The following is a 57671-nucleotide window of genomic DNA, read 5'->3' as shown; positions in this document are numbered from 1 at the left end:
ACGGCCGCGCAGTCCCGCGACATGGGGATGGAGCCAGGCACCATGGGTCTGGCGCTCCCGATCTTCCTGCTCCTGTGGGTGGTCATGATGACGGCGATGATGCTGCCTTCGCTGGCACCCGTGGCTCTCACCTGGGTACAGGCGATCAACCGCAGCACCGTGGGCGGCGTCCGTGCGCTGCGCCTCACCGAATTCGTCGGCGGCTACCTGCTGGCCTGGGCCGGCTTCGGACTGCTGGTGTACGGAGCCCTGGCGGCCACGGGGCACCTGGTCGACGCTCACCCCGAGGCAGGGCGCTGGATCGGCGCGGTCGCCTTCCTGCTCGCGGGAGTCCAGCAGTTCGGGCCGCTGAAGCGGGTCTGTCTGCGGCACTGCCGCAGCCCGATGTTCCAGCTGCTGCGATACGCGCGGTTCCGGCCGTGGGCGAAGGATCTGCGGGTGGGCGCGCACCACGGGCTCTACTGCGTCGGCTGCTGCTGGGGGCTGATGATCGTCCTGATCCCGCTCGGCGTGATGAACGTGGCGGCGATGGCGGGACTGGCGGCGGTGATCTTCCTGGAGAAGCTGTGGCGGGGCGGTCCCTGGCTCAGCTGGGCGGTCGGTGTCGCCCTCTTCGTGCTGGCCGTGCTCGCCCCGTTCCAGGACTGGCTGCTGCCGGGCCTGCAGATGTCGGATCCGTCGATGGACCAGATGGCGGCCCTGGCGCTCTGACCGGCTGCCGATCATCTCACCAGGTGGCTCTTCGGCCCCGCCACGCGCACGGCCCCGCCACGCGCACGGCCGTGGCCGCGCCGACGTCTCCGGACGCGATGACGGAACCCTGGTTGTCCAGGGACAACACCGTGCCGACGAGAAGTGCGATCGGGGTGCATCATCTCAGGGACGCGTGGGAGGCCACCGTGGCCAGCAGTCGCGGCGGCGCCGGCACGGCCGAAGACATTCCCCGCCTCCTCCCGTGCCTCCCTTGCCAGGTACGACGAGACGGCGGCCCGCACCTCTACCCGCGCCCGGTGGGCGCACCCTCGGGCTGAACGCTGGCAAACGTGTACCCGGACACTTCGCCGTACGCGGCGGCCGTAGATCCAACCGAGGGGGAGCTCGAGGCCGGCCAGCACGAGCAGGGCAAGGCACGGGTAGCTGAGCAGCAGGCGACGAGGCATCCGCCGGCCCCTGGTGGCGAGTCGCCGGTTCCGGGCGGCTCGGTCAGGCGGAAGCCGACGCCACGTGTGGTGGTGATCCAGCCCGCGTCGCCGAGTTTGCGGCGCAGGCAGGCGACGTGGGCGTCCAAAGTCCTGGTGGGGCGCCAAGAAGTGCGGGTCCCACACCGTGTCCATGTTCATCCAGAACTTCGGGGAACGAGATCCGGGGCGCGTTCGTCGCCGGTCTCCGGGGACGCCAACGACCCTAGGAATCCGCCTTGTAGAGCAAGGCCAGAGCATCGGCATCGGCATCGGCATCGGCAGACCAGCAAGCGACCAATCTTTCGCCATCCCATGAGCCGGCTGTGCCCCGTACACGAAGTGGCAGGTTCTGGTCAAAGGATGTCCAAGTGCGGGATGCCTCTTCTTCCACCCGTGATCGGGTCCCTGCGACGGCTGTATCAACGCCTGTTCTGGGAGGACCTGATGTCAGCACCCACCCGTAGAAGACGATGGCTCACGATCTGTTCCCTCACCGCCTCCGCCGCTCTCGTCGCAGTACCCGCAGGCGCCGCGCCCAGCGGGAACAGCACCCCCTTCGGGACCCGCGCCCTCGCCCAACTCGCCGCAGGACGCGAGCAGTCGGTCGGCATGCTCACCCCCAACCTGAAGGGCGAGGACGGCGACGACGGCAACGAGGCCGACGAGATCGCCGAGGGTGCGGACCAGTACGCCGAGGCCCGCACCTCACCCGGCGTCGTCGCACCGGGCGCTTACGGCGCCGCCTGGCAGAACCTGAGCAAGCTGCCCAGCACCGGCGGCAGTTGGCGCAACGTCACCGACCTGCCGTACAACTCCGACGACCCGCGCTACCGCGACATCGACTCCAACTCCAGCGGCGGCTCGGGCAACGTCACCGGCCGGATGGCGGCGATCGCCGCCGATGACGACGGGTACGTGTACGCGGGCAGCGCGGGCGGCGGCGTGTGGCGCTCCCGCACCGGCGGCGGGCACTGGCAGCCCATCAGCGACCGGCTGCCCGCGCAGTCCACCGGCGCGCTCGCCCTCGACGGGACCGGGCGGCTGTGGCTGGGCACCGGCGAGGCGACGACCAACGCCGACGCCTACCTCGGCAGCGGCGTCTACGTCCTGACCGACCCGCACCACGGCACCTTCGCCTCCCGCAGCAGGGTCGGCGGCGACGAGCTCGAGAGCACCACCGTCCACCAGCTGCGTTTCGGCGGCGGCAAGGTGTGGGCGGCGACCAGCAAGGGCGTCTGGAGCCACTCGACGAAGACGCTGAAGGGCGCCTGGAAACTGGAGTTCGCCCCCAACCCCGCCTTCCTGCCGGGCGGTTCGGAGGCCGACGACCCCGACGCCCCGTACAAGAACATCGCCAACGACATCGCGATCGACCCGAAGAACCCGAACAAGGTGGTCCTCGCGGTCGGCTGGCGCAGCGGGGACGACTACAACGGCTTCTACACCAGGGGCGCAGGCGGCACCTGGACCCGGATCACCAGCAGCCTGGGCGACCTGCCGACCGACCCGGACGACGTCGGCAACGTCACCTTCGCCCGCTCCGCCGACGGATCCCGCTACTACGCCATCGACCAGTCGCCGGAGCAGCTGAACACCAACCCGGACAGCGGACTTCAGGGCTTCTACGTCTCCAAGTCCGGCTCCCCCACCGGGCCCTGGACGAAAATCGCCGACTACCAGGGCCTGGCCGCCTCCGGTTCGGCGCTGACGTCCAGCGGCTACATGCCCGGCGTTCAGGCTTGGTACAACCAGTTCCTGACCGTCGACCCGAGCGACCCGCAGCATGTGTACGCGGGACTCGAAGAGGTCTACGAGTCCAAGGACGGCGGCGGCACCTGGTCGACCGTCGGCCCGTACTGGAACTTCGGCTTCTCCTGCTGGAGCATCGATCCGGCCAAGCAGACCGGTGACTGCAACCAGACCACCCACTCCGACCAGCACGGCGTCGCGATCGGCCGCTACCACGGCAAGAGCTTCGTGTACGCCGGCAACGACGGCGGCGTCTACAAGCGCCCGGTGACCGGCTCCCAGGACTCCTCCGGACACGCCACCGACTGGACCTCGCTGAACGACGGCACGATCGACACCCTGCAGTACTACTCGGTCGGCGTCGGCAAGGACCTGACGTACGGCGGCGTGTCCGTCACCGGCGGGCTGCAGGACAACGGCCAGTCCGTCCTGCGCAGCAACGACAAGGTGATGGGCTCCAACTTCGGCGGGGACGGCGGCGACACGCTCACCGACCCGGCCAACGGATGCAACATCGCCGAGGAGTACGTCTACCTCTCCATCCAGGTGACCCAGAACTGTGCCGTGAACGACGGCAGTTGGGTCAATGACTCCAGCAAGGCCACGTCGTTCAACGTCGCCCCGGCCGACAACGCGACGAGCGAGGCCCGCTTCATCGCGCCGCTCGCGGCCGACGCGAAGACCCCCTCGACCTGGATCGCGGGTGGCCGCCACGTCTGGGTGCAGACCAAGGGTTACGCCATCCGTAGCGGCGACGAGTGGACGAGCGTGTACGACCTCGGCTCCGGCCGCACCGCGACCGCCGTCGCGGCATCCGGCGGCAAGGTCTACGCGGCTTGGTGCGGTCCCTGCAACAACCAGGGCTTCGCCCGCGGCATCTCCGTCGGCAACGCGGACGGCACCGGCTGGCACGACATCACCCTGCCCGTGGACGGAACCGTACCCAACCGCTACCTCAGCGGCTTCGCCGTCGACCCGAAGAACGCCGAGCACGTCTACCTCACGGTCAACGGCTTCTCCCGGCAGTGGACCGAGGGGCCGGGTGCGGGCGTCGGTCACGTCTTCGAGTCCAAGGACGGCGGCACCACCTGGAAGGACATCTCGAAGAACCTCCCCGACGTGCCGACCGACTCCGCGGTCGTCACGCCGAGCGGCGGCCTCGCCGTGGGCACCGACCTCGGCGTCGTCTACCGGGCGCCGGGCCGGACGACCTGGCAGCGCGTCGGCAGCCTCCCGGCGGTCGCCGTGCTCCAGCTGAAGCTGAGCCCCGACGGCAGCACGCTGTACGCGGCCACCCACGGCCGTGGCATCTACACGATCAAGGTGCGCGACTGCGACTGACGTAGCGATGTGGAGGGGGTGATCCCTGGTTTCCGGGATCACCCCTGTGTCGTGTACGGCACCACGTCCACCTGCAGCGTGAAGGCGACCCGCGCCGTGCCCGCCACGTCCGGCGCCTTCGCCTTCGCGGTGACCTCGGCCGTACCGCCCCGGGTGCCCGCGCACCGCAGCGAGGCGCGGGCCGTACCGTCCGCGTCCACCTTCCAACCGGACACCAGGACGAAGACCGGTGCGGAACTCTGCACGGCCGTCCACCGCTTGTCGTCCACCCGGGGCTCCAGGGCGAGGGAGACCACGGCGCCGGGCCGCACGCACAGCCGCTGGACGACCGCGTCACCGGGGCTGACCGAGACCTCCGCGTGCCCGGAAGCACAGCTCGCCGCCGAAGGGGCCGGCGCGGTGGCCGATTCGGACGGGTTTCCCGACGGGCTTCGTCCAGTCGGGCTCACGGACGAGGGAGAGGACGGAACCGCGGACGTGCGCGTCGGCGCACCGCTCGACGGCCCTGCCGGAGTGCTACTTCTCCCCGACGTACCGCACGTCACCAAGGCGGCCACCCCGGCGACCGCCCACACCCCGGCCCACCACCGCATTCCGGTACCTCCCTGCCCACGTGTACGGACACGAGCATGCCAGCACGGGGAAGGCGCAGTAGACGATTCCCCAGCTGGTGATCTGGGTGGCGCACATGGCAGGCAGGGCGGCGGCGGGGCCGCGACCGGTCTCCCGTCCCGGTCGCTTTCTCGCTGGTGGGAGGTTGGTCATCGGCCGATCAGCAGCAGCTGCCGGCAACGGCCGGTTCCTTCGAGCCGGTGTCGGCTTCGGCGGGGCCGGTGCAGCAGGTGCTGCCCTGCTGCTTGGCCAGGGAGTCGGCGTCGGCCTTGACGACGTAGACCTCCCAGGGTTCCCGGCCGGGGCCGTGGACCCAGACCTTGTCCTGGAGGGCGTAGCAACAGGTGGTGTCGTTCTCCACGTCGGTGGTCAGGCCGGCCTCGGCCAGGCGGGTGGTGGCGGCGTGGACCGCCTCGGTCGTCTCGACCTCCACACCGAGGTGGTCCATGCGGGTCGCCTCACCTGCGGCGCCTTCGATGAGGACGAGCTTGAGCGGGGGTTCGGCGATGGCGAAGTTGGCGTAGCCGTCGCGGAGTTTGGCGGGCTGGGTGCCTAAGAGCCTCGTGTAGAAGGCGACGGACTCGGCGAGGTCTGGGACGCGGAGGGCGAGCTGTAGGCGGGGCGTCATGGCGAACTTCCTTGGTTGGGTGGGGTGTTCAGCAGCCGCCGGAGGCGGAGACCGGGGCGCCGATGCCGATCTGAAGGGTGGTGGGGGCGGCGCAGCAGCCGCCACCGGACTGCTCGGTGCTCTCCGCCTCGTCGAAGAGGCCCGCGCCGCCGCACACCCCCGTCTCCGGGAGGGTGAGTTCGACGCGCTCGGCGGCCTCCTGATCTCCGGCGATCGCGGCCGTGATGGAGCGGACCTGCTCGTAGCCGGTCATCGCGAGGAAGGTCGGGGCGCGGCCGTAGGACTTCATGCCGACCAGGTAGACGCCCTGTTCGGGGTGGGAGAGCTCGTTGACGCCATGCGGGTAGACGGTGCCGCAGGAGTGGACGTTGGGGTCGATGAGCGGGGCCAGGGCGGTCGGGGCCTGGAGGCGCTCGTCGAGGCCGAGGCGGAGTTCGGAGAGGAAGGTCAGGTCGGGGCGGAAGCCGGTCAGGACGATGACCTCGTCGACCGGTTCGAGGCGGCGGCCGTCCTCCGCGACGAGGACGAGCCGGTCGCCGTCGCGTTCCACAGCCTGTGCACGGAATCCGGTGACCGCGCTGGCGTGGCCGGCCTCGACGGCGGCCTTGGCGCGCAGGCCCAGCGCGCCTCGGGCGGGGAGCTGGTCGGCCTCGCCGCCGCCGTAGGTGTTCGAGCCGATGCCTCGGCGCAGGATCCACACCGCGTGGGTCCCGTCCTCCTCCTTCGCGAGGTCGGTGAGGAGGGCGAGGGCGGTGAAGGCGGAGGCGCCGGAACCGACGACGGCGGTGCGTCGGCCCGCGTAACGGGCGAGTATGGCTGGGTCGTTGAGGTCGGGGACGCGGTAGGTGATGCGGTCGGCAGTGATCTTCTCGCCGAGGGCGGGCAGGCCGTCCGCACCGGCGGGGCTGGGGGTGGACCAGGTACCGGAGGCGTCGATGACGGCGCGGGCGGTGATTCGCTCCTCGCGTCCGTCGACGGACTGGACGTGCACGGTGAACGGCTGTTCGCCGCGACCCGAGTCGACGATCCGGTCCCGGCCGGCGCGGGCGACTCCGGTCACCGTGGTGCCGTAGCGGACCTTGTCGCCGAGGGCGTCGGCGAGGGGCTGGAGGTAGCGCTCGGCCCAGTCACCGCCGGTCGGGTAGGTGGAGGCGTCGGGCCGGACCCAGCCGGTCGGGGCGAGGAGCTTCTCGGCGGCCGGATCGATGACTTCGCCCCAGGTCGAGAACAGACGGACGTGGGACCACTCGCGTACAGCGCTGCCCGCGACCGGCCCGGCCTCCAGGACCAGGGGTTCGATGCCGTGCTCGACGAGGTGGGCGGCGGCGGCCAGGCCGATGGGGCCGGTGCCGATGACCACGACGGGCGGCTGGTCGGTGGTGAGCACGCTATTGATGGACGCAGCCACTGGGTTCCCCTTGTTTCGATATCCGTCAATCTCTCGCGCTGCCAGCATGGCACCTATATCGATAAGCGTCAACATAGACATTCATCGAATTTGGGAGCGGGCATGGAACAGGTGGACGTAGCGCGGCGATCGGGGGCGTCCAGTCCAGGCTGGACGCAGCGCATGCCCTGCGGCGACAGGAGCCGGAGCCGGTGGCCCTGGAGGCGTCGGACCGGCCCGCCAGATCACGGTCGGGATCCGGACCGCTATCCGAGGTCGTCGCCTACCCACTGCGCTACGCCCACTGCCTGGACGCCGAGATCCGTACACTCGCGACCTCCGGGACCTTCGGTCGCCCCCACCGTCCGGCGCTACCGGGGCTGGAGGGCTTCGCCGGCACGGTGCTGCACGCGGCCGAGTAACGCGCGCCGGAGCCGTTTGCGGAGCAGCGCGTCGCGGTCGCCGGCGCTGGGAATACGGCCGTACAGACCGCCGCCGAACCGGCCGCGCACGCCCAGGTCACCCTCGCCACGCGACATCCGGTGCGCTTCGCGGCGCAGCGCACGCCGGGCCGGGATCTGCACTGACGAACCGGGGTCGACACCCTGCCTCTCGGCCGGTTTCTACGCACACCCCCGACTCAGCCGGTCATCGACGACGCCAAGGCCACCTGCGCCGACGGCAGTGGCCAGGAGGTCTCGCCGTCACTCCCGAGGCTGACCTACGTCGGCCTGGAATGGCGGCGCAGCCTGTCGTCGAACTCCCTGCGCGGAGCAGGCCGGGATGCGGAACGGATCGCGCGGCACCTCGCCGCCCGCCTGGCGGCCTGAGGTCGTCCGACCCTCACATCACTGCTTCGACATGTGTCAACATAGATGCATGTCGAACACGAAGGCACTGCCGCTGCTGGAACCCGCCCAAGGCGAGGCTGCGGCGCCGTGCTGCCCACCGCTGACCGAGCGCCCGTTCACCGCGGAGGAGGCCGAGACGGCCGCGCGGATGTTCAAGGCGCTCGGCGACCCGGTGCGACTGCGACTGTTCTCGGCAGTGGCCTCCCACGAGGGCGGCGAGGCGTGCGTGTGCGACATCTCCGACGTCGGGGTCTCCCAGCCGACCGTCTCCCACCACCTGAAGAAGCTCAAAGAGGCCGGGCTGCTCACCTCCGAGCGGCGGGGCACGTGGGTGTACTACCGGGTCGAGCCGTCGGTGCTGGCCGCGATGGGCAAGCTGCTGACGACCACCTCGGCCGTAGCCTGAGCGCGACTGGGCCCTCGCCCGGGAACTGTCGGCGCCAAGGCTCACCGGACCCTGAAAGCGGTGGTGGGCCGACGGAGTGGTTGCCTTCGTGAGCGGGGGGACGAAGCTTCGCAGTGAACAACGCCGTCATCGCGTTTCTCGCCGTCCCCTTCGTCCTTGCCGGGGCCGGCATCGGCGCTGTGGTCCTGACCGTGCTCGCCGCCGGAACCTGGTGACTCGGCCAGCACCGTCGCTCCTGCCTCCTGCACACCGAAAGCTGCAGGCGGCAACGGGTGCGGCTGCAAGGCATCCGGCGACCCGGTTCAGATCACCACCACGGGCCGCCATTAGCCTCACCGGCCATGACCGTTGCTCGTTCCGTTGCCCTGTTCGTCGTTGCCGCCCTGTTCGAGATCGGCGGTGCCTGGCTGGTGTGGCAGGGCATCCGCGAACACAAGGGGTGGATCTGGATCGGCGCCGGCGTGATCACCCTCGGTCTCTACGGGCTGGACGGCGGGGCTGTTCTGCTCAAGGCGGGCGCGGAGGGTGCCGGCGAAGTCCGCGGCGCGTGCCGGCCGGACGCGGAGCTTGGCGACCTGCTCGCTCGCCTCCTGCTCATAGGTCCGTACACACTCCAGCAGGGCTTCGCGTTCCGGTCTCGCCGCTCTGCGGCAGCCGGCCAGGCAGCGAGGAGTACGCGGCCGGGCAGAACAGGCGCAGCGAGTCCCAGGGGTGCTGCCCGGCGCCGCCCGGTGTGGTCCGGGCGTCGAGGATGACGAAGTCGAGGCCGACGCGGCGTAGGTAATATCCGGCGGCGCCCGGACCGGCCGCCGCCGATCACCACCATCCGCGTTCTGTGGCTCACTCGGCCGATCGTCCGGGCATGAAGATGATGGCCACCAGGGCCAGTCCGACTACGCCGCCGATGAGCTGCATGCCGATGAACCCTGCGAGCGAGCCGGGGGCGATGCCCGCGAAGGTGTCGGTGAAGGCACGGCCGATTGTCACCGCCGGGTTGGCGAAGGATGTGGAAGACGTGAACCAGTAGGCGGCGCCGATGTAGGAGGCGACGGCCACGGGTGCGAACTGCAGACGGTCGGCGCGGGCCAGGCCGAAGATCAGCAGGATCAGGCCGGCCGTCGCGACGACCTCGCCCAGGAGCAGGTGTCCGGCGGAGCGGTCGTGGGTGGACCACTTCACCAGCGGCTCGCCGAACATCGCATCCGCCAGGATCGCACCCGCGATCGCTCCCACAATCTGCGCGGGCAGGTAGACGGCGACCTCGCGCAGGGTGACCCCGGCGCCGCCGCGTCGGGCGGTCCACCACTCGGCCAGGGTGACGACGGGGTTGAAGTGGGCGCCGGAGACCGGGCCGAGCAGGAGGATCAGAATGCCGAGGCCGAAGACTGTGGCTGTGGAGTTGGCCAGCAGTTGCAGGCCGACGTCCTTGGTCAGTTCGGTGGCCTGGATGCCGGAGCCGACCACGACCGCCACCAGCAGCGCCGTGCCTATGAGTTCGGCGGCGGCCCGGGCGACCAGCGGGTTACGCGGCGGAGTGGCACCCGGCGCCGGCCGCACGGACGTGGGTTCGGCAGAGGGTGTCGCGGACTCCGCGGTCGAGGCCGCTTCGGCGGGGGTCATGGGCAGGCCCTCTTGTTCCCTGCGGCCGCGCGAGCGGACTCGGCCAGCTCGGCGAACTGACCGGCGAGCTGGGCGATGACGTCCGGGCGCAGCTTGTAGTACGTGTACCGGCCGCACGGCTCCGTCTCGACGACCCCGGCCTCTCGCAGCACCTTCAGGTGGTTGGAGAGGTTGGTCTGGCGGGCACCGGTCTCCTCCACCAAGTGAGTGGTACACAGCGTTTCTTTGGCGAGCAAGGTCACTATCCGGAGCCTGAGCGGGTCGGCCAGAACCCGGATCAGATCAGTGTCGACTGACATCATCATGGGCTGATACTGTCACATCAGTGGTGGCTGACACCACCGGGTGCTGATGTCATTCGCACCTGATGTCGCAGTGAGACAAGAGAGACCTCTGATGTCCACCAAGCCCTCCGTGCTGTTCGTCTGTGTCCACAACGCCGGCCGTTCCCAGATGGCCGCCGCGTGGCTGACCCACCTGGCCGGGGACCGTGTCGAGGTCCGCTCTGCCGGCTCCAACCCGGGCGCCGGCGTCAACCCGGCCGCCGTCGAGGCCATGGCCGAGGTCGGCATCGACATCTCCGCCGAGGTTCCGAAGATCCTCACCGTGGACGCGGTGAAGGAGTCGGACGTCTGCATCACCATGGGCTGCGGCGACACCTGCCCCGTCTTCCCCGGCAAGCGGTACCTGGACTGGCAGCTGGAGGACCCGGCGGGCCAAGGCATCGAGGCCGTCCGCCCGATCCGGGACGAGATCAAGGTACTGGTCGAGGGCCTGATCAAGGAGATCGCGCGACAGCCCCAGAGGTGAGCACGACGGACAGCCGCACTTCATCGCCATCGGCTCCGGCGCCGGATACACCGCCACCCTCCAGCTGGGGTGCGCGGGGTTCGGGATGCTCGTGCTGGTCGTGGGTGGATGACTTCGGTGAAGATCGTCGATCACCGGGACACTTCGCGGTTCGTGAGGACGAGCAGGGCCCTGACCAGGGCGGTCGCCCAGGTCGGGTCGGTGCGGACTTTGCCGAGCACGCGCCAGTTTTTGAGGTGGGCGAAGCCGTGCTCCACCGGTGCCCGGACCGCTGCCAGTGCGGTGTTCGACAGCTTCTGTCCTCGTGTCAGGGGCCGGTTCCGGGCGGCCTTGTAACCGGTGATCACTGCGGGGCCGGTGTCGGGGCCGCTGTCGTCGAGCCCGACGAAGCCCAGGTCGGCGATCGCCCCGAGACCGGCCGCCAGCAGCTTGGCGGTGAGCTGGTCGTGTCGACAGGCGGTGATCTCCGAGGTCCGTCCGGGCCGGGCCGCCGAGACCCGGAGCAGCCGGCCGCGATCGTCGGTGAGCGCGATCACGAGCAGGCCATGGCTTTTGCTCTTGCCGGAGTAGTTCTTCCGGTTCTCTTTGCCGGAGCGCCGGCGGGTGCGGATCAGCGTGCCGTCCAGCAGCACCGTCCCGCCACCCTTGCGGGCGATCTTTTTGAGGGCGCGGTCCAGGCGCGGGCGGCCAGCAGGCCGACGACTTCCCTGACCCACCGGGTCACAGTGGTGCGGTGTATCCCGTTGCCACCGGCCAGATCACCCGGCCGCTGGTCACAGCGCAGTACGGCCAGCACGAGGGCGGCGATCCGTCCCGGAGGCAGGGCCCGCCACCGTGACCTGATCTTCTTCAGGTGGCCGCGGATCAGGCCGGCGAGCCAGTTCAGGGTGGCACTCGACAGCGGCAGGCGGGCAGTGTAGACAAGGCCGTCAGGGCCCTCGACGGGATGGTTGTTTTTCTTCACACCAAACTCAACTGCCGCCGGGGGCCAGCCAGTTACGCCACGTCGGCGCCCGCCTCCCTACGCCTGGGAGCGTGCGGCGAATCTGCCCTCAGGACGCTTGTGCAGCCAGCCGCGGTCGGCGAGCTTGGTCATCTTCGCCCGCAACGGTTCCAGCTTCCCGCGCACCGTCACCTCAAGGCCCAGCTCCTCGCCGACGGCCCTGACCTGCACCGGGCCGTCGGCAGCCCGCACGATCGCCAGGATCTTGCGGTAGTCAGCGGGCAGCGCGGCCTCATCGCCCGTCCCGCCGCGGTGCGGGATCAGCAAAACCGCCCGTCCCGCCACCCGGGCCGCCGTCGGGGCGACGGCCGTGGCGGCCTCCGTCACAGCCTGGTCCTGTTCGGCCAGCCGGTGCAGGACCCGCTCGGCGATCACCAACTCCTCCCGCTCGGCCTGGACCTCCGCCAGCTGCTTGGCCAACTCCTCGGCGAGCGTGTCCAGTTCATTCCGGCGAGCCGTGATCCGCTCCAGCTCCAGCATCCCCACGCCCTCCCCGCGCTCTCCCGGCACCGGCCCGGTCAGGGATCGTAGGAGGGGCACGGCGGTCGGCGCAGCAGAACCCGACAACGGCCCTGGCGACAGGTCAGACGATCTTCACCATGGACACCCGCCGACGACCAGCGCGAGTACCCCGCACACCAGACCCGTGACCTGCGTACTTCATGTTGCACAGTCTCATTGGGAATGCGGCACTCTTCGCCCGGATGCCGACCCGCGGCGTGCGTGGTGGTACGTCTTCGATCAGCGGTCGATGGCGGCCATGTTGTCCGCGTCGTAGCGCTCACCGGAGGCCGGGGGCAGGTCGTTCAGGCGGGCGACGTGGCTGGCGGTGAGCTCGATGTGGTCGGCGGCGGCGTTCTCCTCCAGCCGGGCGATTCGCTTGGTGCCGGGGATGGGCGCGATGTCGTCACCCTGGGCGAGCAGCCAGGCCAAGGCGGCCTGCGCGGGCGTGGTGTCGATCTCGGCGGCTACGGCCCGGACCTCGTCGACGATTCGCAGGTTGCGTTCCAGGTTGCCGTCGGCAAAGCGGTGGTTGGTGCGGCGCCAGTCGTCGGTGTCAAGATCGTTCAGGGAGCGGATGTTGCCGGTCAGGAAGCCGCGGCCAAGCGGGGAGTACGGCACGAAGCCGATACCCAGTTCGCGCAGGACGGGCAGGATCCCGGCCTCCGGGTCGCGGGTCCACAGCGAGTATTCGGACTGGACCGCGGCGACCGGATGCACGGCGTGAGCGCGGCGGATCGTGGCGGGGCCGGCCTCCGACAGGCCGATGTGGCGGATCTTGCCTTCGGTCACCAGTTCGGCCAGCGCGCCAACGGTCTCTTCGATGGGCGTGCCGGGGTCCACCCGGTGCTGGTAGTAGAGGTCGATGTAGTCGGTACCCAGGCGCTTCAGTGATCCCTCCACGGCCAGGCGGATGTTGGCCGGGGTGCTGTCCGGAGCCGAGCCACCGGTGTGGGAGATCAGTCCGAACTTGGTCGCCAGCACGACCTCGTCCCGGTGCCCCTGCACGGCCCGGCCGACCAGCTCCTCGTTGATGAAGGGGCCGTACCCCTCAGCGGTGTCCATATGGGTGACCCCGAGGTCCAGAGCGCGGTGGATCGTGCGGATCGACTCGTCGTCGAACTGGCCGGCGCCGGTGTAGAACGCCGACATTCCCATGGCTCCGAGACCGATGCGCGAGACCTTGAGGCTGCCGAGCGAAATGGTTTTCATGGCGCGGACTTCCCTTCCCAATAGTTCAGTACCGGTCGGTGCAGAACAGTAGCATATCAAGACCGACCGGTACTGAATTGCGTTCGCCACCTTGCGGGGATGAAACTGCTGGTCAGCGGGGATCTGTACCGAGTGGTACGCTTGTGGCATGGGTGACTCCCGTAGGGCCGTTATGGGTCGGCCTCGAGGGTTCGACATCGACCAGGCGCTGGAGCGGGCGATGCGGGTGTTTTGGGCGCGAGGTTACGAAGGTGCAAGCCTCGCTGAACTGACCGGCGCCATGGGGATCACCAAGACGAGCATGTATGCGGCCTTCGGCAACAAGGAGCAGTTGTTCCGCAAGGCCCTCCAGCGCTACGGCGCGGGGCCGGCCGCCTACGCCACGCGCGCCCTGGAGGAGCCCACCGCACGGGCTGTGGCCTTGGCGTTCCTCCGCGGAGCGGTCTGCACCACGACCCCTCCCGGCGGCCCCTCCGGGTGCCTGACCGTGCAGGGTGCGCTGGCGTCGAGCGACGAGAGCCGGGCCGTCCACGACCTGCTTGTCGACTGGCGCAACGACGCGGGGGTCCGCCTTGAGGAGCGCTTCCGGCGCGCCGTCAACGAAGGTGATCTTCCGGGCAACGCCGACCCTCGGCGTCTTGCCCGGTTCATCATGACGATGGGTTTCGGCATCGCAGTGCAGGCCGCCAACGGCCTCGGTCCTGCTGAGCTCGATGAGATCGTCGACACGGCGTTGCTCGGCTGGCCTGCGTAGCGGCTGCACCCCTTCGCTCGCCCCGGTGAGACATTCTCCTCGCATGAGGGCCGTGACGGTGCGGCAAAACTTCGGTACCGTCCGGGACAGAAGTTTCGAGCAGAGCATGACCTCCGCTCCGGCGGCCGAAGAAGGGGATCATGTCCGACACCGACCTGCGCGAGTTCTACCTGCGCTACATCGGGGCGCTCAACGCCCACGAGATCCACCGCATGGACGAGTTCATCAACGACGAGACCACCCTGAACGGCGAGCCGGGCACTCGGGACCAGGTCATCGCTGTGCTGAACGGCGACATCGACGCGGTCCCGGACTTCCACTGGGAGCCCCGGGAGATCGCGGTCGATGGTGATCGCCTGGCCGCCCGTCTGACCAACACGGGCACGCCCGCCAAGGAGTGGCTCGGCGTGGCTCCCACCGGCGCCTCGTTCGAGATCGTCGAGTACGCCATCTACCAGGTTCGTGACGGGCGGTTCGTGCACATGACAGCCCTGCACGACGCCGAGACCCTGAGGCGGCAGCTCGGTGCCTGACCCCCGTAAGCCGATCGGCGTCGGCATCGTCGGCCTGAGCGCCACGGGAGGCTGGGCGGCCGGGGCTCACCTGCCCGCGCTGAGCGCCGTCGACGGGATCGAGCTTCGCGCGCTGGCGGCGAGCTCCGAAGCCTCGGCCCAGGCCGCGGGAGCGGCGTATGGCGTACCCGCGTACACGTCGGTCGAGCAGCTCGCCGGCGACGAGAACGTCGACCTCGTTGTTGTCGCCGTCAAAGTGCCTCAGCATCGCGAACTCGTGTTGCCCGTGCTGAAGGCGGGAGTGCCGGTGCTCTCCGAGTGGCCGCTCGCCGTCGACCTGCGCGAGGCCGAGCAGATGGAGCGTGCCGCCGGGACGACGCGCACCTTCGTCGGTCTTCAGGGACGCTCCTCGCCTACCTTCCGCTGGCTGGCCGACCTCGTGTCCGAAGGATTCGTGGGGGAAGTGCTCTCCGCCACCGTCGTGGCGTCTTCGACCGAATGGGGCACTCCGGTGTCTCAGAACATGGTCTACACGCTCGACCGCAAGCTCGGGGCCACGATGCTGACCATCGCGTTCGGACACGCGATCGACCTGGTGTCGATGGTCGTCGGCGAGCTTCAGGAAGTGGTTGCTACGACCGCGACCCGGCGCCGCCACGTTCCCCTCGGGCGCACCGGGCAGGTCGTTCCGATGACCGCCGAGGACCAGATCGCGATCTCGGGCACCGTGGCGGGCGGGGCGATCCTGTCCGTCCACCACCGTGGAGGCGCGGCATCGGGTGCAGGGTTCTCTCTGATCATCGACGGCACGGAGGGGAGACTCGAGATTACCGCCGCCGAGTTCCCGCACATCGGTCCGGTCACGGTGTGTGGCACACGCAGCGGCGGTCGGCCTACGAAGGTCACGCTGCCCAGCGGCTACGACGACTATCCCGGCCTGGCCGGAACAGTGATCCACACGCTGGTGCACGCCTACGCCGCGATTCGGGACGACCTCATCCACGGAACGGCTGTCGCCCCGGACTTCACCCACGCCGTCAAGCGCCACCGACTCCTTGACGCGATCGTACGTTCCGCCGCCACAGGCCAACGAAAAGCCCTCCATCCTTAGGCGCGCAGCCAGTCGATTTCGACACTGTCCGACATCACTTCGCCACATCGGCCCCTGCCATGTGTGCCGGCATACTCGGCCGCACGCTGACCGATCGAGAGCGGACACGAGCGAGCGTGGCGTTCGGCGCAGCAGAACCCGACAACGGCCCTGGCGACAGGTCAGACGATCTTCACCATGGACACCCGCCGACGACCAGCGCGAGTACCCCGCCCGCCCTGCACACCAGACCCGTGACCTGCGTACTTCATGTTGCACAGGTCTCAATGAGCTGGATTGACGAATAGGGGAACGTCGTAATGCGGCTCTCGATGATTGCGATGGGTGGACGCGCATCTGGTGATCGGCACCCCCACTCCGCAGCGGCTCTACCGCATCGTGCAGATGAGCTCGATCTGGCGCTCCGTCGCGGATCCGACGGTCGGCCGGGAGACCGAGAGGACCTTGGCTTCGGTCCGGCCCTCGTGACTGGCTCCCTGAATTCTCCGCCGTCATGTCCGCCGACGCGCCCGAGAGTTCACGGAGACGGGCGACGACGAACTGGATCCGACGAACGGCTCACGGGCGTGAGTCTCCGAGCTGCGAGACCTGCGCTCCATGGCACAGAAGCGGCAGTCGATCTTCCGTTTGACATCCAGTGCAGCCGGTTCACATTCCGCTCGCGGCGCGCCAACTTGACCTCAGCTTCGGCCAGTTCACGGGCCCGGGAGGGAATCGTCCTCTCCGGACGCAGGCTGCCAGATCTGCTCGCCGCCGCGGACACCGATGACGACGCATTCGACGAACTGGTGTCCTATCGGGCGGCGCACTGGCTGGCCTCCTAGGGGCTTGCAAGCGCTGTACCACCAGCAGACGAAGAACATTCTCTGTTCCTACAGCCCGAAGAAACTCGGGTTCTTCCAGAGAAACGAAGTCCGTTGTCTGGAGTGGACGTTGCCCTCTCCAGACAACACCCCCCCAGGCACACCGGGTAGCCGTTCGGTAACCATTTGCTACGGTTTTCGACCGCGTGATCGCCGGTCTGTCCGCTCCTCCTCCCCTTCGTCGCGGGGCATCAGGGCGCCGTCCAGCCAGGCTGTCGTCAGTTCGACGCGGGAGCGGCGGCCGGTGCGCTGGAAGAGCCGGGTGAGGCGTAGTTCCACGGTCTTCTCGCTGCATGCCAGGCGGGCGGCGATCTGACGGTTGGTCGCGCCTTCACCGACCATCGTGATCAGTTGTACGTCCTGCTCGCTCAGGCCCGGCCCGGCCGGGCGGCGGGGCCCTGGCATGCCGCTGCGGTGAGCCGTACCGGACAGCGGGGTGCGGGCAGGGCCCGTTATGCCCAGCCGGGCCGTCGCCCGTGCGATGTCGGCCAGCCAGGGCTTGGGGTCGGTGTCGAGGTCCGCCAGGACGCGGGAGCACTCCAGGGCCAGCGGGAAGTCACCGCGCCCGCTCGCGGACGTGTGGGCCGCTCGCGCGCTCTCCGTGTCCCGGTGCACCACGCCTCGCGCCAGAAGGAGTGCCTCGTACGCCAGGGGGGAGCCCGTCTCGTCGTGCAGAGCCGTCAGTTCCCGTACGACGCGTCGGGTCTCCGGCCGGTCGACGTCGAGACCGCCGCCGGGACCGCCGTTCGGACCGTTGTGCGGACGGCCGTTCGGACCGTTGTGCGGTCCGTTGTCCAGGGTGAAGCGCAGGATGCGCAGCAGAAGCCGTTCCGTGCCTGCTGCCAGGCCGGCCTCGTCCCGCGCCCGTGCCACATCCCGCCAGGCGCCTTCCAGGGCCTCGTCCGGGCGTCCCGACCAGGAGCGGACCGTCAGGCGGACCCGGGCGGCCAAGGGGTGGGCGATCGTGTCGGGGATCAGTTCCAGCCAGCTGCGGGCCCGTGCCAGGTCGCCCCGGAAGCAGTGGATTTCGGCTGCCAGGGCGCGCACGGCCGGGTGACCGGCAGTGGAGACGGGGTGCGTGGCGCGCGTTCGGGCCTCGATGCGTCGGGCTGTGGACAGGGCGGCGTCCCAGTCGCCCGTGTGATAGGCGAGGACCATGGCGTGGTGGCGGGCGGCGGCGCTGTTCCCCGTGGCGCGGTAGCGGTCGCCGAGCACCGCTCGGAGGCCGCCTGCCAGGTCGCCGTACGATGCGGCTGCCCGCAGCCGGAGTTCGGCCGCCCCGTCCAGCGCCTCCGGGGGCAGGGCACGGCGGGCGCGGTTCCACGGGGTGCGGTTGCCTGTGGCTGCGGACAGCAGGCGCAGTTCGGCCGGGGTGGGCAGCGGCGCTTCGGAGGTTCGGGCCGGTGTCGCGGTCGGACAGGGGGCGGGTGGAGCCTCCGGGCCGATTCCGTACCGGCTTGCCGCCGCGAGCAGTTCGGCGGTCAGCGCGCGGTGGCCGGGGGGATCGGCCGGGAGGGTGTGCTCGTGCAGGGCGGACAGGGTCCAGGCCTGCGCGGTGAAGTGCAGAGATGCGGTGGCCTCGGCGCTGTGCCGGTCGTGCCGGGCGGTGTCCGGAGCGGTTTCCAGGGCCGCGCGCAGGGGTTGCTCCAGTTCCATGACCTCGGCGTGGGCCGCGCGGGCCAGACCCAGTGCGGCGGCCCGGCGCAGTACGTCGGGGGTGCGGGGGTCGTCCGGAGGCAGGCGGCGGAGCGCCGATGTGTAGGCGCGCAAGGCGCGGGGCTGGTCCGCGCGGGTGTCCTTGCGGGCGGCGGCGAGGAGCAGCGGGATGGCTGTGGCGTCCTCCAGGGCCTGGCCCGCGGCTGTCACATGGTCGGCGAGCCGGGGGTGGCCGGTTCCTGCGGCAGCCGGGCCCAGGCGGTCGGCCAGTGGCCGTACCACGGCCGCGTGGAGTGCGGGGACCGTGCGCGAGGGGTGGCCGGGGTGGGGCAGGGTCAGCAGTGCGGTGGCCAGCGCGGGCACCGCGAAGGCGATACGTTCGCCCCGGTCGCGGTCCAGGGTGAGTACGCCGCTTCGGAACAGGGTGTCCATGGCCTGGGCCGACGTCCCGGTGTGCGAGGTGCCGGTGTCCGTGCCGGTGGCTGTCAGGCGGTGCAGGTCGGGCAGGGACAGTTCGGCGCGGTGGGTGAGGTGGGCCAGAGTGGCTGCCGCTTCCGTCGCCGTGCGGCCGGGGTGAGGGTGTCCCTGCCGGGTGAGACGGATCAGGCCGAGACGGGTCAGGCTGAGACGGATCAGGGCGTCGGCATGTGTGGTGACCGGCAGGGGGAGGGTGACGGCGCCACGGGCCTGCGGGGGACCCAGTCGGCCGTCCACCTCCGGCAGTGCGGCGCTGTCCGCCAGGTCGGCGAGGAGGGCCAGGAGGGCTTGGGGGTTGCCCGCCAGGGTGCCGAGGTCATGGGTCACCGCCTCGACCAGTTCCCGTTCCACAGGCCGGCCCAGGCGACGCTCGACGAGTTCGGCCACGGCTCGGGGATGCAGGGGCGGCAGGTCGAGGACCTGGTCGACCGCGGCAAGCAGGGGCGAGCCGCTGTCCTCGCGGTGAGTCGGCGGGTGACCCGGTGCGTGCGGTGGCCCGGCGGCCAGTACCACCGGCAGGCCCGCCGGGCGGAACACCCGCAGCAGCAGTGCGAGGGCGGCGACCGTCGCGGGCGGCAGCCGTTCCATGCCGTCGCCGATCAGAGCGAGCGGGGATCTCTGGGCGGCGGTCGTCAGTGCTTCGCCCAGCGCGGCCAGGACGGCGAGCGCTGCGGGTGAGGCCTGGGGATCCGCGTGGGGCGCGGGGCGGTCTTCGGCCAGTCGGGACCGGGCGCGGCGTACGGCGTTCACCCGGGCCGTGAGGCGGGTGTCACGGATCTTGGCGAGGAGCCCGCACACCGCGTCGGCGAGCGGTCCGGCGGCGACCGCCGCCCCTTCCTCGTCCCGGTCACCGGGGTTCGGCGGTCCGTCGGTGCTCCGGCCCTCGAAGGCGGCCGGTACGGGCAGTCGCAGCACGCGCACACCGTCACCCACCGCCGCCGACCGGGCCGCCTCCAGCACCGTGGTCCTCCCGGAACCGGGTCCGCCGGTGACGAGCAGCGTGCTGGGTTCGGTGGTGGCGCGCAGGACACGGGCGATCGCGGCGATCTCGGTGTCCCGGCCGATCGGACCGGAGTGCGCCACGGGTAAGGGGTTCGGCGGCACGGCGACTCCTCGCTTCGTTCGTCGCTTCCTTCGCCCGGACAGCCGGGCCCCGCCGTTCGGTCTCCGACGACGTCCCACGTCCAGAGGGGATCGCGTGGCGGTCCCAGCCGTTTACGCACCGGGCGCAGCAATAATTGCAGTCGCCCTTACGGTCCGGTCGACCGGGTTTGCCCCGGCACGGGGAATCGGCCTGCCCAGGCAACGCACGCGGCACTAGGAGCACGGACTGTGGCAGGTCGGAGAAACACCGAGCTGGTCCCGGGCGGCACTGCCGCCCGGCTGGACCATTCGTACGAGCAAGTGGTCGGCCGGGACGAGGAATTGGGGGATGTCCATACGCGACTGAGGGATCCTGACGGGCCGCGTCTGGTCGTCGTCCGGGGTGAACGGGGCGTGGGACGGAGCGCGTTCGTGCGGACGCTCGGGGAGCGGCTCCGGACGGAGGGGGTCGCGGTGCTGCCGCTGGCCTGTGCGGTCGGGGACACGGAACACCCTCTGTTGCTGGCGTTGCGTCTGGTCCGGGCGCTGCCCATGGCACGGTCGGCCGGGCCCGGGGCCGGGCGTGGCCGAGGCAGGGTGCGGTCCGACACGGATGCGCTGGCCGCTGTCGAGGCGGGGGATCCGGTGGCGATGCGCCTGGTGCTCGGTGCGGCGGTCGCATCGGGGCAGGCAAGGGGTGCGAGGCCGACGGTCGTGGTGATCGAGGACGCCGAACATGCCGACGCCGACTCCCTCGGCCTGCTGGGCGGAAACGGCGGCGACGGTCTCTTTCCGCCGGACGTCCGACTGTTGGTCACCGTCGTCGAGCGTGGAACGGCGTGCGAGGGCGGGACAGGCGTCGGGGGCGACGGCGAGGTCGAGGCCGAGGGCGGGGTCGAGGGCGGGGCCGAATCCGAGGGCGGGGTCGGCAACGCGTCGGCCGGGTCGGGCAGTCGGCGGCCCGTGGACCGGCTGGCGGGCGAGTTGTCCTCGTACTCCCTCGTGCTCCGGCGGCTCGGTGAGCCGGAGGTCGCCGCCATGGTGGCCGGGCGGTTGCAGGCGACTCCGCAGCCGGATCTGGTGCGGCGGGTGCACCAGTTCGGCCGTGGTGTGCCGGCGGCGGTCGACGCCCTGCTGACCGGGTGGGTACGGGAGGGCGCGATCCGGGTGGCCGACGGCCACGCCTTCCTGAGCGTCCGCGTTCCGGTGCCGCTGCTGCCGTACGACCACCCGCTCGTCGCGGAACTGCGGGCGCTCGGTGAGCCGTACGGGACGGTGGCCGGGGCGCTGAGCATCCTGTGGCCGCTGGGCCGGGCGGCGCCGACCCGCACGGCGGCGGTGACCGGGCTGTCCGCCGAGGAGACGTGGGCCGCGCTGCGTGCACTCTGCTGCGCGGGGATCGTGGCGGAACTGACGGAACCGGCGCAGCCGGAGGAGGGCGCGGACGGCTCGGAGGGGCCGTGCGACGGTGGTCGGCGCGTCCGGGGCTGGATGTTCCGCCTGCCTCTGGTGGAACACACCGTCCGGGAAGGGCTCGGGCCGCTGGAACGGGCGCGGCTGTCGGCTGCGGCGGTGTCCGAGCTGTGGGGTGAAGGGACCGGGGGCGAGCACCTGCCCGCGGAGGCGGGCGGCGGCGGCCTGCTGGCCGAGGCCGATGCCGTGACCTATCCGGCCGACCGGATCGCGGACGCGGGTGTGCTGGTCGACCGGGAGCGGGCCGTCGCAGAGCTGGTACGGACCGCGGATCGGCTGCTTCCCGATGTCCAGGGGCCGGGCCTGCTGCGGTACCTGCGGGCGGCCCTCGACCTGATCGAGGATCCCGGTGCGCGCGAACACATGCTGCTGCGGTACGCGAAGGCCGCCTACGTGGTCGGCGACTACTCGCGCGCGCGGGCCACGGGTGAGGAGATCCTGCGCGACCCCGCCGACAGCCTCACCGATGACCTGCTCCAGGACGTCGCCCTGCTGCTGGTCGCCGCGACGGCCGCCTCGGAGGACTGGGCGCAGGTGTCCCGGATGGCTTCCGCGCACTGGTGGCGGGACCTGCCGCTGCCCCCGATAGCGGCCCTGACGGGCCAGGCGCTGGCGCTCGGCAACACGGAGCGGTGGCACGAGGCGCGTGATGTGCTGCTGCGGACCGAGCCGGTGTGGCGGACCGGCACCCGTGAGCAGTGGAACCCCGAGTGGTTCCGGGTCTGTGCCGAGTGGGTGCTCGGCCGGCCGGAGCGGTTCTGGCAGCTGCTGAGCGCTCCGTACGGGCCTGACATGACGCCCGACTCCAAGCACGCTCTCAGCATGGCCGCGGCCGATCAGCTCCTCGGCGCCCGGGATCTGCACGGTACGACGCGACTGCTGGCCTTCCGCGGTCTGTCGCCGGAGTGGATGCCGCCGTACACCCGCTTCCTGTGGCTGCACCTTCAAGGGCGTTGGGACGAGGCGCTGGCGGTCGCGCGCTGGATGCTGGCGAACCGGCAGGCGTTCAACCCGGCGCCGAGCCACCATCTGCTCCCCGCCCGGACGGCCGCCATGCTCCTGGCCAAGGGGCGCGCCACCAGTGCGCGACGGCTGCTGGACAGTGCGCGCAACCACCGCGAAGGGCCGCTGGAACTCTTCCTGGACCAGGCCGAGGCCGAGGTGCTGCATGCCCTCGGCGAGGCGGGCGAGGCCGAGCGGATCCTGCGCCGCGCACTGGCGGTGGCGGGCGAGCGCGGACATGCCTACGGCACCGACGAGTTGTGGGCCCTCCTGGCCGAACTCCTCGCGGAGGCCGGGCGGGTCCCCGAGGCGGCCGACGCGCTGGCGAACCTGGAGACGCTCACGGAGCGCACCGGGGGCGAACGGACCCGGTTGTTGTGGTTGTTGACGTCGGCGCGGGTCGCGGCTGCGGGCGGCCCCGGTGGTCCTGACTGTGGACGGGAGCGGTTGCCGGCCGCCGTGGAGCTGGCCCGCGCGCGTGAGCAGCCGTTCGAGACGGCGGTCGTCCTGGTGTCCGCCGCCCGTTCGGGGGCCGGCCACGAGGAACTGCTGTACGAGGCGTACGACCTGTTCGGCGAGGTCGGTGCCGCGCTGTGGCGATTCCATGCCCGTACGGCGATGCGTGAGGCCGGGCTGGCCGTGCCGGATCGTCGGCAGGTGACCGTCGAGAACGAGCAGTTGCTCGCCACCCTGATCACGGAGGGCCTCAGCAACCGCCGGATCGCCTCGGTGCTGCGCGTGAGCGAGGACGCGGTGGCCAACCGGCTGACGCGGCTGCTGAGCCGTACCGGACTGCGGTCCCGTACGGAGGTGGCCACGGCGGTACTGACCAGCAGTGCGCCGGCCTGGCCGGTGCGGTGAGCCTGTCGGGGTGGCAGAACTCGTGCCAGGTTTCCCTATTCCTTGGTGCACGGGTGGTATTTGCCTGCCGGATGTGGGGCGGGATCATGACAGCATCGGCCTCCCGTTGCTCTGATTCCCCAACCGTGACATCTGTGACATCGACGATATCCGTGCCCTTCACAACGCCTGATGTCGTTCCGTCACCCTGGTACCCAGTGGAGGGCGAATGCCCCGGTCGGCGTCCACGCTCACCGTTCGGGTGGCGATCCACGCCCCCGATGCCGTCATACGTGTCGGACTGGCCAACCACCTCCAGTTCGACCGGCGGATCACCGAGGTTCCGCCCAGCAGCACCGGCGAGGCCGATGTGACGGTGGTGGCGGTGGACTCCGCCGACGCCGGCACCCTGGACGTGCTCGCCGCGCTGTCCGACCGCGGTGATTCACGCTTCGTGCTCGTCGTCGGCCGGCAGTGGCAGACCAACATCTTCACCGCCGTGGACCGGGGGGTACGTGCCGTGCTGTGGCGGGACTCCTTCACCCCCGCCGCGTTCGTGCGGGCGCTGATCACCGTCGCGGAGGGCGGGGGCAGCTTTCCGCCGGCCCTACAGGGCGTGCTCATGGAGCAGGTCCAGTGGACCCACCGCAAAGTCCTCACCCCGCACGGCCTGACGGCTTCGGGTGTCACACCACGTGAGGCGGATGTGCTGCGGCTGATCGCGGACGGCAAGGAGCTGTCGGAGATCGCGGAACTGCTCTCGTACTCCGAGCGCACCATCAAGTACATCCTGTCCGGTCTGATGAAGCGTCTGGAACTGCGCAACCGCGCGCACGCCGTGGCCCACGCCATACGCTCCGGCCTGATCTGACCCGGCACACCGGCATGTCCTGCCCGGTGTGCCGACTCGGATCGGTTGGCCTCAGGTGAGGTCACGCCAGGTCAGTTGACGATCCACTCGTGGTCGTCGGTGGGGCTGCACGGGTAGACGCCCAGCCGGGCGTCGGGGCCGCCGGAGCCGTCCTCGCCCCACACCTCCAGGCACATGCCGTTGCTGGCCTTGTTGTGGATCCAGTACTGGCCGTTGCCCCGGCTCTCCAGCCACCACAGCTGGTTGTCGGCCTTGGTTCCGGTGCAGGTGCCCTCCCTGACGTGGGTACGCATGGCGACCGCGCCGGTTCCCGGGAGGTCCATGCACAGGCCGTCCTTGACGTTGCGGATCTGGAAGACGTCCGCCCCGTCCGCGCCAAGTCCCTCGTAGCGCTTCTCGAAGTCCCACATCTGGTTGTCGACGGTGCCCCGGTAGCAGTACTCCTGGAAGACCCCGGCGCCGAGCTTCCCCTTGGCCGAGCCGCCCAGGTCGGCGCACATGCCCGTGACCGCGCTCTTCAGCATGACGTTCTTGCGATTGGCGATATCGACGGTGGGCTGCGCCACCACCTTGGGGGTCAACGCCGCCTTCGGGGTCTGTGACGCCGTGGTCTTCGAGCCGGAGGTGGAGGTGGAGGCGGACTTCTCCGTCCGGGCGGCGGCGGGGCTCCCGCTCTGGATTCCCGGCTTGTTCCGGTCCGTGTCCGTGGAGCCCGTACCGGCGGCGCTCGTGGTCGGAGTGGGGCTCGCGGTAGGTGACGCGGTGCCGTAGGCGGGTGTGGGCGCACCCGGTCGGAGCTGCTTCGGCAGCACCACACCGGAGGCCCGTTCGGTCTGCTCGGTGGACCGGTCGTCGTCGTCCTCGCCGATGAAGAGCAGCGGTACGGCGAGCAGCAGCGCGCCCACGATGCCCGCGCCCGCCAACAGGGCCTTGGCCGGGCGGCCGGAGGGCGGCTCACCGTCGTCGCCGTCGGCCTCGACGGTCGCGGTGACCTGCGTGTCGTCGTCCGAGGCCGATGCCGCGGCTGCGGTCGCAGCGGTCGCTGCGGTGGGGGCAACTGATCCGACTGGGCCGGCCGACGCGGCTGCCGCCACCCCGGACGTCTCGGACGACTCCCCCGCCGGGCCGCCGGACCGGGCCCCCAACGCAGCCGGAACAGTGCCGGACGTCCCTTCCGGAACGGACACCCGGGACGCCTCCCCCGAGGAGGCGGAAGGGGAACCGGAGGCCACCGGCGGCATGAGGGACTCATCCGGCTCCCCCGGTGCGGCGGGCACCGCGATGGCACGGCGTACCGCGGGGACACCGGGTCCCGTGCGCTCCTGACGAGGCATGTCGTCTCCGTTCTCGGATCTTCAGTCGGCGTGCGGCGCCGTATGCGGCGCCTGCGGGGTGGTGTGCGCCGGGCCGATCGGCCCATGGCACAGGCCCGGCCACGCATAGGCACCGGGCGCGGGGGACCGGCCGCGCAGCGTGTCGTCCAGGTGGACGAGCACGGCGCGGTCGGCGTCGTCGAGTTCGCGATGCTGTGGGAGGGGACCGCCCGAGGCGCCCGGGGCACCGGCCGGCAACTCGCGGAGCATGATCATCGGGGCCGGTCCGGACCGCCGTACGTCGAGCACGCGCAGCCGGGTGCCCGGCGCGAACAGCACCTGTTCGCCGCCCGCTCCGTCGCTCGGGCGGTCAGTCAGCTGGCGGACCCGCCGCCCGGTCGCGGACCAGATGACGTACTGCGGCCCACCGGGAAGCTGTCCAGCGGCCCCGACGGGCACGGCGCCCAACGGGGCCGGGTCGCGCAGGAGAGTGCAGGCGGCCAGGTCGTCGAGGGGCACGTCTCCGGCACCGCGCACGGCGACACCCCGGTAGGAGGGCATGCGGCGGAGGGCCGAGGCGAGGCAGGCGACGTAGGGCAGAAGGCGTTCGTCACCGCATCGCAGCCCCCGGACGACCGCTTCGGGGGCGAGCGGGCCGTCCGGGGAGTTCAGGTAGATGTGCAGTGCGATCACATCGGCGCGGGCGGCCTCCTGCTCCTGGGCGCGCAGAGCGGGCATCCGGATGAGGGCACGGGCCACGGCAGCCCCGTGCCGCTCCCACACGCCCTCGGCCAGCTCCCGGAACGCCCGCCGCTCGTCCTCGGTGCTGATGTGCCCGGGGTGGAACGGGACGGGAAGCCCTTCGGGCGCGGGCAGCCGGGATCGTTCCGGCAACTCATCGGCTGTGGGCTGGCGTTGGTGCTCGGGCAGCTCGGTGGGCGGCGATGTGTGCGGCCCACGGGAGGGGGCCGGGTGAGCCTCCCCGGCCTCTGCCGAGGGCGGCGGCGTGGTCGCGGTGCTCGGGGCGGGCGTGCGCCGGGCCTCCGCCGGGTCGCTCCCCTCCGGCCGCACCGGGGACGGTTCCGGTACGACCGGCGGCGCAGGAGCCTCGGCGCGCTCCGGTGCCGACGCGGCGGCGCGGTTGCGGGTGTCCGTCGCCGTCACGGGGGTGGCAGCAGGTTGAGCCGCCGGATCGATACCGGCCAACGGCCCGTCGGCTGCGATTGGTTCGACGGCTTCGGCGGGCTGCGGCGTGGTTGTAGGGACCCGGACGGGCGGGAGTTGAGGTGCCACCGCCTCCGGGTGCTCCCGAGCGCCCGGCGCCGGTACGGCGGCGCGGTTGAGGACGTCCGTTGCCGCTGCGGGGGCGGCGGGTCGTGCCGACCGGTCGACGCCGGCCAACAGCCCGTCAGGTGCGGTGGGTTCGGCGGGCGGGAGCTGAGAATCCGGTGGCTTCGGCGCCTCGGTGCGTTCCGCGCGTTCCGGCGTCGGGCGGGAGGGGTTTCGCTCCGGGCGGAGCGGCCCTTCGGGTGCTGGGTTCTCCGGCTGCGGGGTGCGTGTCCGCGGCACGGGGGCAGTTGGCCGCATGAGAGGTTCGGGCTCGGCCAACGGCCCGTCCGCCGAGCTGAGTTCGGCAAGGACCTGGCGCGCGGCGCTGGCAAGCGGCGGTCGGGCGGGGGTAGGTGCGGCGGGTACGGTCGCCCTTGGAGCGGCCGGAACCATGCCGGATCCCATGCCCTCGGCCGGTGCGGCAGCCCGTACCGCCTGCGGGGCCGGATTCCCCCCGGCCTGGGGCAGCCGGGCCGGCTCCTCGGTCGGTGCCGCCGTCTGGGCAGGCGAGCCTCCGGCCGGTGCCGTTGTCCGGCCGTGCGGATCCCCGGCCGGTGTCTGTGTGCCGCGCTGGGCACCCTCCGGTGCCGGTGTGCCGTGCGGATCCCCCGCCGGTACCGGTGCAGCGGGCTGGGCACCCGCCGATGTCGGGGTGGCGGACTGGGCACCCGCCGGTGCTGCCGCCCGGGCAGACGAGCCCCCCGCCTGTGCCGTTGCTCGGGCGGGCGGAACTCCGGTCGGTGTCACTGCCCCCTGCGGCTCCCCCGGTGGTGCGGCCTGGCCGCCCTGCCCGGCCCCCGCCATCCGGCCCTGCTGGGCGCCTGTCGGTGCCGTCAGGCCGCCCCGCTGAGTCGCCCCCGCCACCCCCGCCACCCCCGCCGCCCGACGCGGGGCCGGGAGAGGCGGGGCGGTGAAGCGGACGGCGCGGATGCCGTGTTCGGCCGCCGTACGGCGGAGTTCGGCGCCCCCGTCGAGGCAGGTGCCCCGCATGTACAGCCGTACCCGGCGGCGGACGTCGGGCCACAGCGAGGCCAGCAACTGGGACAGCACGGGCCAGAGCGAGGCGTCGAGTTCCTCCCCGGGGCGGCCGATCTCGATGGTCGGACTCTCGGCGTCCACCGGCTGGTGCACCGGCGAGGGTTCCCCCTCCGTCCCGGAGATGTACAGCCCCGCCCGGGTCACCGTCGCCTGCCAGTGCTCCGACAGCCGCACGACGCCCGTCCCCGTCTGCTCGCCGGTCACCGGCGACTCCCAGCGCAGCAGCCGCGGCGTGGGGACGGTACCGTCCTCCGCCGGGGGCAGGCACATCACCGAGTCCACGAAAGGCCGCCACTTCGGCTCCCCGTCGGCGCCCACCAGCACCGACCGCACCGGCGCGGGCCCGTCGCCGGCCCCGGGGCCGAGGAACGGCAGCCCGGTGTACACCACCACTCCCGCGCCGAGCCGCTCGGCCACGGCCTGCCCGGTGCGCAGCACGTCCCGTGGGCCGCCCGGAGCCAGCCGTACGGTGGACCGTACTGCCGTGGGCAGTTCGCCCAGCAGATCGCTCACTTCCCCACCGAGGACGTCCTCGTCCTCCGGCATACCCAGCAGCACCAACGGCCCCCGGGGATCCACCGGGACGGCGTAGCACAGGTCTCCCGGGCGCGGGGCGGCCGCCTGCCCGGAGCGCGCCAGCACACCGGCCGGGATCGGGTCGATCACGTAGCCGCCGGAGGTGCGTGCGGGCAGCTCCTCCACGGCGGGCTGCCAGCCGGGGGCCGGCTGGCGGGCGCCGAGCCGGTCCGGCTCGGCGCCCGGCGCGAACCGCCACCAGCTGCCGTGTGCGAAGAGCGTGCCGCCGGGCACCACGGACACGGGGCCGTCCGGCGCGATCACCGTCAGCTTCCAGCCGTCCGCGAGACGGCGGGCCAGCGCCGGACGGTCCGGACGACCCTCCCCTGTCCCGGACATGACGAGCCGGACCGTCTCCACGCGGTCGTCGCGCAGCACCGAGAGGACCGCGCCCAGACGAGCCCACAGCCCGGCTGCCCGCGTCGCGCCCGCGCCGAAGACGACCGTCACGGTGTGCTCTGCCTCGCCGGCCAGTGCCCGCACCAGGTCGGTCAGGTCGACGGGGTCCAGTGCGTCGTCGGGGGTACGCAGCAGCCGCAGGCCGTCGTACTCCTCCACCAGCAGCCCGTCCCCGGCCCCGGCAGCCGCCCGCGCCGACTCCGCCCCGGGCGCGGCAGCTTCGGGGCGGCGCTCCCTGCCCTGGCCGAACCAGCGCGACCGACGGCCGCTCCGGGTCACCGGCGCACTGCCCGGAACCGGGACAGGGCTGCGGTCTCACTCATGATGGTTCGTCACCTTGTGGGGTTGCAGGGGGTGTTGTGCGGTACGGGACCCTCGGCGTCGTCGCCGACGGATGGGGCAGGCGGGCATGCACACCGGCAGCCTAGGGAGCCGGGGCGGCGGCACACCGGCGCACCGGCGCGTGATTGCACCTGGGGCCACCCAACTCTGCCCGCCTCGGCGGTGGCCGCCGGTTGACCACGGATCAGTCGCCAGGAAGGTCTCCCGAGCCGCGCGTGCCCGCGCTGCAAGAAGGCAGCGGCTGCCGTCCGTCCTGCGGGGCAGTCCGGTGGATCAGCTGTCCCGGGTACTCGGTGCGGCAGGGGTCGGGTGGGCGGACTCGGCGGGGGGCCACGCATCGCCCTCGTCGATGCCGATATCGAAGTCGAAGTCGACGGCGGGGGCGGCCTCGCTGTCCGAGGCGCTCCCCTCGTTCGCGAAGGAGCCGCTCTCCGTCGGCACCCTCGGCGCGGCTTCGGCTTCGGCTTCGGCCTTCGTTTCGGCTTCCGCCACCGCGTCCCGGAGGGCATTCATGTCGACGACCATGCTCACCGTCGCCGACGGGTTGACGCACAGGCTGTGGTCGGCGGGCAGGCGGTCCAGCAGGTCGGAGGTCTTCAGCAGCTCGAACGCCAGCCGCCCGTAGCGGTGGAGAAAAGTGGGAGAGCTGAACACCAGGACGACGGCCTCCCCGTCCGGTGTCGCGGCGGAGACCGGTGTGCCGTCGAGGCCGACCAGAACGGCCAGTTCGGCGGTGGCCAGTTCCCGGGTGACGGTGTCGGCGGGGGCGTAGCCGGTCGTGGCCAGCTGGATGGCCGCGTCGATCACGTCCAGGGGTTCCGGCCACTCCTGTGCGGCAGGGGACGGCTTGTAGGCCTCGTTGTCCTGCCACTCCACGATCTCGCCGTCCAGGCCCGAGCGCCACTGCCCGACCACCGCCCACTCCGGCGGTGCCCCCTTGCCCTGCCAGGTCGGGTCGACGAAGTACAGCCAGTGGTCGGGGAGGAGCTTGGCCGCCTTGACGAACTCCTCGGGCGGGGCGGGGTCGAAGGCGACGGCCGAGGCGTCGGCGGCTGAGTTGGGGGTCGTGTCGGTGTCGGTGGCTGCGACGGCGGTTATGGCGTCGGCGGTGGCTGCGTCGGCTTCGGTGGTCGCGTCAGCGGCCGTCGTGTCGGTGGTGGGCTCGCTCATTGGTCCTCTGGTCCTCGGGCGATCGGTGGTCGGTCTGTCGCTGGTCCAACTGGTCAGCGGGGTCGGGTCAGCTGGGGCGGGTCGTCGCGGTCGGCTCGCTCCCGTCGCTCCGTACGTCCGGCTCCGCCTCCGCCGCCTCGGCCAGCGCTTCCGCCAGCCCGTCCATGGCCAGCACCATGCTCACCGCCGCCGAGCTGTTGAGGCACAGGCTGTGCCCCTCGGGAATCCGGCCCAGGACATCGGCGATCCGCACCTGCTCGAACCCAAGGGGCCCCGTCCGGTGGAGGTGGCGTGGCGAGGTGTAGACCGGGACGACCGCCGTGCCGTCGGGGGCCGACGCGCACACCGGCTCGCCGTCCGCCGTGACCAGCATCGCCACCTCGGCCCCGGCCAGGGCCGCAGTGACGTCCGACGGCGGGCCGTAGCCGGTGGTGGCGAGCTGGATGGCACGGTCCACGTCGTCGGTGGGCTCGGGCCATCCCCGGGCCCCCGGCGACGGCCGGTAGTCCTCGTTGGCCACCCACTCGACGATCTCGCCGTCGGCGTCGGAGCGCCACTGGCCGACCACCGCGAACTCGGGCGGCGGGGCCTCGCCGCGCCAGGTGGGGTCGGTCAGGTAGAGCCAGCGGTTCGGCGCGGCCTTGGCGGCCCTGACGAAATCCTCCGGCGGTACGGGGCCGACTCCGGGGCCGACCTCCGGGCCGGCCGGGGCGGGGGCGCCGCTGGACTCACTCAACTTGTTCTCGCTCACTGTGCTCGCTCAATCGCTGGAGTCGCTGTCATCACCGGAGTCGCTGGAGTCACTGGAGTCACTGTCCTCGCTGTCGCGTGCTTCCGATGCCCGCCCCCCGGGGAGCGGGTACGGCCGGGGGACAGGGGGCGGGGCGTCCTCCGGAAGGGGGAGCGTCTCGGGCAGCGCCAGCTGCCAGCCTCCATCGGCCGTGGATCCGCCCTGCGCGGTGAGCACCGGAGCTCCCTGCGTGCTCCCCTTGGCCAGGGCCGTCGGCTCATCCGTCCACCACACGTGACGGCCCAGATGCTGTGCCGTCCACTGCGCCAGCTCACGCATGCCGGGCCCCTGCCCGTAGATGATGACGGCGGTGTCCAGGCCGTGGCCCAGCAGGGCGAGGTCGTGTCCCATCACCTCCAGGAACTCATGGCCCGACATGTTCACCGTCCAGGACCCGAAGGTCACCAGCAGGCGGTTCGGGTTCTGCGGGTCCACCTGGATGCCCGTCGGATACGGGACCTCGGTGGCGTGCAGCCAGGGCGCGTCCACCAGGCCGGCGGAGGTGTGGATCTTCGCCAGATTCACCGTCTCCCCCACCGGGCCGGTGAAGCCCCGGCCGCTCCCCGTCCTCCCGGCCAGCTCCGTGGTCAGGACGGTGGAGTCGTAGAGGCCGAGCTTCTCCAGGTGGTAGGTGGCCGCCACGTCCGGGTCGGACGCGTTCCGTCCCGCCGCGAACGCCTGGGTGAGCAGGCTCCGCAACCGGTCCGGTTCCGGCCTGTCGACGGTGTGGTTCGGGGCCAGATGGAGCACCTGCCGGGCGAGCTCGTCCACGTCCGCTCCCGCCTCGTCCACCGTCTCCCCGGCCTTCACCCGCGCCCAGAACATCCGCGAGAGCTCCGCCGGGCCCACCGCATCGGGACCGGACAGCCGCAGGGCGTCGACGGCCTCGCCGGTGATGGCGCCCGAACGTACCCAGTCGGCGGCTTCCCGTACCGCGTCGGGCAGCGTCACGAAGTCGCTCAGCCGGGCCTCGGGCAGTCCGGCCTCATAGCGGGCGGCCCGCGTCCGCGCCGCCGCGACCAGCACACGGTGGGCGACCTCCTGGTCGAGTCCGAGCCCACCGGCCGCCGGATGCGCCGCCACCACCCGCTCCAACAGGTCCAGTGTCAGCGGGCTCATCCGCTGGAACTCCTGGTCGTCCAGCCACATGTCATCCGGGCTCGGCGGACCCGCCGTCCGGAACTCCGGGTCGGCCCGCCACATGTCGTCCACCGCCGCCACCCCGGACAGCAGCTCCCCGAAGTCGGCACGGTCCTGCACCCGGATGCCGAACACCGACTTCAGCGCCCGTACCAGACGCAGCGTCCGCTCCCGGTCGGCCTCCGCCACCGGGCCGTAGCCCAGGTGCGGCCAGGCCACCCGTGTCAGCAGGTCCAGGTCCGCGCCCTGCGGCTCCGGCCGGAACAGGACGACCGCCCGGCGCCGTCCCTGGGCATCGGTGTCGATGTACCGCACGTACTTGCCCTTGCTGTTGGCGGACATCGCCTGCGGGCCCTCGGTGGCACGCACCCAGCGTTGTGCCCTGTTCGCGATGTGCTGTCCCAGCGCGGCCTCCGCCAGCGGATCGGGCACGAACACGCTGTGCAGGGCCGGGCTTCCGGCCTTGGGGAGCGGCACGGCGCGGTTCTTGGGCGTCCCGACCGAGCAGCTGACGATGTCGATCCAGTGGTCCTCGGACAGATGCGAGATCTTCCAGGCGACCCAGTCGGCCGCCTCCTCCTCGTCGACGAGGAGAACACTCAGCTCGCCGGTGGCCATGTCCCGCAGGATCAGCTCGATGAAGCCGTTTCTGCCGTGCGCGGAGACGGCGTGCGCCTTGTCCTCGGAGAACGGCTGGTCCTCGGGACCCGGGCGCGGCAGCGGGCGCCGCGAGGAGCGCTCGTTCGTGGCGATGTTGAAGTGGACGAACTTCCTCGCCTCGCGGAGGTGACTGTCCTCGTCCTCGAAGCTCTCCGCGAACTCCCTGGGCCTGAAGAAGGCGTCGCCGGTCACTTCGCCGGTCACCGGGTCGGCGAGGGGCTGGGTCACCACATCTGCCCACCAGCCGGGCATGTTGTTGTCGAGAACGGGCCCCTGGCCCGGCCGGAGCGTGAGCCAGGTGCCCTTGGGGACGCCCTCCCGTCCGGCGACGGTGTCGATGCCGCCCGTCCCGTCGGGCCGCAGGCCGACCGTGACCTCGCCGCTGTGCAGCCGCAACTCCAGGCCGGTGCGGTTCGCGAGCCCCTGGAACCGCTCGCGGTGGCGGCCCAGGAAGGGGACGGCCAGCACGACCCGGGTGCCCGCCGGCAGAGCGGCCCGGGTCAGGGCAGCGGCCAGGAGCTCGATGAACTCCTCGATGTCCACATCCTCCGCCGAACCGTACGGCGGTCGCACCACCACCTTGCCCTCCCGTCCGTCGGCGGCGACGACGTACGGCACCTCCCCCTCCGGCCACGGCGTCCTCCGCCGGGGAGCGGCGCCGACGGCGAGCGAACCGTCCGGCTGCGGCTCCCGGACATCGCTCCAGTCGGTGTCCAGGTGCAGGGCGTCCGCGGACCCCATGACGTCCGGCCCGAGCCAGTTGATCCCCGCAGCCAGGTGCCTGTCGTCCCCCACCGTGAAGAGCTTGCTCCGGTCCGCCCCGGCCGCTCCCACCCTTTCGAGGCGGAACGCCCCCAGCTCCGCCAGGCTGCCGGCCCGCCCGGCCTGCTCGGCCTCCCGCAGCAGCCCGAACAGCCGCTGGCGCACGGCCTGGTGCACCAGCACGCCGGCCGGCAGGCCAAGGACATGACGGGCCACCACATCAAGCCGGAGCGGACCGTCGCGGAACCGCCGGTCACGGCCGCGCAGTACGTCCAGCTTCTCCAGCGCCGCCGCGTCCTCCGGCAGGATCACCCGTACCGCCGCCTGCTGCGCCAGGTACTCCTGCGGCACACCGGCGAGCCGGGCCGCCTCCTCGGACGGCCATCCGGCGGCCTCCTCGGAGGTCACGAAGTCCCGGGAGGTCATCCGCTGCCCGCTCGGGGGCATCCCCTGCTGAAGAACGCGCAGTGCGTCGTCCAGGAAGCCGGTGAACGCCTGGTGCAGGTCCCGCGCACGGCCGGCGGCGGTGCCGTCGGGGCCCCATCCGATGCTCTGGACGACCGGCAGCGCGACCCCCGCCCGCCGGTTCCGCATACCGGCCAGCGCCACCTCGAACGCCTGCTCCCCGAGCAGAAGGTCCGTTCCCTCGGCCCAGAACACCACCGGGGTCAGCTCCGGGAGCGCCTTCAGCGGCTCGTCGGCGCGCGACGCGGCCGGCCGCGGCTCGACCGGCGCGGTGAACACCCCTGGAGCGGTCATCTCCAGGCCGGGCATCGCCTGCCCCGACGACGCCCGGGACGCCCCCCGCTCCGAGGGCTCCCAGTCCATCGCCCCCAAGTCGGAGTTCGACGCGGAGCCCGACTCGGAGCCCGTCCCGGGCGCGCCGCCGCTCGGTCCGGGACCAGCCGGTCGTCCGTCCGGGATGGCGAGCCGGACGGCGAGTTCGTCGCGGTGCTCGATGCCCAGTTTCCGGAGCGCCCGGCCGAGACGCATTTCCATGCTCTTGACGGGAATTCCAAGAATCGCGGCTATGTCCCCGTTGTCGTACCCCTTGACGGCGAGTGCGACGACCTGCCGTTGCTTGATGCTGAGCAGGTCCAGGTACGGCAGATCCTGCCCGCCGGTTTCGCGCAGTTGTGCGGCGGTCTCCTCCAGAGCGGTCAGGCTTTCCACGGGCCCGGCGGCCACGGCGTCCCGTACCAGCCCGAACAGGTCCCCGCGCGCTGCCGGGCCCACCGGCACGCTCGCCGGGAGTCGCAGGACGCGCCGGGCCACCGTGTCGAGGTCGAAGGGGCCACCCCGCAGGTCGGCGTCGCTCCCGCGCAGGAGGTCCAGCTTGGCCACGGCCGACGCTTCGGGAGAGGAGATGACCCTGAGCGTCGCCTGGTTCGCCAGTTGCTCCAGCGGCACACCGAGCTGATCGGTCACGTCGGTGGAGGGGTGCCTGTTGAACGGCTCCGTGGAGGTCGTGAAGTCGTCCACGGTCAACCGTGGCGCGTCCGCCGGCAGACCCAGCTGAAGTACGCTCAGCGCCTTGGTCAGATGCTCGGTGAGCGCGGTGGACGCACGCGCCGCACGCGGTGCCCTCCCGAGGACGTACTCATCGCCGTAGCCGGTGGTGAGCATCGTCGGTATCGCGACATCCACGGCCCGGTTCCGCATACCGGTCAACACCATGTGGAGTGCCAGCCCATCGAGGTCACTGTGGGCGTTGGTGCTGACCTCTGCCTTGGAGTTCAGCGCCACCAGGCTGAGTTGCGGCAGTTCCCGCAGCGGCCCGGGAAGGCGCGGATCCCCAGGCGACTCCGCCGTGTCCGGGGAGTGGGTGATCTCGACCGTGGCCCGGCGCAGCAAGTCCTGAGGCCGCAGGCGGAGCTGCCTGGCCGTGTCGGCGGAGGGGGTTGTGCCACCCGGCGTCGGGGTGATCGTGAAGTCCCGCAGGCTCAGCGGTGGGGTGTTCTCCGGCAGAGCTCGCCGAACAATCTTCAGGGCCCTGGTCAGCCGGCCGGCGAGCTCCTCGGACACGCTCTCCGCCCGCCGCATGTCCAGCGGCGGTTTGCCGTACGCGGTGATGCCGACGGTCGACCGTCGGCCCTGCAGACGGGCCGACGCCAGTTTGAACGCCACCTCCCCGAGGTCGTTCTTCGCCTTCTGGAGCAGGTCGGTGGGGGTTTTGGGGTCCTTCCGGAATTCCACCGCGATCAGCTGCCCCGCCGGAGGCGGGTCGACGGCGGTGGTGCGCGCCGGCTGCCCATCGTTCGGGGCGGGAGCGCCGGAGGAGCCCGGGGCGGTGTCCAGGTCCATGCCGGCGTCCATGCCCAGGGCCGGGTCCAGGGCTGTTCCGTCGGGCCCGAACACCGGCAGGTCGCCGAGGGTGATCGGACCGCCCTCGCGGAGCCGTTCGGCGGTTGCCGCCAGGTCCGCCAGGCTTTCCAGCGGCCGGGCGGCTTCGACGACCCGTACCAGTTCGAACAGTTCTTCCCGCCTGGCCGCGTCCACCGGGGCGTCCACCGGGTGTCCCAGGACGCGCCGGGCCACCGCGTCGAGGTCGAAGGGGCCACCCCACAGCTCGGTGTCACTGCCGCGCAGGGCATCCAGCTTGGCCACGGCGGCCGCGTCCGGAGCGGAGATGACCTCGACCACCACGTGGCGCAGCAAAGCCTCGGGGGAGACATGCAGCTGATCGGCCACGGCAACGGAGGGCCAGTCGCCACCCGCCTTCGAGGTGGTCCTGAAGTTCCGCGCGGTCAGCCGGGTCGCCTCGGGCAGCTCCCGCTGAAGTGCGTACAGTGCCTTTTCCAGATACGTGGAGAACTTCCTGGACGCACGGTCCGCGAACTTCGCACCACCATCACCGGAACCCAGCCAGCTGCCGTACCCGGTGATCCCGAAGGTCAGGGGCGTGACCTTCGCGCTCTGGTTCCGCAGACCGGTCGTCGCCACCTCGTACGCGATCCGCTCAAGCTCGCTCTCCGCCTCAGGGGTCAGGTCCCCGCGGTTGTCGACCGCCACCGAGGCCAGCAACGGCAGCTCCCGCAGCGGCCCGGGAAGGCGCGGATCGATCAGGGGGGCCGCTGTGTCCGGGGAGAGGGTGATCTCGACCGTCGCCTGCCGTGCCAACTCACTGAGTGGTATGCCAAGCAACTGGGCTGTAGCAGGGGAGGGGTGCCGACCGGCCGCCTTCGTGTTGATCGTGAAGTCCCCCACGCTCAGCGGTGTCGCGTTCTCGGGCAGCGCGCGCTGAAGAGCGGTCAGCGCCTCGACCAGATAGCCGGTGAGCACCCTGGACACACTCTCCGCACGCTCCTTGTCCACACGGGAGTTGCCGTGCCCGATGATCTCGACCGCCGAGTGCTGACCCCGCAGCCGGGCCAGCACCATGGCGAACGCCACCTCTCTGAGGTGGGTCTTCGCCTGCTGGAGCGGCTCCCTGAGGTTCTTCTTCTCCCTCGAGAAGTCCACCGCGCTCAGCTGCCACGACGGACGCGGGTAGGCCGCCGCGGTGGGAGTCGGCCGTACGGTGGCACCGCCGGCGGCGGTTGCTGGGCCCGGATGACCGCTCACGGCCTGCTCGGCGTCGGAGTCCGGGTCCGGGGCCGAGCCAGGGGCCGAGTCCAGGGCCGGGTCGATGCCCGGGTCGATGCCCATGCCCAGGTCCATGCCCGGGTCCATGCCCAGGGCCGGGTCCATGCCGAGGTCGATGCCCATGCCCGGGTCGATGCCTGGGTCCATGCCCATGCCCGGGTCGATGCCGAGGCCGATGCCCGGGTCCATGCCCGGGTCCATGCCCAGGGCCGGGTCCATGCCCAGGTCCATGCCCAGGGCCGGGTCCATGCCGAGGTCGATGCCCATGCCCGGGTCGATGCCTGGGTCCATGCCCATGCCCGGGTCGATGCCGAGGCCGATGCCCGGGTCCATGCCCAGGGCCGGGTCCAGGGCTGTTCCGTCGGGCCCGAACACCGGCAGGTCGCCGAGGGCATCCGCACCGCCCTCGCGCGGCCGCTCGGCGGCCTCCGCCGCCAGGTCCGCCAGGCTTTCCAGCGGCCGGGCGGCTTCGACGATCCGTACCAGTTCGAACAGTTCTTCCCGCTTGTCCGCGTCCACCGGGGTGCCCGCCGGGAGTCCCAGGACGCGGCGGGCCACCGCGTCGAGGTCGAAGGGGCCACCGCTCAGGACGGTGTCGCTCCCCCGCAGGGCATCCAGCTTGGCCACGGCCGCCGCGTCCGGGGCGGAGATGACCTCGACCACCGCCCGGCGCAGCAGATCCTCAGAGGGAGCACCCAGCTGATCGACCACGACACCGGGCAGCTGGTTGCCACCTGTCGTCGTGGTGAAGAGGAAGCGCCGCGCGGTCAGCGGTGGCGTGTTCTCGGGCAGATCCCGTTGGAGCGTTTTCAGCGCCTTGTCCAGATAGCCGGTGAGCAAATTGGACGTCTGCTTCGCGAAGTTCCCCCCGCCATGGGCGGAACCGAGCAGGCTGCCGTACCCGGTGACGCGGATGGACAGCGGCGTGACTTTCGCGTCCTGGTCCCGCAGAACGGTCAGCGCCAGTTTGTACCCCATTTCCTCAAGGTCGGTCTGCGCCTTCGTGGTCAGCCGTGCGTGGTCGTCGAACGCCACCGCGGTCAGCAGCGGCAGCTCCCGCAGCGGCCCGGCAATGCGCGGATCGGCCGACGTCGGTGCCGCATCCGGGGAGAGGGTGATCCTTACGGTCGCCTTCCGCGCGAAATCCTGGAGCCGCATGCCGAGCAGATCGACCGTGGCAGGGGAGGGGTGCCGGCCGCCCGCCCTCGCGATCATCGTGAAGTCCCGCACGGTCACCGGTGACACGTTCTCGGGCAGAGCCTGCTGAAGCATGGTCAGCGCTTCGCCCAGATAGCCGGTGAGCACCGTGGACACACCCTCCGCGCGGTCCTTGTTGACCGCGGAGTTGCCGTACGCGGCGATGTCGACTGTTGGATCCTGGCCCCGCAGGTGGGCCAACGCGAGCTCGAACGCCAACACCCGGAGCGGCCTCATCTCCTTCTGGAGCGGCTTCCATCTGCGATTCCGCTCCTTCGGGAGTTCCACCGTGATCAGCCGCCACGCCGGAAGCGAGTCGAGCGTCGCGATGAGCGCCGACTGCCGGACGGCGGGTACGGGACCGGGGCCCCCGAACGCGTCCGGGGCCGTTCTGTCGGGTTCATCGGACCCGAACACCGACAGGTCGCCGAGGGCGTCCGGACCGCTCTCATACAGCCGTTCGGCGGCCGCCGCCAGGTCCGCCAGGCTTTCCAGGGGGCCGGCCGCTCCGGCGGCCCGGACCAGCCCGAACAGCGTCTTCCGCTCGTCCCCGCTCACCGGCGCGCCCGCTGGGAGTCGCAGAACGCGACGGGCCACCGCGTCGAGGTCGAAGGGGCCACCGCTCAGGTCGGTGTCGCTCCCGCGCAGCACGTCCAGCTTGGCCACGGCCTTCGCGGCCGGGGAGGAGATGATCTCCACCATCGCCTGCCGCAGCAACTGCTGAGGGGCGAGATCGAACTCGTCGGCCAGCTCGCGGGAAGGCTTGCCGCCACCCGTTTCCTCCTCGATCGGGAAGTCCCGCAGGGTCAGCCGTGAGGTGTCGGGCAGACCCCGCTGGAGCGTGTTCAGCGCCCAGTCCAGATAGCCGTCGAGCAGTTCGTGCACCCGGCTGGCGAGCATCGCACCACCGTCACCGGAACCGTGGACGCTGCCGAATCCGGTGACGCGGAACTTCGACCGTGTGACCTTCGCTCCCTGGTCCCGCATAGCGGTCAGCACGATCTGGAACGCCATCTCCCGGAGGTCACGCCTCGTCTGCGCGGGCAGTTGTGAGTGGGAGGTGAAGGCCCACAGGGTCCGCGACGGCAGTTCCTGGAGCGGCCTGGCCACTTGCGGGTGGACGGGCGCGGCGGGGACCTGGCCGGCGGCCTCGTCGACGGCTGCGACGGCAGGGGCAGGGGCAGGGGCAGGGGCAGGGGCTGCGGTCGAAGGCCCGGCCTCGGTGCTCGCGCTCCGGGGCGCCATGCGCTCGTCCCGGGCCTCCACGCTGTCGAGCGTGGGCAGCTCCGGTACCAGCTGTACGGGCGGCGTGGGCGGCGCGGGCGACACCTGGAGCGCCGGGGTGTCGGCGTCGGCCGGCTCCAGATCCATCGGCCAGTCCATGGGCGAGCCCATCGGCGAGTCCATCGGCGAGTCCTCCGGCTCGTCGGCGGCACTTCGCGGGTCCGCCGTCGGCCGGGCCGGAGCCTCCTCCCACGCCCGCACCGCCACATGGCTGGGCGTCGGACGGAGGCCGGCCAGCACCTCCACGTCCAGTCCGAGGTCACGCGCGGCCATCAGGAGAAGGGACGGCAGCGCCTCCGCGAACGACGGTGTGACCTGTCCCGGCTGGTTGGAGAACGCGCCGACCAGGTTACGCAGACCATGCCAGGTCAGTGGCAGCGGGTCGCCCTGGCCGGCCCGCCACTGGTCCAGTGCGTCGAAGCCCCGCAGCAGGGCCTCGAACGTCGGCCGGTCGTCCTCCAGCAACGGCCCGTACACCATCCGGACCGCCCGCCAACCCCGCCGCACGTACTCCACCCGGCGCCGGTCACCGGCCACCCGCTCGGTCCACCAGGCCAGCTCCGCCGACGTGGGCTGCAGACGGAACCCGGCCAGCTCGTCGCCCTCCGCCAGCTGAAGCGAGGTCGTCAGCTCCGTACTGTCGTCACCGTCCTCGTCCAGTACCTCCTCGACCCGCGAGCCGACCCCGATCTCCAGGCCCTGGGCGGAGGCCCACATCCACCGTCCCGCCCCCTCGGCCAGCAGTTCCCCGGCCAGCAGCCACTCCAGCGGATCACGGCCGTGCGCGTGCGGGCCCGCCACGTCGGCGCCCATCACCACCACCTGCGTGCCCTCCGGCGCCGCCGTCAGCTCCGGAACCTGCGCGAAGAGGTAGTCCACCACCCCCTCGTAAGGGAACTCCACTTCGGGGCCGTCCTCGGACAGCAGCGTCGCCGACGTTCCGTCCCCGGTCAGACCCAGCAGGAACAGCAGGTCGAACGGCGCCTTCCGAGGGGCGGTCTCCACCAACGCCATGCCTGTGTCGTCGGGCGACGACGCCAGTCGCACCTCCGTCAGGTGGGTCACTCCCGGCAGCAGGCCGTAGGACTCCGGCCACCCCAGCCAGCTCGGCTCGGGCCGCGACGACACGCCCACCAGCTCATCCGCCCCATTCCGGTGAGCGGCATGCCGCAACCGGTCCACCGGGACCAGGTCCCCGTTCCGTGCGGCGATCTCCGTCGGCCACTCGATCCTGTCCCGCTCCGGCGTCGCCCGCAGCTCCCGCAGCGCCCGCTCCGCGCTCCCGACGGCCTCCGCGAAGGCCGAATGGACGGCACCGGCCTGCACGGTGCCGTCCGTCAGCACCCGCGACGCCCGCTTCAGCAACTCGGCCATCCGCTCGTACAACGGGTGATCCTCGGACAACCGCTGGTGCCCCAGGGCATAACGGCCCAGCACCCCGGCCAGTTTCACCTGGTTCGTCGGGGCCAGCAGCCGCAGCGGCGGGCGACCCGCCCGTGGCACGCCGGTGGCGGCCATCGTCAGGAAGGTGGCGAACCCCCGGACCACCGGATCGTCCAGAATCCGTTTCACCGATTGGCCCAGCACCTCGGGAGACAGCGGCACCCTGGCTGCCACCGCCCGCTGGTACAGCCCCTGGCCGAGCGCCGCCAACTCCAGCAGCCCCTGGCCGATCTGCTCCTCGGTCATGCGCCCGCCGTCGAACGTGTACGCCGGCAGCTCGTCCACGATCAGCGGAACCGCCGGTCGGCCGCCGCCGGTGTACAGGCCGGCGGAGTCCGTCGGGCCGGGCTGCCCGTTCCGGCCGACCCGCTGTCCCTGGGAGGTACGCCCCGTCAGCGCGGCGGTCAGCTGCTCACGCGGGGTCGGCCCGTCACCGACAGCGGTGTCGAAGAAGTCGAACGAGCCGGCCCGGCCCGGCTGGTGGAGCTGGGAGAGCCGTTCCAGCGTGCCCTGAAGCAGGTCGCCGGCGATGGCGCTGAGCGTGTTGTGGTCGGCGTCGAGGAAGGCCCGTACGCCCTGCGGGCCGGGCCGCAGCGCCCGCCTGGCGGCGTCGAGGTCGCCGAGTGGTGCCGACGGCAGCACGGTGGCGGGGGGCAGCCCGTTCTCGGGCGCCGGCGCGAACGTGGCGGTGACCGGTGTGACGCCGACCTGGTTGAACGCCTGCCAGGTGTATCCCCAGAGCTCGTCCACCTCCGGGACGGCCGACAGGAACGGGACGAGTTCCAACGGCATCGCGGCGTGACGGGGGACCCGTCGGCCGACGAACTCCCTGACGGCCCGCTCCCCGAACTTCCGCCCCGCCATGAGCAGGGGCAGCAGGTTCCGGTGCGGGAACCGATCGACGGCCTGGCTGAGGTGCAGCGCGCGACCCACCGACGGAATGCCCGAAGTCAACCGTGTGACGGGCCGGCCGTCATAGCCCGAGGCGGGGGGATGGACGGTGGCCGCCCGCCCGGCCTTGGTGATGTTCCAGTCCGGGAGTTGCTCCAGCAGCTCCTCCAGCGACGTCGGCCCCTGCGCGGTCGTGAGCGCCAGCCGGTCACGGACCTGGCCCCGCCGGGACTCCGCCTCCGTCAGCGACTGCAAGCTCTCGCCGGGGACGGAGGCCGCCGGATCGACGACGACCTCCGGGATGTGGAAAGCGGTCGCGACGAACTCCGGCCGCGTGTGTGACGCCGACGCCCTGTCGACGGTCAGACCGGTGGTGGCGTCGCGGTAGAACGTCTCCACGCCGACGACCACCTTGACCCCGGGCCCGGTCGCCAGGACCACCCCCCGCAGATCGGGCGACTCCCCCATGGCGGGGAGGGGGATGCCGAGCTCGCCCAGCTGGTCCACGGAGAGGTTGATCTTCGTCGGATAGCGGTACTCGACCCTTGCGCCGACGCCCGCGTACTCGTCTCGCACCGCCCGGTCCAGCAGCGCGTGTTCCACCGACGACGACTCCACGAACGGTGGCAGCGCCTCCGCCACCACCTGCCCGGACGGATCGATCACCACCGCCCGTACGTCGAACGGGGTCAGGTCGGGCCGCGTCGACGACACCCGCTGCCCCTCGTCCAGGGACGCGTCCACCCACACCACGCCGTCCGGCAGGTGGTACGCCGCGAACGCGTGCCCCAGTCCGTCCTGCGGCCGCTGCCCCGGTTCCAGGGACACCGACCCCGGCCGCCGCGCCAGCACCAGCGCCGTCGACCCCACCCCGGCCTGCCGCAGGGCGTCCTCCACCGCCTCCCACGACCCCACCCGGTCCCAGCCCGGGCCCGCCACCAGCTCGGCCGCCGGACCCTTCATGCCCAGCGCCGAGTCGTCCACCGAGCCGCGCACCGAGCCGTCCGCCGAGCCGCCCACCACACCGACGGGCCGCACGGCCTCACGGTGCCACGCCTGCTTCAGCATCGCGTCCCGGAAGCCGCGCAGCAGCAGCAGACACCGCCACACCGGCGCACCCTCCGCCGGTGTCCTCGGCGCCAGCGGTGCCACCTTGTCCACCAGCCGCTTCAGCTCCTCCGGGGTCAGCACCCGGGGAGGAGACGTCGGCCAGGTGGTGGTGGCGGCGGTCGTGTCCTCGGCGGCGGGGTCCGTGGACGCGACGGGGACCTCGTCCGGGGCGAGCTCCGTGAACGGGTCGGACAGGCCGCGCGGGCGGCGCCGGAGGTCGAAGTCGGCGAAGGCGGGGGTGAAGGGGTCGCTGTCGTGCAGGTCTCCGTAGGTGCGGGCCCGGTCGGGCGGGTCGGCGTCGTTCAGGTCGCTGTCGGAGTCGTCGCTGTCGGAGTCGTCGGTGTCCGGGTCGAGCAGGGCGGTGCGGGGCACGGCGGTACCGTCGGGCGCGTTCGTGTCGGGCGCGTCGGTGCTGGTCACGTCCGTGTCGTGGGCCGGGGCCGGGGTCGGGGCCGGGGCCGGGGCCGCGTCCGTCTGCCGGGAGTCGTCCGGCGGTACGACCGGCGGTGCGACCGGCGGGGGCGTGGCGAGGCGGGTGTCCCGGGGGTTGCGGGCACCGTCCGGGACGGTGGCCAGGTATTCGCCGGCCCGCTCGTGGACGGTGATCCGCGAGTCCGGGTCCACGGACGGGTCGCCGAAGGTCTCCGAGGAGCCGTCCTCGTGGACAAGGGTGAGACGCAGCCCGAGGTGGCGGACGGTCAGTTCGGCGGCCAGGCGCTCCGTCGCGGGGCCCCAGCCCCGCCCCGTGACGAGCTGGACCCGGAGCAGGGCGCGTTCGTGCTCCTGCAAGAGCGGGAGCAGGCCGGTGAACAGCCGGCCGCCCTGCCGGGCGAGTTCGATGCGCTGCGGCCTCGTGAGCACCAGCCCGGCGTCGGCCAACTCCTTTCGGGTGAACCGGGCTTCGGGGTCCAGCCGGGCCGAGTCGGGCAGCGGGAGCCGACCGAGGGCTTCTCGTATCCGGGCGGTGAGGGCGACCGAGGGCGGGTCGACGGGCGCGGTGGGGGCGACCGGCGCGGCGGGGTCGGCCGGCTGGACGGGGGCGATCGGCGCGGCGGGGTCGGGCGACCGGAGGGCGAGCGGCAGGAAGGCCGTCAAGTCCGGGGTGTCCGTGCGCAGTTCGGTGACGGAGCGGGCGATCGCTTCGTGGAAGCGGTTGCCGTCGCCGCCCGGGTCGAGCAGGCGCAGGACATAGCCGTCCGGGTCGGTGAGCCAGCCGGGATCGGCGGCGGTGTCGAAGGCGGTGCCGTCGGTGGTGCCGGTGGTGCCGGTCGGCGTGGGCCGGATCCAGGGCCGTTGGGTGTGGGCCACCAGCGGCCCCCGCTCGTCCGGTTCGGCGGGCGGGGCCTTCGGCACGGGGGTGACGGCCGTGCCCTCGGGCTCCGGGACGGACCGTACCGCCTGGTAGTGCTTGTCGGCCAGGTGGAGGACGACCTGGGGGGTGGTGCCCAGGGGCTGCTCCGGGTCCGGGCCGAAGTCGTGGTGGTAGCCGTCCTCCGTCACGATCCGGACGCCGGGGTGCCCGGTGGATACGGGAAGCCGGGCGGCCAGCGTCGGCCACAGGTCGGCCGTGCCGTGGTTCCAGCCGGTCTCGCGGTCGGCGTCGGCCGGGCGGCGGAGCTGGGCGACGGCCAGCGCCTGGCGCAGGGCGGGGCTCAGCGGGCGGTGGGTGCGGTCGGGGGTGCCGCCGGCGGAGTCCGGGATGACGCCCAGCGCGTCGAACTCGCGGCGCTGCGGGGTGTCGACGCCCAGGTCGAGCCCCGCGTCGGCGAGTTCGGCGGCGGTGAAGGTGTCGGGGCGGTCCGGGGCCAGGCGCTCCAGGAGGGGGGAGTTGTCGGGCAGGTCGGCGAGCTGGGTGGCGAAGGCCTCGCGGAGCGTCGCGGCGGTCTCCCCCTGTCCACGGGCCTCGGCGAGGGCGTGGAAGAAGGCGTTGCCGTCCTTGGGGACGTCGACGAGACGGTGGGTCCGGCCGTCCGGGCCGGTCAGGGCGGGGATGCCGGAGGGGGCGGGGGCGGTGGTGTCGGGGTCGGGGTCGATGGTGACGCGCTGGTAGGCGGGCTCCGGGGCGGGCTCGGAGACCTTGTCGGGGTCGGGGGTCGGCGCGACGGCGGCGGTCACGGTGGGCTCCGGGAGCCCGGCCCGGGTCGGGGCGGCCGTGCCCGTGCCGGTGCCGGTGGTGCCCGTGCCCGTGGTCGTGCCTGTGCCTGTGCCCGTGGTCGTGCCTGTGCCTGTGCCCGTGGTCGTGCCCGTGCTGGTGGTGCCGGTGGTCGTGCCCGTGCCGGTGGTGCCGGTGGTGCCGGTGGTGCCGGTGCCTGTGCCCGTACCGGTGGTCGTGCCCGTGCCGGTGGTGCCCGTCCCCGTCGTCCCCGTGCCCGGGTCGGCGGGCAGCTGGTGCCAGCGGGTCAGCCGGTCCGCCTCGCCCCGCACCCGGTGGAACTCCTCGGCCGCCGTCTCGGCCCGTTCCCGCTGCGCCTGGATCTTCTGGAGCCGGGTCTCCACGGCCCCCCGGGTGGTGTTCACCGCCAGGGTCGTTGTGGCCAGCAGGTCCTTGGCCGCCTGCCTGTGTTCGTCGGCCGCTGCCTGTCGTTCCGCGCGTGCCAGGGCGGCCACCGCGATCAGGCGTTCGCGTTCGGCCTCCCGTGCTTTCTTGACGCCCTCGATGGCAGCGGTCAGCTTTGCGCGGGCCGTCTTGACCTGCTTCGCCGCCTCGGTGACGGCGGGGGAGGCGACGAGGAGTTCGAGGAGCAGCGCGTCGTTGACCTCCGCTTGGGCCCGGGTGACCCGGTCGGTCGCGGTGCGGAGCTGCTCGGCGAACTCCCCGGACGGGTCGGTGTCGCCCGGTTCGGCGGCGGTGGCGGCGCGGATCGCGGCGGTGGCGGCCGACACGTCGGCGTTGTACGCGCGTCTCGCGTCGGCGTACTCGGCGCGCCACACGCGTTGTGTGTCCTTGTGCAGTCTGCGGGCCACCGACCGGGCCGCGACCGCCAGTTCGGCGGTCTCCCGCAGGTCGGGGAGTTCGCGGCGGAGTGCCAGGTACTCCGTGTCGGCGTCCGTCCAGGTCTTGGCCGCCTTGGTGACCTCGTCCCAGGCCTCCCCGACGCGCTTGGGGAAGTTGGTGTCGGTGATCAGGCCGAGGTCCCGGGCCACGTCCTCGCGGACCCACGCGATCACCAGCGTCCCGGCCTCGACGGCGCCGGCCTTGGGCTTGCTGCCGAAGACGTCCTTGGTGTGGCGCCGGATCCAGGAGGGGACGGGGCCGTCCTTGAAGTCCCGGTCGACGGTGGCGACGGCCAGCCAGGTGGTCGGGACGGCGAACAGGAAGGTCCGGCCTCTCGGCGGCTTCACGTGCTCCTGGTACCCGACCTCCTGGACCACCACCTGACCGTCGTCGTCGGCGGTGTCGGCACCGGTGCCGCTGACGATCGGGTTGGACCCGCCGATGGCGTCCGACCGCAGGATCGGGGTGCCGCCGATGAGCGAGTTCTGGGTGGTGCCCTGCGCCGCCTCGACCGCCGTGCCGAGCACGAACAGTTCGGGTGCCTCCAGGGCCGTGTCGTCGGTGACCGCGAGCAGGGTGGCGGCGCCGAAGTCGGGGCGGGTGTAGAGGGCGAGGGAGCCGGACGCGTGGTCGGTGAACCTGTTCTCCGTCAGGCCGTCGGTGAGGTAGCCGCCCCGGGCGGCCGAGGTCTGGTGGAAGAAGGCGCTGAGCGGGCCGGGCCCCGAGGCGTCCTCCAGCGCCTGGGCGGAGCCGGTGCCCTCGGCGGTGAGGGGGGTACGCAGGGCCTGGGTGAGCGCGTTGTCCAGCGCCGGGCCGGTCAGGGTGCCGCTGGTGCCGGCCAGCCGGTTGTCGTACGCCTTGCCGAGCGCGACCGTCGCGGCGGCGCGGACCCGGTCGTCGCCGATGACATCGCGGACGACGATGCCGTTCTCGGGGAGCTCGAAGGGGCGGCGGGTGCCGTCGGGCTGGGTGGTGGTGGCCCAGGCGGTGATGGCGGCGGTGGGGTTCTTGGCGACAGTGGGGTTGTCGCCGCCGGTGAGGACGGTGAGAGAGGGAGCGGGGAGGGTGGGCTCCGGGGGGCTGAGGGGGTCGGGGGCGGTGCCGGTGTTCGTACCCGTGCCGGTGTCCGTGCCCGTGGCCGGCAGAGCACCGGGGCGGACGAGGCTCACCGGGATGAAGTCCGTGATGGAGCCGATCTCCTCCTCCACGCGGATGCGGCGGCGGGTGTCCGCGACAGGGGGAGCACTGCTCAGGACGGAGGGAGCGGTGTTCGCCCGGGCCAGGGCGGGAGCCGTGTCGGGGGCCGTGTCAGGAGCCGGGGGCGGCGTGGTGGTGGCCGGCTCGTCATGTGCCGGAGGGGCCGGGAGGGCGCCCCGCGTCTCAGGCACCGGTGCGGTGGTGGCGGCGGTGGTGGCTGTGGTGGCGGCGGTGGTGGTGGTGCCCTGCCCGTCGGGTACCGGTGGGGTCTGGACGGTGCCCCGCCGCAGGTGCCGGGCCGACGGGACGTCGGCCGTGCCGCGCTTCTCGCCCAGTTCCAGTGTGACCCGCAGCCGGTAGCGGGTCTGGAACTCCGCGTGCGGGCCCTTCGAGACGGCCTTCCAGGTCTTGGTGTGGGTGGCGGAGTCCTCGATGGACAGCTGGCGCCGGGTCGAGCCGGTCTCCATGAACGCCGGGCCGGCGGCGGGGGCGATGGTGCTGCCGGTGTGGAGGTTCTCGGTGATGACGGTGCCGATGTCGCTGCCCCGGCTCTCGGTGGTGCCGACGGTGAGCACGGTGGTGGCGGCCCGGCCGTCCTCGGTCTCGGTGCCGGGCCACAGGCCGACGAACGTCTCGCCGTCCGCGACCGGCACCAGCTCCACCCGGGCCCGCACATTGCGGCCCCCGATGCGGACGCTGCGCCAGCCGGGGCCGCCGATGCGGACGGGCACGGAGTGGCCGGAGCCGGTCAGTTCGCGCCGCAGTGCCCGGGTGATCCGCCCCGACAGCAGGTGCTGCACGCTCTCCCGGCCGGTGTCGTCGATGCCCAGGTCGCTGAGTTGGCGGTCTATGGCGGCCAGCACCTTGGAGGCGTCGAGGGTGTTGACGGGATACGCGGCGAACGGGCGGGACCGGAACCAGTCGTGCTGGCGCCAGGGGCGCCCGGCGTACTCGGGCGCGGGTGCCAGGCCGTCCTTGAGCAGGTTCAGCCGGTGGGCGACGCGCTCGGGCAGATAGCCCAGCCAGCCGCCCGGGACCAGCTGCCGCCGGCCGGCGACACCGTTGGGCACGCCCGGCAGATGGCGGACGAGCGGCCCCAGCAGGCCCGTGGTCCGCACCGAGGCGGCCACCTCGTGCACCGCGTCGCCGGCCGTCAGCACGTGCATGCCGCCGTGCACCAGGCCCAGGCCCGAGGTGACCGAGCGGGTGGTGGCGAGGGACCAGCCCTTGGCCCGCTTCCAGGGCCGCAGCATGATCCCGTACGTACCCACCGGCCCACCTGGGTGAGAGTGGCCGTACAGGAAGGTGGTGCCGGCCTGCTGGAAGGTGGTCCGAACCGCCGAACCGCCGGCCTGGGAGGACGACTTGATCGTGGTGGTGCTCGCCACCGGCACGGGGCGGCCCAGCGCGTGCAGCCCGGTGATCCGCACCTGGTGGACGACGGTCGCCAGCCAGTCGACGTACGGGCCCTTGCCGAACAGGCCGGTCACCCGGGAGCCCATCGGGCCGGCGGCCTGGTCGAAGTCGGCGGTCAGGTACTGCGGCCGGTGCGAGCGCACGGCGGCGTCGTGTTCGGGTGCCCCCTGCTGGGTCAACTGCCAGGCGCCCTTGGGGGATTCGCGGCGCAGCAGCTGGCCGCTGAGGCCCTTGGAGGCCTCCGCCAGCGCCTCGTCCACCAGGGTGGGGGAACCCTTGGTGCTCAGCACGGTGAGCGTCTCGTGCGGCTGGCCGTGCAGCGGGCCCGGGGACCGGTCCTCGTCGGTGGGCCGCTGCCCCGGGGACCGGTCCTCGTCGGTGAGCAGACCGCTGCTCAGCCGGCGGGCCCTGGCCGGGTCCAGCACGGTGGTCCGGGTCGGGTCGGGGGCCTCGGCCGGGTTGGTGGCCGGGTCCAGCAGGGTGTCCGGGGAGGGCACGGGGGGCTCGGGCCGGTACGGGTTGGATGCCCCGGCGGCGTGCGGGTCCCGGTGCGGCATCTCGGCGTCGGCGACGCTGAGCAGTACCCGTCCGCTGATCGGGTCGCCCGCCTCGCCCCCGATCAGGTCGGCGGTGCGCTGCGGCCAGAACCCCAACAGTTCGGTGCCCAGCAGGCCGAGCGAGACGGAACCCCGCCAGAGGCCGCGGAACCGCCAGAAGCCGCCGGAGCGGGCCGTCAGCCGTAGGCCGTAGGAGAAGAGATGGGAGGGGGCCGGGCGCGCGAGCTCCGTCTCGTGGGTGGCGGTCGCCCCGTACACGGTGTTGTCCCGGCGCTGCCCCCCGCCCTGGACCCCGGTCCGCGCGGTGACCGCGTTGGCCGGGTTGCCCTCGCTGTCGGTCGCGGTGTTGCGGGAGGAGGTGGTCCACTCGAAGCCGCCCTCGGCGCTCTGGACCGCCTGCCGGGAGCCGTCCACCCTGCTGGTGCCGATGGTGGTGTGGGTGAGGCCGAGGTCCTGCTGGGTGCCTTCGTAGCGACGGCCGGTCAGCTCGATGTCCAGCTCGATGTGGCGATAGGTGGTGGTCATCCTGCCCCGCTCCGACAGGGCCAGGTGGAGGCTTTGCTGGAGCGTCAGGTTCAGGTTGCCTGCCAGCATGTGATGGGCGAGCGTGTTGATCACGGTCGTGGTGTTCTGGAGGACGTTGTTGTAGACGGCGGTGGAGCGGAACTTCTTCGGGTCACCGAGGTCGGAGATCCGGGCCACCATGTGCGGGTACTTGTCGGCGAGCGCGGCCAGGACCTGGTTGGTGGCGGCGTCCAGGAAGGTGACCGGCGGGGGTGGGGCTGGGGCTGGGGCTGGGGCTGGGGCGGTGGTGAGCAGGTCGGTGACGGGTGAGGTGGTGGGCTCGTCGGTGGTGGCGGGTGCGGTGACGGGCGTGGTGGTGGGCTCGTCGGTGACGGCGGGTGCGGTGGTGGGCTCGTCGGTGGTGACGGGTGTGACGGCCGGTGCCGTGGTGACCGGAGCCGTGGTGGCCGGAGCGTCGCGGACGGTGGGCTCGGTGTCCACGGCCGGGGCCGTCGTGGCGGCCGTCCCGGTGCCGGGCGGCGGCACCGCCACCGGGTTGGTGAAGCGCCCGTCCGCGTGGAGGAACTGCTCCACCCGGCTGCCACCCAGCGTCGGCGGGTGATCCGTCGTCAGATAGGCCGGGGCGTACGGCTCCGTGCCGCTCGCCCCGCGCAGGGCGGTCCCGTCGTCCCAGCCGGCCAGCCGCCGCGCCTCGGTGACCGTCATCCGGTCCAGGCTCCACGTCACGAACGGCGTCGGCTCGGGGTCACCGACCAGCCGTACATAGATGGTCTTCTCGACCTTGTAGAGGACGGTGGGCATTTCCTTCGCGGCGCCCATCGACTTCTCGGCCCCCGTGCCGCCGGTCATCGTGTTGCGCCCCGAGCTGTGCCCGTAGTGGTAGGTGGGGCCGAACTGCATCCGCAGCCGGGCCTCGTCCCAGCCGAAGATGTCGCCGAGCCAGGCCATCGGGTTGAAGCTGATCGACGGGCCGACGGCGAGGATGATGTCCTTGAACCACGACTTGGACTGCTTGCGCTCGTTCTTGACGGTGACCTGACCGATCTCCCAGATGGCGGCCTTGTCGCTGTCCCTCGCCGGGACGGCCCGGCCGGGCACGAACCGGTCGATGACGAACATGCCCTGCGTTTCGGTGTGGGAGTCGTCGGTGAACAGCGGGTCGCTCACCCCCATCGACCGGGTCAGCCGCCCCGACATCTCCTTCATGGACTCTTCGTTGAACAGCTTGTCGATGGTGAGGTGCGCGGGAGAGTCCGGCACGGCACCGATCCGGTTCACCGCCCACTTGTGGATCGCCTGGACGGGGCCGAAGTCCTCGGTGCGGACGAGCCGGTAGTCCGATTCGGGGCCCAGCGCCAGCTCGGCGGGGGCCCGCAGCGGGGGTGTGGTCCGCTTGACGGTCAGGCTGTCCGCCAGGCGCAGCCCAAGACCCCTGCGCAGGCCGAACGCGAAGCTGCTGTCGGCGAGTCGCTCCACCGCGGGCCGGGCCCGCCAAGGGGTGCCGAGGACACCGCGCCGGGCCGGCTTCGCGGGCTCGGCGTCGGTGACCCGTATATCGAAGTACACGTCGTCGAGGTGCAGATGGGAGGCGTCGGCGTGCCGTGTCTCGGACTGGACCTGCATCTGGTCGTGGGCCACGAACATGACCGCCCGGTTGCGGCCGATCCGCAGCACGATCCGGCCGAACGGCGCCACCGGCCAGGCCGGCGGGCCGAGCGGGACGCCCGGGCCGGCCATCAGCGTCTGAGCGACCACCTTGGCGGAGCCGGTAGTGGCCTGTGTTCGGTGCGCGTTGTCGACCTTGACCGCTTCCGCGCCGTCCGAGAACCGCTCCCAGGTCGCGTACGGGCGGGCCCTGACGTGCAGGGTGCGGAGCCGGCCCGACTCGGTGGTGTACGTGAACTTGTGGCCCCCGTCCCGGAAGAACACCCGGGAGTCGGACTCCAGGGCCCTGCGCACCCGCTGGTCGAGCGTCCGCGCCGACGCGTGGCGCCTGCGGTCGCGCGCGTTGGGCTCGGCGGGCCGGGTGTCCGGGTTCTTGGCCAGCCGGCCCAGGATGGTGTCCGCCGTCTGCTCGGTACCGCGCAGGACGACGCGCCCGGAACCGAAGACGACACCGCCCACCTCCGCCTCCACGTCCAGGTCGGCGTCCAGTTCGGCGTCGGCGTGGGGGTCGACACTGGTGTCGGTCCCGGTGTCGGTCTCGGTGTCGGCGTCCTCGGACAGGGGCAGCAGCCCGTCCAGGTAGCCGGGCATCCGGCTTCCGTCGGCGAAGACACTGGGCCTCCGCTCGGTGGCCGGCGGCAGCATCGAGAAGTCCACCCGGGACGGGCGGCGGGCCTTCAGCTCCTCGTCGATCCGGGTGCCGGCGGCTTCGGGCACGGTACGGCGCCCTGGCGGGGCTGGGGTGTTGCCCTCCGCCGGAGTGGTGACGGGCGCCGGGGGTGCGGGGGGCGGCGGTGCCTCCTCGGTGCGGGGGGCTCGTTCCGTACGGGGTGGTGCGTTCTCCGGGAGGGCGGGGGGTGCGGGTGGCGCGGGCGGTGTCGGCTCCGGCTCCGGCTCCGGCTCCGGCTCCGGCTCCGGCGACACGGACTCCGGCGCCGATGACACGGGCACCGGAACCGGCGTCTCCGCAGGGGGAGGCGGCGCGGTTTCGGCCGTCGGGGCGGGTCGGCCAGAGGAGCTGTGGGAGTGGATGGTGATGACGGGGCCCTGTCCGTTCCCAGGACTCAGCTCCCTCCAGGCGATGGTGGACGACCTGGTGGTGTCGATCATGAGCGGGCCGTCCGGCTGGGGCCGAACCAGGTCGAACGGGCCATCCGTGAACATAATGGGGCGGCCCAGTCGTCGTAGCGCCTTCCCTGGCAGCTCGGGATTGAGCCTGCCGAGCTCCGAAATCCCCATCATCAGCGGGATGCTGAGCTGTGCGCCGTGGATTTCGGGGTCGCGGGCCAGCAGCTCCAGCAACTCCTCCTCGGACACCTCGTACCACGGCCCGTCCGGCTGCCGGATCTTCAGCCGTCCGTTGCCCAGGGCCACGGCGGTGGCCAGCAGCGGTACCGTCCGCCACGGGGTGCGTGGGGTGGTGGGGCCGGTGGAACCCGGGTCCGGGGAGGCATGGGGGCCCGGGGAACCGGGGACGGAGGATAGGTCCAGGGAGAAGTCGTCCGGGAAGTCGCCGTGCGGGAGGTCGGGGTCCAGGGGTTCCAGGGAGTCCCGGGAGACCAGGGAGTCCGGGGAATCGGGCGCGGGCGCGGAGGAGGGGTCCAGGAAGAAGTCGTCCGGGAAGTCAGTGGACGGGAAGTCGAGGCCCAGGGAGTCCCGGGAGACCAGGGAGTCCGGGGAATCGGGCGCGGGCGCGGAGGAGGGGTCCAGGAAGAAGTCGTCCGGGAAGTCGGTGGACGGGAAGTCGAGGCCCAGGGAGTCAGGGGCAGGGGCGGGCACCCGCCACTTGGTCAGGTCGACCTGGCCGGTGAGGTCCAGGCCGGCGAGGTTCCGGCCGCCCGCTATGCCGTCGCCCTTGATCAGGCTGTCCGTTCCGAGCAGCCCCTCGAACTCCAGGTGGGCGGCGGCGAGCGCGTTCACGTCGAACGTGTCGCGGGTGGCCAGGGCCTTGGCCACCGTTTGACGTGCGCGTGTCGACTGGCTGGGGTCGGGCTGCGGGAGGTGCAGGATCCGGGCCTCGAAGGCGTCCCGGTCGGGCTGACGGTCGTACACCTCCTGGGTCCGGACCTGGGTCCAGAAGTACTGCGAGCGGTGCAGGCTCGTGATCTCGGGCTCCGACTCCGGGTCCAGGCCGAGGACCGCGCGGATCTCGGCTTCGGCGGGTTTTCCGTGCTCCAGTGCGACCTGCACCACCAGGGGCAGGCCGGCGAAGCCGCTGAGTGTGCCGGCCGGGACAGGCGTCCGTCCCGCTGCCACCTCCCCCGCCGCCCGCCGATGGTGTCCGAGGGCCGCCATCAGGGTGTCGCCGAACTCCCGCTCGCCCAGCGTGGTCGGCTCGGTTCCCGGGCCTGCCTGCTGATTGGCGAGTACGACCCGGTTCAGCAGGTCCGTTGTGAAGTGCGGGGCGGCCTTGGACAGCACCGGGTCCGCCCGCCGCAGCAGCTCCACAGCCCCGATCGCCTTCCACAGCATCGGATAGCGGTCGGTGGTGTCGACATCGTCGCCGAAGATCTTGCGCAGCGTCCGGACCAGGCGCAACGTGGCGTCCAGATCGAGGGGGGAGACCGGGTCCGGTCCGGTGTGCAGCCCGGCTACCCGGGCCCGCACGGCGAGTTCGGGGGGCAGCGGCTCGGGCCACGGAATCCGCGACCGACCCCGCCGGCCCTGTATATCGGTCATTTGGACGTGCGAGTAGCGACCGTTCTCGGTGAGGTTCGCACCGATCCGATTGCCGTTGGAGTTGACTCTCATACGGGTCTCGTTCGCCGTGAGCTGGGTGCCGGAGATGGTCGCCAGCTCGTCGAGGACGAACGCGTCGGGGGAGGCGGGGGCCCACACCGCGTCGATGGGCAGATCCGTGGCGCCGTCGGCGGAGCAGGGCCCCAGGAAGAACTCCAGCGGTTCCTCGCCCCGGGCCATGGCGGCCTCGCTCTTCTTGCTGAGCGCGCTCACGCTGGGCCGTCGGCGCAGGGCTCTGGCGAACTTCGCCCAAGGCACGGTGACGACACGGCGGTCGATCAGCGGCACGTCGGTGGCGCCGGGCTGGCCGTGACCGTAGTAGAAGTAGTCCGACTTCGGTGCGGGGCCGTACTGGTCGAGTATTTCGTCCGTCACGGGGTTGTAGTGGTACTTCCCCTCGTGGTCCCGCAGGTGGCGGAACTGGTCGTATCTGGTCTCCAAGTCGGGCTCGGTCGACTGGTACGACGACCGACCGGTGTGCTGGTGGTCGGTGGAGACGATGGTGCGGGTGAGCCACAGTGCCTCCCACCACTCGGGTACGTCGTCCGGGTCGGGGTCGCGCCACTCGCCGGGGTGGACGGGGAGCCAGTCGCCGATCGGTTTGCCGGTCTCGCCGTAGGCGGTCAGGACACGGCGGCCGGCCGGCGCGGTGTCGGTGTCAGCCGTGCCTGTGTCGGTGCCCGTGCCTGTGCCTGTGCCGGTGTCGGCCGGTGGCGGAGCCGTGGTGAGGAGGCTGGTGTTCACCAGGACGGTCATGCCCGTCCGGTGTGCGACCAGGCGCGGCAGGCGGAGCCCCAGGCCGCCGGCTTCGGGCCAGGCGAGCAGGATCTTCGTGTCGGCGGGCAGTTTCTTCGCCTCGACGACGAGGTACTCCACGAGTTCGGCGGCGGTCATCCAGCGGTGTCCCCCGCCGGGCCATGGCACGCGCACCCCGTCGGGTCCGCCTTCGTCGGACACCAGGGTCAGGGGCACTCCGTTCCACGGCGCCTCGTCCACCGTGACGGGCTTTCCTGTCGGCCGGTTCACCACCCGGGTGATGTCGAGGTCCAGATCGGGAATGGGGGTCCAGTTGCGGCCCGGCTGCTCGATTCCGTTGAGGGTGATGGGGTGGTCGGCCAGGGTGGTACGGAAGTGGTGGGCGCCCAGCGCGGCGAGGTTGCCGGCGTAGCCCTGGGGCGCCGCGTCCCGTACGAGGGCGGTCAGTTCGGCCCGTACGGTGTCGCCCACCTCGGCGTCGGCGGGCAGATGCAGGACCTGGCGGGCCATGGCGTCCACGTCGGCCGAGGTCAGGGGGCCTTGGCCGTGCTCCGGGTCCTGGGACAGGAGCCGCGTCAAGGCGGTGCGGACGTCGGCGTCGAGACCGAGGCCGCCGTCGGGGTTTGCCTCCCCGGTGTCCGGGTCCCCGGTGTCCGGCGTCCGCGCGTCGGCCGTCTCCCCGGCGAGGCTCGCCTGGTCCAGGATCTCGCTCAGGGTGTTCGGGTCGGACGGGCCCGACGAACTGTAGGAGTAAACGCTGTCCGGGATCATTGGCGCGTCGGACGGGTCTGACGCGTCCGGCATGTCGGTGTCCTGCTCCACCTCGGACACGGAGCCGGCCGGGCCGAGCAGCGGCAGCGCCGCTGCCGCGTCCCGCACCACGCCCAGCACCTGCTTCCGTGCCTCCTCGGTGAGTGCCTTCGGGTGCTTGGTCACCTGGGCCGCGCTCGCGACGGCGCGCAGCACCTTCCGCAGCCGGTCCTGGACCCCCGGTGCCAGCGGGGTGCCGAGCGCGACCAGGGCCAGCGCCTCGGCGACCGGCTGGGCCTGCCACATCATCAGCGGTGGCCGGGCGTTCCCGTCGGTGGTGGGCAGCAGCTGGGTGGAGGCCAGGGCCAGGAACGGTGCGAAGGCCCGCACCACGGGATGGCCGACGATCCGGCTGACGGAGTCGCGCAGCGCCTCGTCGGTGAGCGGTTCCCGGAGCCGGACCGCCCGCTCGTGGATCGCCCGCGACAGCGTCGCCAACTCCTCGACGGTGCGCAGGAGACTGTCGTCGGTCGCCGTGATCTCTCCGGTGAGGGTCTGCCGGATCTCCAGCAGCATCAGGGGGTCGAGGTGTTCCCCCAGGCTGTTGTCCACCTGGCTGTGGCCCTCCATGCCGGTGGCCCGCAGGTGGACGGCGGTCGCCAGGTCCGGGGGCAGCCCGTCCCGCTTCTGCCGCCGGCGCAACTCGTCGCGTACCCGTTGCAACTCGGGGAGGGCGCCCAGGCCGCGCAGCGTCACCGTGAGGTACTCGCCGACGGTCAGGAGGGGGGCGGGCTCGTCGAGGATGCCCCGCACGTCCTGGTCCTCGGCCTGTTTGAGGACCACCCGCCGGTGGCGGTTGACGAGTTCCGCCAGCGACGGCTCGAAGACTTCACGGATCGTGTCGTGGCGCCGGTCGAGGAACTCGCGGGTGCGGGGGCGGAGGGACTCCAGGACTCCCGGCTCGTCGGGCCGGTCGGGATCGCCGGCCAGCGGGGTCCGGGACGCGCCGGGGATCGCGTTCTTGAGCAGCCCGCTGCCGTGGGCCTTCGACAGCGGCCAAGCGCCCACATGGGTGTACAGCAGCCAGCCGTAGCCCCAGACCTCGTCGACGTCGGCCAGCACCGCCAGGAACGGGACATGGGCCTTGGCCACTTCCGGGTTGCCTGTCGCGTCCCGTACGAAAGTGGCGGTCATGCCCTGGCCGAACTGCCGGGCGGCGTAAAGGATCTGGAAGATCGGGGGCAGCAGGCTCTGCTTCATGATCCAGTCATGTGCCGCCCGCAGACCGACCGTCTCCACGCCGATCGTGGCCTGCGGGAACAGCGTATGGCCGTCGCCGGTGGTGTTCGGAGGCAGCTGGATCCGCTTGGCCTCCTCCTCCGTCCGCCATCCGATGTCGGCGAAGATCTCCGCGACCGTCCACGGACGGTCCCCCTGGTGGGCTTCGACCAGCGCGGCCCGCCCGAGTGCCAGCTGCTCCAGCAGGAAGCCGAGGGCGGGTCGTGACTCCCCGGGCAGGACCGCCGCCGGGTCGAGCACGAACTCCACCACCGGTCTCTCGGTCATCGCGGGGTTCGGATTCTGCTCGGACACCGCGCGTCGCCCGTTCCCGTACAACAAGCCGTCGGCTCCGCGGAAGAACGGGCCGTGGTCGAGGACCGCCAGAACGCCGGGTGTGGAGGCCAGGACCTGCTTTGGTTCGGAATGGGTCCTGAGGGGGTACACGGGTGCTTCCCCGGGCGTGTGCCCGGCGAGCCCCGAGGGAAGTATGAAGCCCAGCGCGCCCGGATAGGTCGTCCAGCCGGCGGAGGCGAAGACGCTCCTCAGAGTCAGGGGCTTACGCAGCTGGTGGGCTTCGGTGAGCACTGCGAAGGCCTGCGCCAGCCAGGACTCCGGGGTGGACCCCTGCCCGGGCGGTGGTGCCGTCGCCGGATCGGGTACGAAGGCCAGGACGGGGAACTCCTGCCGCGGGGGTTCCGGGTGCTCCGGGGTCCGTGCCTGGTGCCGCTGCGGGTACCAGCGGCCGTCCGGCCCCTGGAAGAGCACACGGTCTTCGCTGACCGCCCGGATGCCGGGGGCGGTGGCCACCAGGGTGCCGG

Annotated in this window: 28 protein-coding genes and 2 pseudogenes (1 of these 30 running past the window's edge); 12 read left to right on the top strand and 18 right to left on the bottom strand. The window is 72.1% G+C overall.

The annotated features are described in order from the left end of the window. Nucleotides 1–711, top strand: partial view of a DUF2182 domain-containing protein gene (locus ACFPIH_RS43385; RefSeq protein WP_381183914.1) — the 3' portion only. Its footprint begins 120 nt before the window's first position; 711 of the gene's 831 nt are visible here — the last part of the coding sequence; its start codon lies beyond the left edge, outside the window; it ends in the stop codon at nt 709–711. A 286-nt stretch (nt 712–997) separates the two neighbouring features. Here the strand turns inward: ACFPIH_RS43385 and ACFPIH_RS43380 are convergent, their stop codons facing one another. Then, nucleotides 998–1288, bottom strand: a complete 291-nt coding sequence (locus ACFPIH_RS43380; protein WP_381183912.1) for a hypothetical protein — start codon at nt 1286–1288, stop codon at nt 998–1000. Between the two features lie 337 nt (nt 1289–1625). Here ACFPIH_RS43380 and ACFPIH_RS43375 point away from each other — a divergent pair, with 337 nt between their 5' ends. Further along, nucleotides 1626–4271, top strand: a complete 2646-nt coding sequence (locus ACFPIH_RS43375) for a WD40/YVTN/BNR-like repeat-containing protein (RefSeq protein ID WP_381183909.1) — start codon at nt 1626–1628, stop codon at nt 4269–4271. 38 nt (nt 4272–4309) lie between these two features. Here ACFPIH_RS43375 and ACFPIH_RS43370 read toward each other — a convergent pair whose 3' ends face one another. From ACFPIH_RS43370 to ACFPIH_RS43355, 4 genes are all read right to left on the bottom strand, one after another. Further along, entirely contained in the window at nt 4310–4720 is a 411-nt protein-coding gene (locus tag ACFPIH_RS43370) for an acetyl-CoA synthetase (protein ID WP_381183906.1), read from the bottom strand. 323 nt (nt 4721–5043) lie between these two features. Then, nucleotides 5044–5511, bottom strand: a complete 468-nt coding sequence (locus ACFPIH_RS43365) for an ArsI/CadI family heavy metal resistance metalloenzyme (protein ID WP_381183903.1) — start codon at nt 5509–5511, stop codon at nt 5044–5046. A 28-nt stretch (nt 5512–5539) separates the two neighbouring features. After that, on the bottom strand, nt 5540–6967 hold the full coding sequence (locus ACFPIH_RS43360; protein WP_381183900.1) for an NAD(P)-binding domain-containing protein: 1428 nt from the start codon (nt 6965–6967) through the stop codon (nt 5540–5542). Between the two features lie 302 nt (nt 6968–7269). Further along, complete coding sequence (locus ACFPIH_RS43355; protein WP_381183898.1) at nt 7270–7437, bottom strand: hypothetical protein; 168 nt, start codon at nt 7435–7437, stop codon at nt 7270–7272. Between the two features lie 340 nt (nt 7438–7777). Here ACFPIH_RS43355 and ACFPIH_RS43350 point away from each other — a divergent pair, with 340 nt between their 5' ends. Then, the gene (locus ACFPIH_RS43350; protein ID WP_381183895.1) at nt 7778–8155 is read left to right on the top strand and encodes an ArsR/SmtB family transcription factor; all 378 of its coding nucleotides are present in this window, start codon (nt 7778–7780) and stop codon (nt 8153–8155) included. A 341-nt stretch (nt 8156–8496) separates the two neighbouring features. Further along, a pseudogene (locus ACFPIH_RS43345) lies at nt 8497–8640 on the top strand (YnfA family protein); the annotation flags it as partial. 148 nt (nt 8641–8788) lie between these two features. Here ACFPIH_RS43345 and ACFPIH_RS43340 read toward each other — a convergent pair. The 3 genes and pseudogenes from ACFPIH_RS43340 to ACFPIH_RS43330 form a co-directional block, all read right to left on the bottom strand. Continuing rightward, nucleotides 8789–8981, bottom strand: a pseudogene (locus ACFPIH_RS43340) (NAD(P)-binding protein); the annotation flags it as partial. A gap of 14 nt (nt 8982–8995) precedes the next feature. After that, the gene (locus ACFPIH_RS43335) at nt 8996–9775 is read right to left on the bottom strand and encodes an aquaporin (protein WP_381183893.1); all 780 of its coding nucleotides are present in this window, start codon (nt 9773–9775) and stop codon (nt 8996–8998) included. Further along, on the bottom strand, nt 9772–10080 hold the full coding sequence (locus tag ACFPIH_RS43330) for an ArsR/SmtB family transcription factor (RefSeq protein WP_381183890.1): 309 nt from the start codon (nt 10078–10080) through the stop codon (nt 9772–9774). Before ACFPIH_RS43330 ends, ACFPIH_RS43335 begins: the two co-directional genes overlap by 4 nt. 91 nt (nt 10081–10171) lie before the next feature. On the opposite strand from ACFPIH_RS43330, the gene ACFPIH_RS43325 reads away from it, so the two are divergent. Beyond that, nucleotides 10172–10585, top strand: coding sequence for an arsenate reductase ArsC (locus tag ACFPIH_RS43325; RefSeq protein ID WP_381183887.1), 414 nt, complete (start codon nt 10172–10174; stop codon nt 10583–10585). Between the two features lie 131 nt (nt 10586–10716). Here the strand turns inward: ACFPIH_RS43325 and ACFPIH_RS43320 are convergent, their stop codons facing one another. The 4 genes from ACFPIH_RS43320 to ACFPIH_RS43305 all read right to left on the bottom strand — a co-directional run bounded on the left by ACFPIH_RS43320 (nt 10717) and on the right by ACFPIH_RS43305 (nt 13301). Next, a complete protein-coding gene (locus ACFPIH_RS43320; protein ID WP_381183884.1) occupies nt 10717–11217 on the bottom strand; it encodes a transposase family protein in 501 nt (166 codons plus the stop codon). Then, nucleotides 11196–11549: a helix-turn-helix domain-containing protein gene (locus ACFPIH_RS43315; RefSeq protein WP_381183881.1), complete on the bottom strand. Its 354-nt coding sequence runs from the start codon at nt 11547–11549 to the stop codon at nt 11196–11198. Before ACFPIH_RS43315 ends, ACFPIH_RS43320 begins: the two co-directional genes overlap by 22 nt. Before the next feature lie 57 nt (nt 11550–11606). Further along, nucleotides 11607–12068, bottom strand: coding sequence for a hypothetical protein (locus ACFPIH_RS43310; protein WP_381183878.1), 462 nt, complete (start codon nt 12066–12068; stop codon nt 11607–11609). A gap of 261 nt (nt 12069–12329) precedes the next feature. Then, complete coding sequence (locus tag ACFPIH_RS43305) at nt 12330–13301, bottom strand: aldo/keto reductase (protein ID WP_381183875.1); 972 nt, start codon at nt 13299–13301, stop codon at nt 12330–12332. 148 nt (nt 13302–13449) lie between these two features. Here ACFPIH_RS43305 and ACFPIH_RS43300 point away from each other — a divergent pair, with 148 nt between their 5' ends. The 5 genes from ACFPIH_RS43300 (at nt 13450) to ACFPIH_RS43280 (ending at nt 16502) form a co-directional block, all read left to right on the top strand. Beyond that, nucleotides 13450–14055 (top strand): TetR/AcrR family transcriptional regulator, encoded by a 606-nt coding sequence (locus ACFPIH_RS43300; protein ID WP_381183872.1) that lies wholly within the window; start codon nt 13450–13452, stop codon nt 14053–14055. A 140-nt stretch (nt 14056–14195) separates the two neighbouring features. Next, entirely contained in the window at nt 14196–14588 is a 393-nt protein-coding gene (locus tag ACFPIH_RS43295) for an ester cyclase (protein WP_381183869.1), read from the top strand. Then, nucleotides 14581–15678: a Gfo/Idh/MocA family protein gene (locus ACFPIH_RS43290; protein WP_381183868.1), complete on the top strand. Its 1098-nt coding sequence runs from the start codon at nt 14581–14583 to the stop codon at nt 15676–15678. The genes ACFPIH_RS43295 and ACFPIH_RS43290 overlap by 8 nt, the downstream gene beginning before the upstream one ends. Nucleotides 15679–16002: 324 nt before the next feature. Beyond that, nucleotides 16003–16146, top strand: a complete 144-nt coding sequence (locus ACFPIH_RS43285; protein ID WP_381183865.1) for a hypothetical protein — start codon at nt 16003–16005, stop codon at nt 16144–16146. Nucleotides 16147–16352: 206 nt separating this feature from the next. Then, complete coding sequence (locus tag ACFPIH_RS43280) at nt 16353–16502, top strand: hypothetical protein (RefSeq protein WP_381183862.1); 150 nt, start codon at nt 16353–16355, stop codon at nt 16500–16502. 168 nt (nt 16503–16670) lie between these two features. Here ACFPIH_RS43280 and ACFPIH_RS43275 read toward each other — a convergent pair whose 3' ends face one another. Further along, nucleotides 16671–19778, bottom strand: a complete 3108-nt coding sequence (locus ACFPIH_RS43275) for a helix-turn-helix transcriptional regulator (RefSeq protein WP_381183859.1) — start codon at nt 19776–19778, stop codon at nt 16671–16673. 228 nt (nt 19779–20006) lie between these two features. On the opposite strand from ACFPIH_RS43275, the gene ACFPIH_RS43270 reads away from it, so the two are divergent. Continuing rightward, complete coding sequence (locus ACFPIH_RS43270) at nt 20007–23093, top strand: AAA family ATPase (RefSeq protein WP_381183856.1); 3087 nt, start codon at nt 20007–20009, stop codon at nt 23091–23093. Nucleotides 23094–23301: 208 nt separating this feature from the next. Then, nucleotides 23302–23943 carry a response regulator transcription factor gene (locus ACFPIH_RS43265; RefSeq protein ID WP_381183853.1) on the top strand — a complete coding sequence of 214 codons (642 nt, stop codon included), beginning with the start codon at nt 23302–23304 and terminating at the stop codon, nt 23941–23943. A 71-nt stretch (nt 23944–24014) separates the two neighbouring features. Here the strand turns inward: ACFPIH_RS43265 and ACFPIH_RS43260 are convergent, their stop codons facing one another. The 5 genes from ACFPIH_RS43260 to ACFPIH_RS43240 form a co-directional block, all read right to left on the bottom strand. After that, nucleotides 24015–25277, bottom strand: a complete 1263-nt coding sequence (locus ACFPIH_RS43260; protein WP_381183851.1) for an RICIN domain-containing protein — start codon at nt 25275–25277, stop codon at nt 24015–24017. Nucleotides 25278–25298: 21 nt separating this feature from the next. Then, a complete protein-coding gene (locus ACFPIH_RS43255; RefSeq protein ID WP_381183848.1) occupies nt 25299–28877 on the bottom strand; it encodes a hypothetical protein in 3579 nt (1192 codons plus the stop codon). A 336-nt stretch (nt 28878–29213) separates the two neighbouring features. Then, nucleotides 29214–30110, bottom strand: a complete 897-nt coding sequence (locus tag ACFPIH_RS43250) for a type VII secretion system-associated protein (protein WP_381183845.1) — start codon at nt 30108–30110, stop codon at nt 29214–29216. A 67-nt stretch (nt 30111–30177) separates the two neighbouring features. Then, nucleotides 30178–30861, bottom strand: a complete 684-nt coding sequence (locus ACFPIH_RS43245; RefSeq protein ID WP_381183843.1) for a type VII secretion system-associated protein — start codon at nt 30859–30861, stop codon at nt 30178–30180. A gap of 9 nt (nt 30862–30870) precedes the next feature. Continuing rightward, a complete protein-coding gene (locus ACFPIH_RS43240) occupies nt 30871–57660 on the bottom strand; it encodes a lonely Cys domain-containing protein (protein ID WP_385878757.1) in 26790 nt (8929 codons plus the stop codon). Nucleotides 57661–57671: the final 11 nt, after the last annotated feature.

The organism is Streptomyces vulcanius, assembly GCF_042653945.1.
In the GTDB taxonomy this organism is placed as follows: Bacteria; Actinomycetota; Actinomycetes; order Streptomycetales; family Streptomycetaceae; genus Streptomyces; species Streptomyces mangrovi.
Note: the sequence above shows the minus strand (reverse complement) of the source record. Positions and strands in the feature narration are given on the sequence as shown.

Coding starts and splice junctions, on each gene's coding strand:
- ACFPIH_RS43310 (WP_381183878.1), bottom strand. CDS start 12,068: ATGCTGGAGCTGGAGCGGATCACGGCTCGCCGGAATGAACTGGACACG.
- ACFPIH_RS43350 (WP_381183895.1), top strand. CDS start 7,778: ATGTCGAACACGAAGGCACTGCCGCTGCTGGAACCCGCCCAAGGCGAG.
- ACFPIH_RS43355 (WP_381183898.1), bottom strand. CDS start 7,437: ATGTCGCGTGGCGAGGGTGACCTGGGCGTGCGCGGCCGGTTCGGCGGC.
- ACFPIH_RS43335 (WP_381183893.1), bottom strand. CDS start 9,775: ATGACCCCCGCCGAAGCGGCCTCGACCGCGGAGTCCGCGACACCCTCT.
- ACFPIH_RS43250 (WP_381183845.1), bottom strand. CDS start 30,110: ATGAGCGAGCCCACCACCGACACGACGGCCGCTGACGCGACCACCGAA.
- ACFPIH_RS43265 (WP_381183853.1), top strand. CDS start 23,302: ATGCCCCGGTCGGCGTCCACGCTCACCGTTCGGGTGGCGATCCACGCC.
- ACFPIH_RS43365 (WP_381183903.1), bottom strand. CDS start 5,511: ATGACGCCCCGCCTACAGCTCGCCCTCCGCGTCCCAGACCTCGCCGAG.
- ACFPIH_RS43305 (WP_381183875.1), bottom strand. CDS start 13,301: ATGAAAACCATTTCGCTCGGCAGCCTCAAGGTCTCGCGCATCGGTCTC.
- ACFPIH_RS43375 (WP_381183909.1), top strand. CDS start 1,626: ATGTCAGCACCCACCCGTAGAAGACGATGGCTCACGATCTGTTCCCTC.
- ACFPIH_RS43295 (WP_381183869.1), top strand. CDS start 14,196: ATGTCCGACACCGACCTGCGCGAGTTCTACCTGCGCTACATCGGGGCG.
- ACFPIH_RS43330 (WP_381183890.1), bottom strand. CDS start 10,080: ATGATGATGTCAGTCGACACTGATCTGATCCGGGTTCTGGCCGACCCG.
- ACFPIH_RS43260 (WP_381183851.1), bottom strand. CDS start 25,277: ATGCCTCGTCAGGAGCGCACGGGACCCGGTGTCCCCGCGGTACGCCGT.
- ACFPIH_RS43360 (WP_381183900.1), bottom strand. CDS start 6,967: ATGCTGGCAGCGCGAGAGATTGACGGATATCGAAACAAGGGGAACCCA.
- ACFPIH_RS43300 (WP_381183872.1), top strand. CDS start 13,450: ATGGGTGACTCCCGTAGGGCCGTTATGGGTCGGCCTCGAGGGTTCGAC.
- ACFPIH_RS43325 (WP_381183887.1), top strand. CDS start 10,172: ATGTCCACCAAGCCCTCCGTGCTGTTCGTCTGTGTCCACAACGCCGGC.